The sequence below is a fragment of the Pseudomonas brenneri genome (genome assembly GCF_007858285.1).
GTDB classification, from domain to species: Bacteria; Pseudomonadota; Gammaproteobacteria; order Pseudomonadales; family Pseudomonadaceae; genus Aquipseudomonas; species Aquipseudomonas brenneri.
Window position 1 is genome coordinate 1 of sequence record NZ_VFIL01000020.1, and the last position, 43,779, is coordinate 43,779.

At 58.7% G+C, this 43,779-nt stretch carries 46 protein-coding genes, 1 tRNA gene and 1 pseudogene; 35 read left to right on the plus strand and 13 right to left on the minus strand.

Annotated features, from left to right (window positions below):
• Window positions 1–436: 436 nt before the first annotated feature.
• The 7 genes from FJD34_RS27185 to FJD34_RS27215 all read left to right on the plus strand — a co-directional run bounded on the left by FJD34_RS27185 (window position 437) and on the right by FJD34_RS27215 (window position 7,698).
• Window positions 437–958, plus strand: coding sequence for an RNA polymerase sigma factor (locus tag FJD34_RS27185; protein WP_032859688.1), 522 nt, complete (start codon window positions 437–439; stop codon window positions 956–958).
• Window positions 955–1,797, plus strand: a complete 843-nt coding sequence (locus FJD34_RS27190) for a FecR family protein (protein ID WP_090290760.1) — start codon at window positions 955–957, stop codon at window positions 1,795–1,797. The genes FJD34_RS27185 and FJD34_RS27190 overlap by 4 nt, the downstream gene beginning before the upstream one ends.
• A 76-nt stretch (window positions 1,798–1,873) precedes the next feature.
• On the plus strand, window positions 1,874–4,309 hold the full coding sequence (locus tag FJD34_RS27195) for a TonB-dependent receptor (RefSeq protein WP_090290761.1): 2,436 nt from the start codon (window positions 1,874–1,876) through the stop codon (window positions 4,307–4,309).
• Between the two features lie 297 nt (window positions 4,310–4,606).
• The gene (locus tag FJD34_RS27200; protein WP_032859489.1) at window positions 4,607–5,332 is read left to right on the plus strand and encodes a DUF969 domain-containing protein; all 726 of its coding nucleotides are present in this window, start codon (window positions 4,607–4,609) and stop codon (window positions 5,330–5,332) included.
• On the plus strand, window positions 5,329–6,279 hold the full coding sequence (locus FJD34_RS27205) for a DUF979 domain-containing protein (RefSeq protein WP_090290762.1): 951 nt from the start codon (window positions 5,329–5,331) through the stop codon (window positions 6,277–6,279). Before FJD34_RS27200 ends, FJD34_RS27205 begins: the two co-directional genes overlap by 4 nt.
• A 7-nt stretch (window positions 6,280–6,286) precedes the next feature.
• A complete protein-coding gene (gene pcp / locus FJD34_RS27210; RefSeq protein ID WP_090293080.1) occupies window positions 6,287–6,919 on the plus strand; it encodes a pyroglutamyl-peptidase I in 633 nt (210 codons plus the stop codon).
• 98 nt (window positions 6,920–7,017) lie between these two features.
• Window positions 7,018–7,698: an HAD family hydrolase gene (locus FJD34_RS27215; RefSeq protein WP_090290763.1), complete on the plus strand. Its 681-nt coding sequence runs from the start codon at window positions 7,018–7,020 to the stop codon at window positions 7,696–7,698.
• Here the strand turns inward: FJD34_RS27215 and FJD34_RS27220 are convergent.
• The 3 genes from FJD34_RS27220 to csrA all read right to left on the minus strand — a co-directional run bounded on the left by FJD34_RS27220 (window position 7,685) and on the right by csrA (window position 8,696).
• Window positions 7,685–7,936, minus strand: coding sequence for a hypothetical protein (locus FJD34_RS27220; protein ID WP_032859497.1), 252 nt, complete (start codon window positions 7,934–7,936; stop codon window positions 7,685–7,687). The genes FJD34_RS27215 and FJD34_RS27220 overlap by 14 nt on opposite strands.
• Before the next feature lie 89 nt (window positions 7,937–8,025).
• Complete coding sequence (locus tag FJD34_RS27225) at window positions 8,026–8,292, minus strand: hypothetical protein (RefSeq protein ID WP_032859500.1); 267 nt, start codon at window positions 8,290–8,292, stop codon at window positions 8,026–8,028.
• A 209-nt stretch (window positions 8,293–8,501) separates the two neighbouring features.
• On the minus strand, window positions 8,502–8,696 hold the full coding sequence (gene csrA / locus FJD34_RS27230; RefSeq protein ID WP_007920550.1) for a carbon storage regulator CsrA: 195 nt from the start codon (window positions 8,694–8,696) through the stop codon (window positions 8,502–8,504).
• 248 nt (window positions 8,697–8,944) lie between these two features.
• Between csrA and FJD34_RS27235 the strand changes: the two genes are divergently transcribed.
• Window positions 8,945–9,319 (plus strand): SPOR domain-containing protein, encoded by a 375-nt coding sequence (locus tag FJD34_RS27235; protein WP_090290764.1) that lies wholly within the window; start codon window positions 8,945–8,947, stop codon window positions 9,317–9,319.
• A 37-nt stretch (window positions 9,320–9,356) separates the two neighbouring features.
• Here the strand turns inward: FJD34_RS27235 and FJD34_RS27240 are convergent, their stop codons facing one another.
• The 3 genes from FJD34_RS27240 to FJD34_RS27250 form a co-directional block, all read right to left on the minus strand.
• Window positions 9,357–10,046 (minus strand): endonuclease, encoded by a 690-nt coding sequence (locus tag FJD34_RS27240; RefSeq protein ID WP_065943850.1) that lies wholly within the window; start codon window positions 10,044–10,046, stop codon window positions 9,357–9,359.
• 4 nt (window positions 10,047–10,050) lie between these two features.
• Complete coding sequence (locus FJD34_RS27245) at window positions 10,051–10,302, minus strand: DUF1654 domain-containing protein (protein ID WP_032859507.1); 252 nt, start codon at window positions 10,300–10,302, stop codon at window positions 10,051–10,053.
• 205 nt (window positions 10,303–10,507) lie between these two features.
• On the minus strand, window positions 10,508–11,596 hold the full coding sequence (locus FJD34_RS27250; RefSeq protein WP_032859510.1) for an asparaginase: 1,089 nt from the start codon (window positions 11,594–11,596) through the stop codon (window positions 10,508–10,510).
• A 516-nt stretch (window positions 11,597–12,112) separates the two neighbouring features.
• Here FJD34_RS27250 and FJD34_RS27255 point away from each other — a divergent pair.
• Genes FJD34_RS27255 through FJD34_RS27285 form a run of 7 tightly spaced genes read left to right on the plus strand, consistent with a single transcriptional unit; the run spans window position 12,113 to window position 19,079 of the window.
• Window positions 12,113–13,072, plus strand: a complete 960-nt coding sequence (locus FJD34_RS27255; protein ID WP_032859514.1) for a sugar ABC transporter substrate-binding protein — start codon at window positions 12,113–12,115, stop codon at window positions 13,070–13,072.
• Window positions 13,073–13,130: 58 nt separating this feature from the next.
• A complete protein-coding gene (locus FJD34_RS27260; RefSeq protein ID WP_032859516.1) occupies window positions 13,131–14,684 on the plus strand; it encodes a sugar ABC transporter ATP-binding protein in 1,554 nt (517 codons plus the stop codon).
• Window positions 14,681–15,658, plus strand: coding sequence for an ABC transporter permease (locus FJD34_RS27265; protein WP_032859519.1), 978 nt, complete (start codon window positions 14,681–14,683; stop codon window positions 15,656–15,658). Before FJD34_RS27260 ends, FJD34_RS27265 begins: the two co-directional genes overlap by 4 nt.
• 3 nt (window positions 15,659–15,661) lie before the next feature.
• Window positions 15,662–16,684, plus strand: a complete 1,023-nt coding sequence (locus FJD34_RS27270; RefSeq protein WP_090290765.1) for a LacI family DNA-binding transcriptional regulator — start codon at window positions 15,662–15,664, stop codon at window positions 16,682–16,684.
• Between the two features lie 22 nt (window positions 16,685–16,706).
• Entirely contained in the window at window positions 16,707–17,624 is a 918-nt protein-coding gene (rbsK, locus tag FJD34_RS27275) for a ribokinase (RefSeq protein WP_032859523.1), read from the plus strand.
• A complete protein-coding gene (rbsD, locus tag FJD34_RS27280; protein ID WP_032859524.1) occupies window positions 17,621–18,022 on the plus strand; it encodes a D-ribose pyranase in 402 nt (133 codons plus the stop codon). Before rbsK ends, rbsD begins: the two co-directional genes overlap by 4 nt.
• 28 nt (window positions 18,023–18,050) lie before the next feature.
• Window positions 18,051–19,079, plus strand: coding sequence for a nucleoside hydrolase (locus tag FJD34_RS27285; RefSeq protein ID WP_032859526.1), 1,029 nt, complete (start codon window positions 18,051–18,053; stop codon window positions 19,077–19,079).
• Between the two features lie 33 nt (window positions 19,080–19,112).
• On the opposite strand, the gene FJD34_RS27290 is transcribed toward FJD34_RS27285, so the two are convergent.
• The gene (locus tag FJD34_RS27290) at window positions 19,113–19,325 is read right to left on the minus strand and encodes a hypothetical protein (RefSeq protein WP_032859528.1); all 213 of its coding nucleotides are present in this window, start codon (window positions 19,323–19,325) and stop codon (window positions 19,113–19,115) included.
• 135 nt (window positions 19,326–19,460) lie between these two features.
• Here FJD34_RS27290 and FJD34_RS27295 point away from each other — a divergent pair, with 135 nt between their 5' ends.
• Window positions 19,461–19,766, plus strand: coding sequence for a hypothetical protein (locus tag FJD34_RS27295; protein WP_032859530.1), 306 nt, complete (start codon window positions 19,461–19,463; stop codon window positions 19,764–19,766).
• 148 nt (window positions 19,767–19,914) lie between these two features.
• A complete protein-coding gene (locus FJD34_RS27300; RefSeq protein WP_032859531.1) occupies window positions 19,915–20,235 on the plus strand; it encodes an I78 family peptidase inhibitor in 321 nt (106 codons plus the stop codon).
• A 72-nt stretch (window positions 20,236–20,307) separates the two neighbouring features.
• Here the strand turns inward: FJD34_RS27300 and FJD34_RS27305 are convergent, their stop codons facing one another.
• Both FJD34_RS27305 and FJD34_RS27310 read right to left on the minus strand, forming a co-directional pair.
• Window positions 20,308–20,520: a cold-shock protein gene (locus FJD34_RS27305; protein ID WP_007905882.1), complete on the minus strand. Its 213-nt coding sequence runs from the start codon at window positions 20,518–20,520 to the stop codon at window positions 20,308–20,310.
• Window positions 20,521–20,809: 289 nt separating this feature from the next.
• The gene (locus FJD34_RS27310) at window positions 20,810–21,121 is read right to left on the minus strand and encodes a hypothetical protein (RefSeq protein ID WP_032859534.1); all 312 of its coding nucleotides are present in this window, start codon (window positions 21,119–21,121) and stop codon (window positions 20,810–20,812) included.
• A gap of 351 nt (window positions 21,122–21,472) precedes the next feature.
• On the opposite strand from FJD34_RS27310, the gene thrS reads away from it, so the two are divergent.
• From thrS to FJD34_RS27355, 9 genes are all read left to right on the plus strand, one after another.
• Entirely contained in the window at window positions 21,473–23,395 is a 1,923-nt protein-coding gene (gene thrS / locus FJD34_RS27315) for a threonine--tRNA ligase (protein WP_090290766.1), read from the plus strand.
• Window positions 23,395–23,946, plus strand: a complete 552-nt coding sequence (gene infC, locus FJD34_RS27320; protein WP_169851780.1) for a translation initiation factor IF-3 — start codon at window positions 23,395–23,397, stop codon at window positions 23,944–23,946. Before thrS ends, infC begins: the two co-directional genes overlap by 1 nt.
• Before the next feature lie 60 nt (window positions 23,947–24,006).
• Window positions 24,007–24,201 (plus strand): 50S ribosomal protein L35, encoded by a 195-nt coding sequence (gene rpmI, locus FJD34_RS27325; RefSeq protein WP_002553160.1) that lies wholly within the window; start codon window positions 24,007–24,009, stop codon window positions 24,199–24,201.
• 29 nt (window positions 24,202–24,230) lie between these two features.
• Window positions 24,231–24,587, plus strand: coding sequence for a 50S ribosomal protein L20 (rplT, locus tag FJD34_RS27330; protein WP_003174975.1), 357 nt, complete (start codon window positions 24,231–24,233; stop codon window positions 24,585–24,587).
• Window positions 24,588–24,696: 109 nt separating this feature from the next.
• Complete coding sequence (pheS, locus tag FJD34_RS27335; RefSeq protein ID WP_003203624.1) at window positions 24,697–25,713, plus strand: phenylalanine--tRNA ligase subunit alpha; 1,017 nt, start codon at window positions 24,697–24,699, stop codon at window positions 25,711–25,713.
• Between the two features lie 26 nt (window positions 25,714–25,739).
• The gene (gene pheT / locus FJD34_RS27340; RefSeq protein WP_065943847.1) at window positions 25,740–28,118 is read left to right on the plus strand and encodes a phenylalanine--tRNA ligase subunit beta; all 2,379 of its coding nucleotides are present in this window, start codon (window positions 25,740–25,742) and stop codon (window positions 28,116–28,118) included.
• Between the two features lie 3 nt (window positions 28,119–28,121).
• Window positions 28,122–28,424: an integration host factor subunit alpha gene (ihfA, locus tag FJD34_RS27345; protein WP_002553164.1), complete on the plus strand. Its 303-nt coding sequence runs from the start codon at window positions 28,122–28,124 to the stop codon at window positions 28,422–28,424.
• The gene (locus FJD34_RS27350) at window positions 28,405–28,761 is read left to right on the plus strand and encodes a MerR family transcriptional regulator (protein WP_032859540.1); all 357 of its coding nucleotides are present in this window, start codon (window positions 28,405–28,407) and stop codon (window positions 28,759–28,761) included. Before ihfA ends, FJD34_RS27350 begins: the two co-directional genes overlap by 20 nt.
• A 90-nt stretch (window positions 28,762–28,851) precedes the next feature.
• Window positions 28,852–28,928, plus strand: a tRNA-Pro gene (locus FJD34_RS27355).
• A gap of 470 nt (window positions 28,929–29,398) precedes the next feature.
• On the opposite strand, the gene FJD34_RS27360 is transcribed toward FJD34_RS27355, so the two are convergent.
• Window positions 29,399–29,866: a MerR family transcriptional regulator gene (locus FJD34_RS27360; protein WP_223232701.1), complete on the minus strand. Its 468-nt coding sequence runs from the start codon at window positions 29,864–29,866 to the stop codon at window positions 29,399–29,401.
• Between the two features lie 94 nt (window positions 29,867–29,960).
• Here FJD34_RS27360 and FJD34_RS27365 point away from each other — a divergent pair, with 94 nt between their 5' ends.
• From FJD34_RS27365 to FJD34_RS27385, 6 genes and pseudogenes are all read left to right on the plus strand, one after another.
• A complete protein-coding gene (locus FJD34_RS27365; RefSeq protein ID WP_032859629.1) occupies window positions 29,961–30,599 on the plus strand; it encodes an NAD(P)H-dependent oxidoreductase in 639 nt (212 codons plus the stop codon).
• Window positions 30,600–30,883: 284 nt separating this feature from the next.
• Window positions 30,884–31,378 (plus strand): annotated as a pseudogene (locus FJD34_RS27370) (DNA adenine methylase); the annotation flags it as partial.
• A gap of 95 nt (window positions 31,379–31,473) precedes the next feature.
• Window positions 31,474–32,805, plus strand: coding sequence for an MFS transporter (locus FJD34_RS27375; protein ID WP_090290767.1), 1,332 nt, complete (start codon window positions 31,474–31,476; stop codon window positions 32,803–32,805).
• Window positions 32,806–33,034: 229 nt separating this feature from the next.
• Entirely contained in the window at window positions 33,035–33,361 is a 327-nt protein-coding gene (locus FJD34_RS27380) for a DUF2388 domain-containing protein (protein ID WP_065943778.1), read from the plus strand.
• Between the two features lie 145 nt (window positions 33,362–33,506).
• Window positions 33,507–33,668 (plus strand): hypothetical protein, encoded by a 162-nt coding sequence (locus tag FJD34_RS28125; protein WP_167360817.1) that lies wholly within the window; start codon window positions 33,507–33,509, stop codon window positions 33,666–33,668.
• 5 nt (window positions 33,669–33,673) lie between these two features.
• Complete coding sequence (locus FJD34_RS27385; RefSeq protein WP_032859636.1) at window positions 33,674–33,991, plus strand: hypothetical protein; 318 nt, start codon at window positions 33,674–33,676, stop codon at window positions 33,989–33,991.
• An 87-nt stretch (window positions 33,992–34,078) separates the two neighbouring features.
• Here the strand turns inward: FJD34_RS27385 and FJD34_RS27390 are convergent, their stop codons facing one another.
• Together FJD34_RS27390 and FJD34_RS27395 are read right to left on the minus strand one after the other, a co-directional pair.
• On the minus strand, window positions 34,079–37,225 hold the full coding sequence (locus tag FJD34_RS27390; protein ID WP_065943777.1) for an efflux RND transporter permease subunit: 3,147 nt from the start codon (window positions 37,223–37,225) through the stop codon (window positions 34,079–34,081).
• Window positions 37,226–37,255: 30 nt separating this feature from the next.
• Window positions 37,256–38,416 carry an efflux RND transporter periplasmic adaptor subunit gene (locus FJD34_RS27395; protein WP_090290768.1) on the minus strand — a complete coding sequence of 387 codons (1,161 nt, stop codon included), beginning with the start codon at window positions 38,414–38,416 and terminating at the stop codon, window positions 37,256–37,258.
• 172 nt (window positions 38,417–38,588) lie between these two features.
• On the opposite strand from FJD34_RS27395, the gene FJD34_RS27400 reads away from it, so the two are divergent.
• Complete coding sequence (locus FJD34_RS27400; protein ID WP_032859638.1) at window positions 38,589–39,167, plus strand: TetR/AcrR family transcriptional regulator; 579 nt, start codon at window positions 38,589–38,591, stop codon at window positions 39,165–39,167.
• Here FJD34_RS27400 and FJD34_RS27405 read toward each other — a convergent pair.
• Complete coding sequence (locus FJD34_RS27405) at window positions 39,138–40,067, minus strand: helix-turn-helix domain-containing protein (protein ID WP_032859639.1); 930 nt, start codon at window positions 40,065–40,067, stop codon at window positions 39,138–39,140. The two genes, FJD34_RS27400 and FJD34_RS27405, sit on opposite strands and share 30 nt — an antisense overlap.
• Before the next feature lie 199 nt (window positions 40,068–40,266).
• Here FJD34_RS27405 and FJD34_RS27410 point away from each other — a divergent pair, with 199 nt between their 5' ends.
• Window positions 40,267–41,613 carry an aminotransferase class III-fold pyridoxal phosphate-dependent enzyme gene (locus tag FJD34_RS27410; RefSeq protein WP_065943776.1) on the plus strand — a complete coding sequence of 449 codons (1,347 nt, stop codon included), beginning with the start codon at window positions 40,267–40,269 and terminating at the stop codon, window positions 41,611–41,613.
• 61 nt (window positions 41,614–41,674) lie between these two features.
• Window positions 41,675–43,162: an aldehyde dehydrogenase family protein gene (locus tag FJD34_RS27415; RefSeq protein ID WP_032859642.1), complete on the plus strand. Its 1,488-nt coding sequence runs from the start codon at window positions 41,675–41,677 to the stop codon at window positions 43,160–43,162.
• Window positions 43,163–43,779: the final 617 nt, after the last annotated feature.

The following is a 43,779-nucleotide window of genomic DNA, read 5'->3' on the forward strand; positions in this document are numbered from 1 at the left end:
TTCTTTTCGGTCACTTGATTGACCGCTTGGATTTTGAATTCTTCGGGATAACGTGGGTTGCTCATGGCACCTCCTGATTGGCCTCAGTTTAAGGCAAAGAGGTGTCTACGAAACCCGGGGCGATTCATTCCTTGTATAGATTGCTGCTAGCCTTTGTCGCCTTACTCATGCCAGGCCAAGTGTTCCAGAAGGGTGCCGTCAGCTTGAGTTCTGTGAGTAATGCCGTGACCCGCAGAGGAGCAACCGGAAAGGAAAAGAGCCAGAATAAAAACAAATCTGATCATGAGGAACTCTCAACGACGGACTGGATGCCAGGTCAGCGTCGCAAGAATACAGAGCCCATATATTTGTTTCAAATGTAAAGTATTCGCATTTATACTCCCGCTAAATCGCACCTTCTACCGAGGTCGTCCGTTTTTTCTTCGTGCAGGTCATCGTGCAGGTCGACCCTCCAAAATCTACACTGCTGGCAGCCTTGGTTCGGCACTACGACGAGCTGGTAGATCATGTGCGCCGACGTTTTGGTGAGCGGATCTTCGCGCGTGAAGTGGTTCATGACTTGTGCCTGCAGTTGCTTGAGCAGGATGAAAAGCCAGGCGTGCGTACGCCAGTGGCCTTGTTGCGCAAGATCGCCAGCGATATGGCGATCAGTCGCTACCGTAGCGAGCGCCGCCGCCAGGCCTTGATTGTTGGTGTTTCGGCATTGCCGGACGTGATCTGTGGCGCGCCGGGCCAGGAGCGTCAGCTTGACGGGGAAAGAGCCCTGGAGCTGCTGACCGAGGCGATTGCCAGTCTGCCGCCGCGCTGCCAGAGGGTGTTTGTCATGCACAAGGTGCATGAGTTGCCCCAGGCCGAAGTAGCCGAGCGCTTGGGGATTTCCCTGAAAACCGTAGAGAAGCACTTGCGCCTGGGCATGGGTATTTGCCGTGCTCGTCTTTGGGAGGAGGTCTTGTCATGAGTCATGATCCGCCCAAGGGCAAGGACTTCAGCCAGGAAGACGAGGCCATTGCGCGGTTTCGTGAGGATCTCAAGCAACGTTTTCCGCTGCCTCCTGCGATGCCGGTCAAAAACAAACGCGCCACAGGAAAAACCCTCGGGCTGTTGCTGTTGGCGATTACTGCGGGTGTGGCCTGGATTGATCCGGCCTACCGTACTGAACATTTTGCTACTCAGTTAGGGCAGCGCCAGGCGTTGCAGTTGGTGGACGGCAGTCAGGTCCTGCTCGACAGCAACAGTGAGATGACGGTCAGTTGGCATCTGCGCAGCCGTCAGGTCGAACTGAAAGCGGGGCAGGCGTTGTTTGAGGTATCGCCGAGGGTCTACCGCCCATTCATGGTCGATGCCGGATTGGCTGTGGTACGAGTGGTGGGTACCCGTTTTAACGTCAACAGACAGGGACAGGATGTCCAGGTCACCGTGGCTGAAGGTAAGGTCGCCGTGCGGGCGTCCGCTACGGGGTCAATCGCAGCGCTTGTGCCCGGGCAGCAATTGCGTTTGAGCAAGGAGGGCGACAGCCAGGTGAGGACGGTTGAGGTGAATGATGTCACCGCCTGGCAACAAAGCCGGCTGGTCTTCGAAAGCACTCCGTTGGTGGAGGTCATCGACACGCTGCAACGCTATCACCGTCACCCGATAAGGCTCATGGATGCCAGGCTTGCCCGCCTGCCGGTTTCCGGTGTGTTTGACAGTGACCACGTTGATCGTTTGCTGGCGCTTCTGCCCGGCATCCTGCCGCTGAGTGTTTCTACTGCAACCGATGGTTCGGTTCTGATCAATTCCCCAGGCAAGAAAAAATAATTTTCAACCGAGGTAGGGTTGCGCCGCAGTGCAGACGGCTATCTCCCTGTAACCCTACTTCGTGGAGAATAACAACGTGAGTCAGTCCTTCCTGCATGCGCCTGTGCGTTTGTCTTTGCTGGCTGGCAGCCTGCTGCTGAGCCAATGGTCATTGGCCGAATCTGCACCGGTTGATTTCGATGTCCCGGCCGCATCGCTAGAGAAGTCCCTCAACGCCCTGGCTCGACAATCTTCGGCACAGATCCTGTTCGCCAGCGACCTGACTGTCGGCAAGACCGCGCCGGCACTGCGCGGCCGCTACACCTTGCAGGAGGCGCTTGAACGGTTGCTCGGCGACAGTGGGCTGAAGGCGCAGGCGCGTGACGAACAAACGTTCCTTGTGCTGCCTGGCAGCAACGCCAATGCCAGCCAGGCGTCGGGTGCCGTGGAGCTGGATAGCCTGACCATCAGCGCCTCGCGGCTCGACAGCAACGTGGTACCCCAGGCTCGCCAGGTCAATGTCATCGAGCACAAACAGCTGGAGCAATTGCGCCAGGGCTCGGACAGCCTCGCCACGTTGCTGGCCAAAAGCGTCCCGGGCATGGCTGACTCAAGCCGCACCATCACCGACTATGGGCAGACCCTGCGCGGGCGCACGATGCTGGTGCTGGTCGACGGTGTTCCGCTCAATACCAACCGCGACTCCTCGCGCAACCTGGCGAATATCGACCCGGCGCTGATCGAGCGCATCGAAGTGATCCGTGGCAGCAGCGCCATCTACGGTGCGGGTGCGACCGGTGGCATCATCTCCATCACCACGCGTGCGGCGGGTGGTGAGCCGCGTGCGAGCACCAGCCTGAGCGCCGTCTCGCCCCTGAGCAAGCTAGGCAGTGATGGCCTGGGTGGCCAGTTGCAGCATCATGTTGCCGGCTCGCAGGGGAGGGTGGATTACGCGCTGGACTTCGGTGCCAGGCATATCGGTGCTTCATACGATGCCAAGGGTCATCGCCTTGCGCCGGAGCCCAGCCAGGGCGATCTGTTCGACTCCAACACCTTCAATGTGGGCGGCAAACTGGGCTTGCGCATTGATGACGTCCAGCGCATCCAGCTTTCTGCCAGCCATTACAATGCCGAGCAAAACACCGACTACACCTCCGACCCGTCTGTGGCCAGGCTTCCTGCGGGCTCGGTGCCCGCGCGGCCGTTGTCCGGTCTATCACTGGCTGAGCAGAACCAGATCAAGAACACCTTGCTCAATCTGGAGTACGCCCACACCGATGTGCTCGGAGGCACGCTCAATGCCCAGCTTTACTATCGGGACTACTTCACTCGGTTCACGCCTTTTGATGCACGCGCAGTGGCGACGCGTGGACGCAATGTCGACCAGGTGATGCAGAACAGTGAAGTATTCGGCAGCCGGGTTACCCTGCGCACCCCTCTGGGTGATCAGGGCAGTACGGAGTTGTTGTGGGGTGCTGACTTCAATCAGGAACGCAGCGACATGCCCATCGATATCTTCGACCCGCGGGCCTATGACGCCAGCGGTGGTCGGGTGTTCGACAAGATCGGCAAGCTCACCTACATGCCCGACCTGACCACCCGCAGTGTCGGCGGTTTTGCGCAATTGCAACACAGGCTCAACGAACAATGGTCGGTGGAGGGTGGCATGCGTTATGAATACGCCACCGCCAAATACGATGACTTTATCCCGCTCTCGGAGTCGACAGCGACCCAACCGGCCACTGTCCGCGGGGGCGATGTTGATTATGACTCAGTGCTGTCCAACATCAGCCTGACGTACTCACCGGTAGCGGGCCAGGAAATCTACGCGGCCTTCAGCCAGGGCTTCCAGTTGCCTGATATCGGTGTGCAAGTGCGTAATGCCCGGCGCGGCTTTGATATCGGCTCGTCAAACCTGGAGCCGGTGAAGACTAACAATTACGAATTGGGCTGGCGTGGCGGGCTGGGCGAGCAGACATTGGCCTCGCTCGCCGTGTTCTACACCACCTCCAAGCTTGGGGATGTGCAGAGTTTCAACAATGGCCTGATCCTGACCCGTACCAAAGAGCGGATCTACGGCGTGGAAGGCAGTGCCGACTGGCTGACCGACGATGAGCGCTGGGGCGCCGGCGGCACCTTTACCTGGATGAAGGGCCGCGAGCAGCCCGAAGGGCGTGACTGGCAGGACATGACCGGGTACCGCATACCACCGCTCAAACTGACCGCCTACCTGGAGTTCAAACCGACGCAAGACTGGAGTAGCCGCGTGCAGGTCACCTATTTCGACAGTGCCGACTATCGTTTGAATGGCGTTGCAAGCTTTGGCAGGCGCAAGGTCGACAGTTACACCACCGTCGACATGATCAGCCAATACCAATTCAGTGAAAATGATCAGGTCAGCATGGGGATCCAGAACCTGTTCAACCGCAGTTACTACCCGCTCTACAGCCAACTGATGCGTAGCAGCAACAACACCAGCCACCTGCCTGCACCTGGCACGGTGCTGACTGCCAGTTACACACATCAGTGGTGATAAAACTGATTGCACGGCACCCTGACGGGGTGCCGTAGCACGCTCAATTTTCTATCGCGCGTGTGCCACGATTTGAGTCCGCAAAATTGTGGCGCGAAGATTGGTGCTCATCCCCTCACAAACTTTATTGATTCGCAGCAACAATTTTTCTTGTTGGACACCCTCCGCTCCAAGCAGCAAAGATGCCCGCCAATGACCCTCGACCTAGCCGGTCAATAATAAAAATCCGCGTCGGGCAGCCCGCTATTGCTTATCAGCGATGCAGGCGTCGCAGCACGCAATCAAGGACTCAACGCCATGCAAACTGTTGTGAACCTTTGGCCGCTGATGGGCGTGCTCGTCATCGTGGTCGGCTTTGTGTTGCGCTTCAATCCATTGCTGGTAGTGACGGCGGCGGCGATTGCCACCGGGTTTGCTGCCCACTTTCCCCTGGAAAAAATCCTCGCCACCATGGGTGATGGCTTCCTGCAGACCCGTGCCTTGCAACTGATCCTGTTGCTGCCCCTGGCCGTTATCGGCTTGCTGGAGCGCCATGGTTTGCGCCTGCACGCGCAGAACTGGATTGCGCGCTTCGAGCGTGCCACCGTCGGGCGTCTGTTGATCATCTATCTGTTTGTTCGCGAATCCACGGCCGCGATGGGCCTGACCAGCCTTGGCGGGCACCCACAGATGGTGCGCCCGTTGCTGGCGCCCATGGCTGAAGGGGCTGCGGAAAAACGCTTCGGCAAGCTGCCGGACAAAGTGCGCCACAAGGTCCTGGCTATGTGCGCCGCCACTGACAACGTGGGGTTGTTTTTTGGTGAAGACATCTTCGTGGCCTTTGGTGCAATTGCACTGATGCACACCTTCCTGTTGGGCTCGGGCATTGATGTCGAGCCGCTGCACATTGCGGTGTGGGGCATCCCTACGGCGATTTGTGCGTTCATTATTCACGCGATACGTTTGCACCGTTTTGACCGCAGGCTGACACGCGAACTGACGGCCACTGCACCCGCCAATACTCAGGCGGAGGCCGCACAATGATCATTTCCATTCAATACCTGTACTGGCTCGCCGGTGTGTTGCTGCTGATCACTGCGGGCATGATCCTGGCTGACCGAACCCACCCCAAGCGTTGGTCAAGCGCGTTGTTCTGGCTGCTGTTCGCCATTCCGTTCCTGGTAGGCGAGCACCTGCCATCGGTAGTTGTGGGTATTGGTGTGGTACTGATGGCGCTTATCGCCGGGCTCGGCGGGGTAGGGCGTGGTACCCATGTAGAGCTGCATGACAAGGCCTCGCGCGCCAGTGCTGGGCGGCTGGGTCATAAACTGTTTATTCCGGCCCTGGCGATTCCGCTGACCACTGTGATCGGCTCTGTGCTGCTCAAAAACACCGAGATTGACGGGGTACCGCTGCTGGATCCGAAGAACACCACGTTTGTGTCCTTGGGCCTCGGCTGCCTGATCGCCCTGGGGTTGGCCTGCTGGCTGACACGCGACACGCCGGTGCAGGCCTTGCGCGAATCGCGACGCCTGACCGAAGCCCTGGGCTGGGCCATGGTGCTGCCGCAGATGCTGGCGATGCTCGGCCTGCTGTTTAACGAAGCCGGTGTCGGTACGGCTGTCGCTCATGTCACCACCACCTACATCAACCTGGATTACAAGCTGGTGGCGGTGATGGTCTATGTGCTGGGCATGGCGCTGTTCACGGTGATCATGGGTAATGGTTTTGCCGCCTTCCCGGTGATGACCGGCGGTGTGGGCGTGCCGGTGCTGGTGGGCATTTATGGTGGTAACCCGGCGGTGATGGCAGCCATCGGCATGTTTTCCGGCTACTGCGGCACGCTGATGACACCGATGGCGGCGAACTTCAATATTGTGCCTGCGGCACTGCTGGAGTTGCCCGACAAAAACGCGGTGATCAAGGCGCAGATGCCCACGGCGTTGATGATGTTGCTGGTCAATATCGTCCTTCTTTATGTCTTGATGTGAGGTGGTGATGGGTACGGTGCTGCTGACGGCGTTCGAGCCATTCGATCACGACCTGATCAACCCATCCTGGGAAGCGGTGCGCCTGCTAGATGGTGTGCAGTTGCAAGCGGGGGTGACGATTATCGCCCGCCAACTGCCCTGTGCCTTTGCCACCGCAGTCGACTGTTTGAACCAGTTGCTGGCCGAGTACGATCCGCAACTGGTGATTGCCACCGGGCTGGGGCCCGGGCGCAGCGATATTTCCATCGAGCGGGTTGCGATCAACCTCAATGATGCGCGGATCCCGGACAACCTGGGGGCACAACCCATCGATACGCCAGTGATCGTCGGCGGGCCGGCGGCCTATTTCAGCACCTTGCCGGTCAAGGCCATGGTCAAGGCGGTGCGCGAGGCCGGAATCGCAGCCTCGGTCTCGCACACGGCGGGCACCTTCGTCTGCAATCAGGTGTTCTACAGCTTGCAGCATGCCCTGGCTGGATCTGGCGTGCGCAGTGGGTTTATCCATGTGCCTGGCCTGCCAGGGCAGGGTGCTGAGCCCTCGATGGCGTTGGCGACAACGGTTGAAGGGCTGAGGGTGGCCGTTTTGGCTGCCTGGACCACGCCACGTGATATTGCTGAGAGCGGTGGCCAGGTGTGCTGATTGCCTGACGTGTCATCCTCCGTTTACAAGCTCTGGGCCGATCCGTAGATTGCATCAGGGCCCAACTACGGGCGACGAGCGCAAGAGGAAACCCTGCAGTGTCCGCCAAAGATCCGGCCGTATTTGATCGTCAGTACCGTGCATTCCTGTTCGATATGGATGGCACCCTCCTCAACTCCATCGCCGCCGCAGAGCGGGTCTGGGCCGCCTGGGCGCAGCGCCATGGCTTGGATGTCGAGGCGTTTCTGACCACCATCCATGGCGCCCGCGCCATCGATACAATTAGCCGCCAGGCATTGCCAGGGGTGGACGCGCAGGTTGAGGCGCGTGGTATTACCGAGGCGGAGATCGCGGACGTGGAGGGCGTGGTGGCGATCCCGGGAGCCGTGGCATTTTTGCAGAGCTTGCCTGCACACTGCTGGGCCGTGGTCACGTCAGCGCCCAAGGCCCTGGCCCTGCGCCGCATGCACGCGGCAGGCCTGGTGCCGCCGGCTGTCATGGTGACGGCCGAGGATGTGACCAATGGCAAGCCGGACCCGGCCTGTTACCTGCTGGGTGCGCAGCGTTTGGGGGTGCCGATGGGAGAGTGCCTGGTGTTCGAGGACGCACCGGTGGGTATCCGTGCCGGTGAGGCAGCAGGTGCGGACGTCGTGGTGGTGACAGCGGCGCATGACGAGCCGATGGTAACGCGGCATCCGACGATTGCGAGTTATGACGAGGTACAGGCCCAGTGTGATGCTGCCGGTATGCTGCGCTTGCGGCCTTCTACGATGGCTTGAATGCCAGCCCGCGACGGGTCAGCAGGATGTTTTCGGCACCAATCCATTGGTGGCCCAGCGGGTCGATAATGTGCCCGTGGATGAAGGTGCCCGTGATCAGTTTCAGCAGGTAAAGCTGGCGCAGGCCGGCGAGGACTTCATCGGGTTTTCCCTGCAGCTGGGTGGAAGATTTCGGGCTGTCTGCTGAGAGCTGTTCGATCAGGGACTGTAGGTGCTTGGCGTTATGTTCTATGTCCATGTCGATAACGTTTTTTATGAATGTATGGGTATGGGTGTTGCCGAGGCGGATAGTTCCTTAAGTTTTAAATATAGGATCCAATCGCTGCTTCAAGAGGGATTCTGCTGGCGAGCACGCCGAAATGCCCGGCGACTGAGTTTTCGCTGGATGGCAGCCTGAATGGGTTTGAGGCAGAAGCAAAACAGATAACCACCGAGAAACAACACCAGGTCGGGCCACGAATGGGCATCCTGTGCGGTGGTGGTGCCTTCCATGTACAGCCTGATGCCGTATCCGATCGTCAAGAAGGGCAGGGCAATCAGCAGGGCGATTATCCAGGATTTATAGGTATAAGGCTGTTTGCGGGATCGCCTCATCAACGCGCTCCGAGGCACTGTAAGGTTTTGTTACGTTCTTCAGGGGTTTGTCTGCTAAATGTCCAGCAAGTTCCGTGGGTGAACCTGCCTGTAGACGACAAGTGTCGGGCCTGGCGCGAGTGCTGCGCTGATCACGGAATACCGTAGACAGGCCAAGGGGCTTTCGCCAGCCGTTACAGGGGACGAGCGGGCTGGCTACTGGGGATGCTTCAAGGTGTTTCGCGTTTATCCGGGGCAGTCAGGCCTGCCTGGATGCGCTGGTAAATCTCTTCGCGATGCACGGCAACATCTTTGGGAGCATTGATGCCGATTCGTACTTGCTGGCCGCTAACGCCCAGAATGGTGATCGTAATGTCATCACCGATATTTATGCTTTCACCGACTTTGCGGGTGAGTATCAGCATGGACTTCTCCTTGATTGCTTTGAAGGACGCATGTTTCTAACAGGGCGGATGTCGGTTACGTGTAGCTTACTGTGAAGCGCTTCCCTGTGGCTGCCTCTTTTAGGACGCATGGAGGCGGCATTAATTCCCATGGCGCCATCATACAGGTCTGGGAAACATCCTTCGCAATGTTTAAGCCAACGTTTATGACGGCCAGAATAGACAGTGAATGATAAAGTTGCCTCTTTGATCCTTAAAGGGGCAGGGCAGTGCGTAAAGTAGCGATGGCAATTGTGGTATTGGCATTGGCCGGATGCGGTGACGGGCCCAATCTCGATACCCCCCGAGACAAGGCTGAAGCCGCCAAGGCCCAGGCCCCTGCGGTTGCCTCTGTGCAGTGGGATGTCCTGGTGCGTTCGCCCGACAACAAATTGCAGGCGCTGACCGACCTGACCGCCTGGCTGCTGGAAAACGGCTTCCCGTTCTATCTGGCCAAGGAAGACGGCAAGGACCTGGTGCTGTTGGGGCCGTTCGCCAGCAAGGCCGAGGCCGAGGCGAAACAGACCCAATTGCAGGAAAGGCTGGTGAAAAAGAAGAAAACCGACGCCGAGTCGCTGGTGATCGAGCACAAGGCCAGCCAGTAAGGCGCGACTCAGCGGGATCTACGGATCCCGCTCGTCATCATCCGCAGGCCTTCAGGTTCACCGGGCCGACGAACTCATTGCCACGCCCCATCACGCAGGCCACGGTCTGATTGCGCTGGCGTTCCCAGGGTTGCACGGGGTAGGTCCGATTCCAGGCTTCATACAGTTGGCGGTCCTGTTTCGACAGGCGCAGGCCGTATTGTTTACTCATGTAGAAGTAAGTCCGGGCAATCATGCCGCGGATGGACGGCCTGGGCATGACCTTCTTGGCCTTGAAGTCCACCTGAGTCAGGCATGAACCATATTGCCCGCTCTGCGCCGGCAACCAACCAAAACTGAAGTTGTTGCGGTCGCCATTGACCTCGCCAATGCTCGGCACCAGGTTGTGTAGGTCAGCCTCGGCGCGCTTGAAAACGTTATCGGTGCGTGTGCAGTTCTTGCGCCCGCCGTCTTGCCAGCACTGGCGTTGATGGCCGATCTGCCATGCCGGCACAATATGCTCCCATTCGATGCGCGCCGCCCGGTTGGCGTTTTTACGTGGGATGTAGCCACAGGCCTTCAGGTCTACCCGGTTACCCGTGTATTTGCAGCCACAATAGAACTCCGTGGATTGCGGGGCGTAAAGTTTCCAGGCGATTTTCTTGGCTTCACTGAAGGTACGTGGGGCTTGGGCGTGGGCGGCGGTTGCAAACAAAACACAGAGTAGGGCGATAAAACGGACACTCATTGACTCAATCTTCCTTCGGTACGACCCAGAAAATCTGCACGCCACCATCATCGCGATAGGCAAGGGTGACGTTGTCGTTTTCTGCGATTTCCTCCAGTAGGCGTGCCCAGTCGTCTTCGGGTTCTTCGGGCAGGCGAAAAATCAACGCAGCCTTGTTTTTTTGGGCGTTGGTGGAATTGATGACTTTTTGCACACGGATCGCCAGGCGTTGGTAGGCGTCGGGAGGTGTCGGTGTTGTAGAGGAGGGCTTGGCCACGGAGGAGTCCTTAGTTAGCTGTACGAACATACAGTATTTAACTGTGAAGAAATTCGCAACTGCTTAAAATCCAAGAAGTCTGTGTGACAACGGTTACGCGGACTGGTGTACGGCGAGGATTTTGTAGGAGCCGGCTTGCCGGCGATGGCGTCCCTGAGATCGCCATCGTCGGCAAGCCGGCTCCTACAAGGGTTGTATCAGTGACTCAGTATTCCCAGAAGATGCGCTGCAGTTCCTTGCTGTCCTGGGTCTTGGTCAGGGCGACCATGGCCAGGATGCGGGCTTTCTGCGGGTTCAGGTCATGGGCCACGACCCAGTCGTATTTGTCGTCAGGCTGTTCGGCATTGCGCAGAACGAAACCGCCGGCATTGACGTGGGAAGAGCGAATAATCTGTACACCTTCCTTGCGCAGTTCTTGCAGCGCAGGCACTACCTTGGCCGGTACCGAGCCGTTGCCAGTGCCGGCATGGATGATGGCTTTGGCGCCAGCCTGGGCGAGGGCTTTGTAGGCAGTGTCGCTGACGTTGCCATAGCCGTAGGCAATTTCAACGTCCGGCAGGCTCTTGATGTTCTTGATGTCGAACTCCGAGCTCATGGTGTGGCGCTTGGCCGGCTGGCGGAACCAGTAGGACTTGCCTTCTACGACCATGCCCAGTGGGCCCCAGGCGCTTTTGAAGGCTTCGGTCTTGATGTTGATCATCTTGCTCACGTCGCGACCCGACTGGATCTCGTCGTTCATGGTTACCAGTACGCCCTTGCCGCGTGCGTCTTTGCTACCGGCAACGGCTACGGCGTTGTACAGGTTAAGCATGCCATCGGCCGACATGGCCGTGCCCGGGCGCATGGAGCCCACGACTACGATTGGCTTGTCGGTCTTTTCCACCAGGTTGAGGAAGTAGGCGGTTTCTTCGAGGGTGTCGGTGCCGTGGGTGATCACGATGCCATCCACGTCCTTGCTGTCGGCCAGTTCCGCGACACGACGACCCAGTTGCAGCAGGTTGTCGTTGGTGATGCTTTCGGAAGCAATCTGCATCACTTGCTCGCCACGCACATTGGCGATCTGGCTGAGCTCGGGAATGCCGGCGATCAGTTGTTCGATACCGACCTTGGCGGCCTGGTAGGTGGCGCTGTTGGCGGCGCTGGCGCCAGCGCCGGCAATGGTGCCGCCAGTGGCCAGGACGACCACGTTGGACAGTTTGGTCTTGGATTCAACTTCCTTGGCCTGGGCGGCAACCGGGAAGAGCAGCAGCAGGGCTAAAGCGCCCGGAACAAAGTTCTTGAGTGCAGATTTCATTATTTTTCTCTCTAGTTTTGATGAGTGCGTGTGCAGGTTCATCCAGAACACCCCGGGCTGCGCTGAGCGCCACAAGGTGCTGATTAAGAGCAGGATTTGTACCAGCGGGATTTTGTTTTGGGTTTGATTTTAACTTGTTGATTTAAATCAATTTTATATCGATGTTCGATTTGTCGGCTTCAGCGCGTGTCCGAGTTTCCGAACGCTGGAGGCTTTGGCGTTCGGTTGTCCGAAAATAGTGCTGGAAAAATCAGGATGTACCTCCTGAAATGTTCCTGTGCAGCTGTCGTTTTAGATAACGATCACCCGGCCCGGATGTTTAGCCACGAGGTCATCGGGCTGTAGGGCCGGAAGTAGAGCCGGCGAGGAAAAAGACTTTTTCTTTCGTTGACAAAATTCGGCAGCCTTCGCATAGTTTGTTAAGCGCAAACGTTTGCGAGATGTTTCACGAGCACTCCGTGAGTGACGTGAAGGTGCAGACATTGCTCACAATAATCATAAGATCGGAGTGAACCCATGAAGCTGCCATTTGCTGGACGTCTTCTTGCTATCGCTGTGCTGGCTGCCGCATCCGCTGCCCTGCCTCTGTCCTCTGCATTCGCTGACGACACCGCCGCCAAGCCCAAGGTCGGCCTGGTGATGAAATCCCTGGCCAATGAGTTTTTTGTCACCATGCAAGACGGTGCCAAGGACTATCAGAAAGCCCATGCCGCTGATTTCGACATGATCACCAACGGGATCAAGAACGAAACCGATACCTCTGCCCAGATTGATATCGTCAACCAGATGATTCTCGCCAAAGTTAACGCAATCGTCATCGCGCCTGCCGACTCCAAGGCCTTGGTCAACGTGCTGAAGAAAGCCTCCGACGCCGGGATCAAGGTGGTCAACATTGATAACCGTCTCGACCCCGAGGTGCTGAAAAGCAAAAACCTCGAAGTTCCCTTTGTAGGGCCTGATAACCGCAAGGGCTCACGCCTGGTCGGTGAGTACCTGGCCAAGCAACTGGCAAGCGGCGACAAGGTAGGCATTATCGAAGGTGTGCCGACCACCACCAACGCCCAGCAACGCACCGCCGGGTTCAAGGACGCGATGGATGCGGCCGGGATGAAGATTGTTTCCACCCAGTCCGGCAACTGGGAAATCGACCAGGGCAACAAGGTGGCGGCTGCCATGTTGAGCGAATACCCGGACCTCAAGGCGCTGCTGGCTGGTAACGACAATATGGCCCTGGGCGCCGTTTCTGCGGTGCGTGCGGCGGGCAAGGCCGGCAAGGTCCAGGTCGTGGGCTATGACAACATCGCCGCCATCAAGCCGATGCTGCAGGACGGTCGCATCCTGGCCACCGCCGACCAGGCGGCGGCACAGCAAGCGGTGTTTGGCATCCAGAATGCGCTGAAACTGGTCAAGGGCGAAAAAGTCGAGGCCGTGGACGGCGTGATCGAAACGCCCGTAGCGCTGGTCCTCAAGCAGTAATCCCTGATTGCGCAGCACCGCGCCCGTTCGGACTGAGCGGGCGCCTGGAGATTTTCCTATGTCATCTTCCGCACCGACCCCTGTCCTCTCGGTCAGCGGTATCGGTAAGACCTATGCCCAGCCCGTCCTGTCTGACATCACCCTGACGCTCAATCGCGGCGAGGTGTTGGCACTGACGGGTGAGAACGGCGCGGGCAAAAGCACCCTGTCGAAGATTATCGGTGGCCTGGTGACACCGACCACTGGCCACATGCAGTTCAATGGCCAGGACTATGCCCCGGCCAGCCGGACCCAGGCGGAAAAGCTGGGGATCCGCATGGTGATGCAGGAACTCAACCTCCTGCCGACCCTGACGGTGGCCGAAAACCTGTTCCTCGATAACCTGCCCAGTCGCGGTGGCTGGATCAGCCGCAAACAACTGCGCAAGGCTGCGATCGAGGCCATGGCACAAGTGGGCCTGGATGCCATCGACCCGGATACCCTGGTCGGCAGCCTGGGCATCGGCCATCAACAGATGGTCGAGATTGCCCGCAACCTGATTGGCGACTGCCACGTGCTGATCCTCGACGAGCCGACGGCGATGCTGACCGCCCGTGAAGTCGAGATGCTGTTTGAACAAATCACCCGCCTGCAGGCCCGGGGCGTGGCGATTATTTACATTTCCCATCGGCTCGAAGAGCTGGCACGGGTGGCCCAGCGTATTGCGGTGCTGCGTGACGGCCAGTTGGTATGTGTCGAGCCGATGGCCAACTACAACAGCGAGCAACTGGTCACGTTGATGGTCGGTCGTGAGCTGGGCGAGCACATCGACCTCGGCCCGCGCACCATCGGCGCGCCCGCATTGACGGTCACCGGCCTGAGCCGCTCGGACAAGGTTCGCGATGTTTCCTTTGAAGTGCGTGCCGGTGAAATCTACGGCATTTCGGGATTGATCGGTGCCGGCCGCACCGAGTTGTTGCGCCTGATCTTCGGTGCCGACCTGGCTGACAGTGGCACGGTAGCCCTTGGCTCGCCGGCGCGTGTGGTGAGCATTCGCTCGCCGGTGGATGCAGTGGGCCATGGCATTGCGCTGATTACCGAGGATCGCAAGGGCGAGGGGCTGCTACTCAGCCAATCGATCAGCGCCAACACGGCGCTGGGCAATATGGCGAAGGTGTCCAGCGCCGGCCTGGTCAACGGACGTGATGAAGCGGCGCTGGCCAGGCGGCAGATTGACGCCATGCGTATCCGCAGCTCCAGCCCGGCGCAGTTGGTGTCCGAGCTGTCGGGCGGTAACCAGCAGAAAGTGGTGATCGGCCGCTGGCTGGAGCGCGATTGCGCGGTGATGCTGTTTGATGAGCCGACCCGTGGCATCGACGTCGGCGCCAAGTTCGATATCTATGCGTTGCTCGGTGAATTGACCCGCCAGGGCAAGGCGCTGGTGGTGGTTTCCAGCGACCTGCGCGAGCTGATGCTGATCTGCGACCGCATCGGCGTACTGTCTGCCGGACGCTTGATCGAAACCTTCGAGCGTGACCGCTGGACCCAGGACGAATTGCTTGCCGCCGCGTTTGCCGGCTATCAGAAACGTGATGCGCTGCTCAACGAGGCAGCGCCTAGGACAACCCCATGAAAACAGCTACTCCAATCGCAAAAGCCGGCGGCAATTTCTACGGCCTGGGTACTTACCTGGGCCTGGCAGGCGCCTTGATGGCGATGATTGCGCTGTTCTCGGCCTTGAGCAGTCACTTTTGGTCCTATGACACCTTCAGCACCATCGCCAACCAGATTCCCGACCTGATGGTGCTGGCGGTGGGCATGACCTTCATCCTGATCATCGGCGGCATTGACCTGTCGGTAGGCTCGGTATTGGCCCTGGCAGCATCGGCGGTCAGTGTGGCGATCCTGGGCTGGGGCTGGAGCGTAATCCCCGCAGCGTTGCTGGGCATGGGCTGCGCGGCATTGGCCGGGACCATTACCGGTTCCATCACCGTGGCCTGGCGTATTCCGTCGTTCATCGTATCCCTCGGCGTGCTGGAAATGGCCCGTGGCGCGGCCTACCAGATGACAGGCTCGCGCACCGCCTATATCGGCGACTCCTTCGCCTGGCTGTCCAACCCAGTGGCGTTTGGCATCTCGCCATCGTTCATCATCGCGCTGCTGGTGATTATCGTTGCCCAGGCGGTCCTGACGCGCACGGTGTTCGGTCGCTACCTGATTGGCATCGGCACCAACGAAGAAGCGGTGCGCCTGGCGGGAATCAATCCAAAACCCTACAAAATCCTGGTGTTCAGCCTGATGGGGCTGTTGGCCGGGGTGGCGGCACTGTTCCAGATTTCCCGCCTGGAAGCGGCCGATCCGAATGCCGGTTCCGGCCTGGAGTTGCAGGTGATTGCCGCGGTGGTGATCGGTGGCACCAGCCTGATGGGCGGGCGTGGCTCGGTGATCAGCACGTTCTTCGGGGTGCTGATCATTTCCGTACTGGCGGCCGGCCTGGCGCAGATCGGTGCGACCGAGCCGACCAAACGCATCATTACCGGCGCCGTTATCGTGATTGCAGTGGTGCTGGACACCTACCGCAGTCAGCGCGCCAGCCGGCGGGGCTAAGACATGGCAACGATCAAGGATGTGGCGGCGCTTGCGGGGATTTCCTACACCACGGTGTCTCATGTGGTGAACAGGACGCGCCCGGTCAGCGAGCCCGTGCGGCTCAAGGTCGAAGCCGCGATCAAGCAACTGGACTATGTGCCCAGTGCGGTCGCCCGCTCGCTGAAGGCCAAGACCACCGCCACCATCGGCTTGCTGGTGCCCAACAGCCTCAACCCGTATTTCGCCGAGCTGGCCAGGGGCATCGAAGACTACTGCGAACGCAATGGCTACTGCGTGATCCTGTGTAATTCCGACGATAACGCCGAGAAACAGCGCAACTATTTGCGGGTGCTGCTGGAGAAGCGTATCGACGGCCTGATCGTGACGTCAGTGGGGGGCGATGACAGTGGCCTGACCACGGGCCTCAAGGCGGTGCGCACGCCCATGGTCATTGTCGACCGGGGCCTGGAGGGCATTGATGTGGATCTGGTGCGCATCGATCACGAGCAGGGCGCGTACCTGGCGACCCGGCATTTGTTGGGGCAGGGGCACCGGGATATCGCCTGTATCGGTGGCCCCGCACATACGCGTGTTGCGCAGATGCGCCTGGCTGGTTACCAGCGGGCGTTGCAGGAGGCCGGGATCACCGTGCCCGCCAGTCGTGTGCTGGAAAGCGATTTCACCAGTACCGGTGGCTATGCGGCGGCGGTGCAGTTGCTGGCAGACAATCCGCCCAGCGCGATATTCGCCGGCAACGACATGATCGGTTTCGGCGTGTTGCGTGCGGCCGCCGAGCGCAACCTGCGGGTGCCTGCCGAGCTGTCGGTGATTGGTTTTGATGACATTCAAATGAGCCGGTATGTCTACCCCGCGTTGACTACCGTGGGCCAGTCGATCCTGCAACTGGGGGAGATGGCGGCGGAGCTGTTATTGCGACGGATTGCGACACCCCAATTGCCGGTTGACCAGCGCATTGTCACGCCGAGCATCGTCTTGCGTGAGTCAACGGCGCCGTTGGCTGCCGTGTTTGCCTCAACCCGCTGAACGAATTGATGAGTATTGATGTATGCCAGCAACAGTAGTGGTAGTAGGCAGCCTGAACATGGACCTGGTGACCCGCGCCAGCCGGCTGCCCCATGCCGGTGAAACCCTGGTCGGCCAGTCGTTTTCCACCGTTCCGGGCGGCAAGGGCGCCAATCAGGCGGTGGCTGCGGCGCGTCTGGGTGCAGACGTCGCGATGATTGGCTGTGTGGGCAACGATGCCTACGGCGCGCAACTGCGCGAGGCGTTGGTGGTGGAAGGGATCGACTGCCAGGCGGTCAGTGAAGTGGCGGGCTCCAGTGGTGTTGCGCTGATCGTGGTGGATGACAGCAGTCAGAATGCGATCGTGATTGTCGCTGGCAGTAATGGCCACCTGACACCTGCGTCGCTGCTGGCGTTCGATGCTGTGTTGCAGGCGGCTGAGGTGATTGTCTGCCAGCTCGAAGTGCCCATGGACACTGTGGGATATGCCCTCAAGCGCGGCCGTGAACTGGGCAAGACGGTGATCCTCAATCCCGCGCCGGCCAGCGGCCCGTTGCCAGCGGACTGGTATGCGGCCATTGATTACCTGATCCCCAACGAAAGCGAGGCGTCGGCCTTGAGCGGTGTGCCGGTGGATTCCCTGGGCGCGGCCAAGGTTGCGGCCACGCAGTTGATCAAGGCCGGGGCAGGCAAGGTGATAGTGACGCTTGGCGCGCACGGTGCGCTGTTTGCCGATGGCCAGGGCTTCGAGCACTTGCTGGCGCCCAAGGTCCAGGCGGTGGATACCACGGCAGCGGGCGACACCTTTGTCGGCGGCTTTGCCGCGGCACTGGCGAGCGGTAAGAGCGAGGCCGAGGCTATCCGTTTTGGCCAGGTGGCGGCGGCCCTGTCGGTCACCCGTGCCGGGGCGCAACCGTCGATTCCTACATTGCATGACGTTCAAGGCTTTGTTCACCCATGAAAAAGACCCCATTGCTCAATATTGCCCTGTCGCGCGTGATCGCCTCCCTTGGTCATGGTGACATCCTGGTGATCGGTGATGCCGGCCTGCCGGTACCGCCGGGTGTGGAATTGATTGATCTGGCACTGACCCAGGGCATTCCCGATTTCATCAGTACCCTGCGCATCGTGCTTACAGAAATGCAGGTTGAAAGCCACGTATTGGCCGAGGAAATCCTGCACAAACAACCGCCGGCGCTGGCGGACCTCAACGCGCTGGCCCCGGGTGACCTGGGTGAGCGCCGTCTGCTCAGTCATGAGGAGTTCAAGCGGCTTACTCACAAGGCCCGCGCGGTGGTGCGTACTGGCGAGTGCCAGCCTTACTGTAATATCGCGCTGGTGTCTGGCGTGACTTTCTAGCATTTCCCACAATGACAAGGAGTGCGTCATGCAACGTAGAACCCCAACCCTGCGACACCTGTTTCGGAGTGTGCTGCTTTTGTCCGTGCTAACTGCTGCAAGCGCCCAGGCGGCGGAAAAAATCGACCTGATCATTGATACCGATCCGGGCGCCGACGACGTGGTCGCGTTGCTGTTTGCGATGGCCTCGCCGCAGGAGCTGAACATCCGTGCGTTGACTACCGTGGCCGGCAACGTGCGGCTGGACAAGACCTCGCGCAATGCGCGATTGGCGCGCGAGTGGGCAGGGCGTGAAGAGATTCCGGTGTATGCCGGTGCGCCGCAGCCGCTGCTGCGCACGCCGATCTATGCCGAGAATATCCATGGTAAGGAAGGCATTTCCGGTGTCACTGTGCATGAGCCGAAAAAAGGCCTGGCCGAAGGCAATGCAGTCGACTACCTGATCAAGACCCTGAGTACCGCCAAGCCCCATAGCATCACCATCGCCATGCTCGGCCCGCAGACCAACCTGGCGCTGGCGCTGACCCAGGCGCCGGAAATCACCCAGGGCATCAAGGAAGTGGTGGTCATGGGCGGCGCGCACTTCAATGGCGGCAACATTACGCCGGTGGCCGAGTTCAACCTGTTTGCCGACCCGGTGGCGGCTGAAATCGTGCTTAAAAGTGGCGTCAAACTGACCTACCTGCCGCTGGATGTAACGCACAAGATACTCACCAGCGAAGCGCGCCTGAAGAAGATCGCCGACCTGAACAACAACGCCAGCAAGGTGGTGGGCAATATTCTCAACGAATACGTCAAAGGCGATATGGAGCACTACGGCATGACGGGTGGACCGGTGCACGACGCCACCGTGATCGGCTATCTGCTCAAGCCCGAGCTGTTCACCGGGCGCCAGGCGAATATGGTGGTCGATAGCCGCGAAGGCCCGACGTTTGGCCAGACCATCGTCGATTGGTACGATGGCCTCAAGCACGACAAGAACGTGTTCTGGGTGGAAAATGGCAATGCCCAGGGCTTCTTTGACCTGCTCACCGAGCGCCTTGCACGCCTGAAGTAAGCTGCCTGCCGGTCGGCGCTCGCCGGCCGGTGACTATTCGCGCAGAGGGTCTTCGACTCCCATATGGTCGGCCGGGTATTTCTCGAATACCTGGCCGATAAAGGCTTGCGCGGCCTGGGTGCCCAACTCCTTGACCAGCAGGTCTATGCCGATGATTGCCAATTCTTCCGGGCTGCCTGGGCTGTAGGAACTTTGCCCTTGAGGCCACTTGGCTTTGATATCGGCATTGATGGTAACGATGGTCATCGGGTTCTCGCGGCTCGCTCGGGCAGGAATGGCCTGTTGAGTTAACCATTTTACGTGGTGTTTGGCACTGCTACTTAGGCATGAGGGTAGGGCTGTGCGACACTGGTGCCCTGTTTAATTGCCAGGACAAACCGTGTGCACATCGATTTGACCAACCCCAAGAGCCTCACAATGGCAGCCGTTCGCCAAATGATTGCCAGTGCCAGTGACGATCAGCACACGCAATTGCGGGTGACCAAGGCCGGTATTGCCTATATCTCTTCTTGCGTGGTGGGAGGGATGGAGGTCAACGGTCTGTTGTTCCGCCTGGAAACCTGGGCAGCAGGGTCTGGCTATGTCGGCAACGTGGCGGCCAGTGATGAGGTGTGGGTGACGCAGATTTATAACGCGCTGAAGCAGAACTGGCCGAATCCGCCGTTTGACTACATCGATATCTACTGACGCTCATTCATATCTGGTGACGATTGATTCATCAGGCCGTGCTGCTGAGTCAGGCAGACTCGCCTACGGCCAATTGTGACAATTCTGAAACCAATCGGCCAAATCACGGTCGCACGATCTCTGTCCATTTTTTATCAAAGGAGGCTTCATGCCTTGGAAGCTCGCATCATTCGGTACCTTGTTGGCGGCAGTCGTCCTGGCGGGTTGCAGCACTTCGGGTACCTCTGAGCCGGCCAAAGATACGGCCGTGGCTGAGCCTGCTCATACTCGTTGTGAGGCGAAGGCTGCGCAGTTCACCATCGGCCAGAAAGCCTCGCCGCAACTGCTGGAGCAGGCCCGTACCCGTGCGGGTGCGCAGAATGCACGCATTCTCAAGCCTAACGATATGATCACCCTTGAGTACCGTTCCGATCGGCTGAACCTCAATACCGATGACAACCTGGTGATTACTCGCGTCAACTGCGGCTGATAGCACCGCACTTTTGCATCGCCCATAAAAAACCCCGTCACATGGACGGGGTTTTTTTGATTGGCGTAGAGATTACTCTGCGCGAACCTGTGCAGCTTGCATACCCTTTTGGCCTTTCTCAGCCACGAAGGAAACGGTTTGGCCTTCTTTCAGGCTTTTGAAACCGTCGCTTTCGATAGCTTTGAAGTGTACGAACAGGTCGTCACCGCCACCTTGAGGAGTGATGAAGCCGAAGCCTTTTTCATCGTTGAACCATTTAACGGTGCCGGTTTGGCGATTAGACATGGTGTATCTCCAAGAAACATATATTTTCAGTAGTGCTGTGCTGCTCAGGCCAACTGGGCACACCGGGCTATCATAGTCGAAATGTTCGGCTTGGGAGCCCCCCCAAGGCACTGTTTGCTAATCAATCGCGTTTTCTTCAGTGCCTTGATTGGCTGAAAGCCCCGGTTCACGGGGCTTTGCTGCGAAATATCAGCTGGTAAAAAAAGCCATAAAAGCTATGTAAATTGTGAGAAATAGCAGTTTTCAGCGAGTTTTCAGGCCGTTTTGGCGGTCTGATTTCTTGCAGGGCTTACTTTTTCTTCACGACCTTGCAGGACGAAATAGCCGCGACTGCCTTGTTTTTCAGCTCCGCACTGGCGTTCTGATTGGTCATCAATTCCTTGATTTCCGCCGTGCTCAATTCAGCGTTGATTTTGTCCGCGCCACATTCGCAATGGGCTTTGGCGGTTTTGGCATCAACGTTCTGGCTGGCAGCTGCGCTGCAGTCTGTTACGAAGCTGTCCCGCGCACCCGCGGGCCAGTTGGAGGGCGCGGCGGCGTGTGCGCCAATGGAGAACAGGGCCAGGGAAGCGGCAAGGGCGAAGATCGAGGTGCTGCGCATGGTGAGATGCTCCTTGGGTCGATAGGACGGACAGCGATTTTCAGTGTGTTTGAGGCCTGGCGTACAGCCCAAGTTCACTTTTGGCTGTAAAAGCCTGGAGTTTTTCGTTAGCCGGCTGTAGGGCCACGCCATGACCGTTCATCTGTGCTAGCATCCATGACCTGGCTTTTTTCTTGCCAGGTTCCTTTATGTTTAACTCCAGTCACTCTGGTTCGATTATCGGTTGGCCGCAAGGCTCCTGCCGCTGTAAGGCAGGCGTTCATTACTGAACGGCCTGGTGTTGGATCTTGTACTGGCTCATCCCAACCCACGTGACCTTTGGTAGGGGTCACCACTAGGAGAGGAGGCGCCATGCCAACTATTACTCTTCCCGACGGCAGTCAACGTTCATTCGATCATCCGGTTTCCGTAGCCGAGGTCGCCGCATCCATTGGTGCAGGCCTGGCCAAGGCCACCGTGGCCGGCAAGGTCGACGGCAAGCTGGTTGACGCCAGCGACCTGATCACCTCCGATGCCAGCCTGCAAATCATCACGCCCAAGGATCAAGAGGGGCTGGAGATCATTCGCCACTCTTGCGCGCACCTGATTGGCCATGCGGTCAAGCAGCTGTACCCAACCGCGAAGATGGTCATCGGCCCGGTCATCGACGAAGGCTTCTATTACGATATCGCCTACGAGCGTCCTTTTACGCCGGACGACCTGGCGGCCATCGAACAGCGCATGCACGCACTGATCGAGAAAGATTACGACGTCATCAAGAAAGTCACCCCGCGTGCCGAAGTGATCGACGTGTTCACCGCCCGTGGCGAGGACTACAAGCTGCGTCTGGTGGAAGATATGCCGGACGAACAGGCCATGGGCCTGTATTACCACGAAGAATATGTCGACATGTGCCGTGGCCCGCACGTGCCGAACACGCGCTTCCTCAAGTCGTTCAAGCTGACCAAGCTGTCCGGTGCCTACTGGCGCGGCGACGCGAAGAACGAGCAACTGCAGCGGATCTACGGCACTGCCTGGGCTGACAAGAAGCAGCTGGCGGCCTACATCCAGCGCATTGAAGAAGCCGAAAAGCGTGATCACCGCAAGATCGGCAAGCGCCTGAACCTGTTCCACCTCCAGGAAGAAGCGCCGGGCATGGTGTTCTGGCACCCGAACGGCTGGACCCTGTACCAGGTGCTTGAGCAGTACATGCGCAAGGTTCAGCGCGACAACGGTTACCTGGAGATCAAGACTCCCCAGGTTGTTGACCGCAGCCTGTGGGAGAAATCCGGGCACTGGGCCAACTACGCCGACAACATGTTCACCACCCAGTCGGAAAACCGCGACTACGCCATCAAGCCAATGAACTGCCCGTGCCACGTACAGGTGTTCAACCAGGGCCTGAAGAGCTACCGCGAGCTGCCGATGCGCCTGGCCGAGTTCGGTGCCTGCCACCGTAACGAGCCATCGGGTGCGCTGCACGGCATCATGCGCGTGCGCGGCTTCACTCAGGACGACGCCCACATCTTCTGCACCGAAGAGCAGATGCAGGCCGAATCCGCCGCGTTCATCAAGCTGACCATGGACGTTTATCGCGATTTCGGCTTTGCCGACGTCGAAATGAAACTGTCCACTCGTCCGGAAAAACGCGTTGGCTCCGATGAACTGTGGGATCGCGCCGAATCTGCACTGGCCGCAGCGCTGGACAGTGCGGGCCTTGCGTACGATCTGCAGCCAGGCGAGGGGGCTTTCTACGGTCCGAAGATCGAGTTCTCGCTGAAAGATTGCCTTGGCCGCGTCTGGCAGTGTGGTACCCTGCAGCTCGATTTTAACCTGCCGATCCGTCTGGGAGCCGAATACGTCTCCGAAGACAACAGCCGTAAACACCCGGTTATGCTGCACCGGGCGATCCTCGGCTCGTTCGAACGGTTCGTCGGGATCCTGATCGAGCACTACGAGGGCGCGTTCCCTGCGTGGTTGGCTCCGACCCAGGCAGTGATCATGAATATCACTGATAAACAGGCAGATTTCGCCGCTGAAGTTGAAAAAACACTCAACGAAAGCGGATTTCGTGCCAAGTCCGACTTGAGAAATGAAAAGATCGGCTTTAAAATCCGCGAGCATACTTTGCTCAAGGTTCCCTATCTTTTGGTTATCGGAGATCGGGAAGTCGAGATGCAGACTGTCGCTGTGCGTACTCGTGAAGGTGCTGACCTGGGCTCGATGCCCGTCGCCCAGTTCGCTGAGTTCCTCGCGCAAGCGGTTTCCCGGCGTGGTCGCCCAGATTCGGAGTAATTATTATTAAGCGTGAAATGAGACAAGATAAACGAGCTGCACCGAAAGCCCCGATCAACGAGAATATCTCGGCACGCGAGGTTCGGTTAATTGGGGCTGAGGGTGAGCAGCTTGGGATTGTGTCAATTGAAGACGCGCTTCTTAAGGCTGAAGAAGCCAAGCTCGATTTGGTGGAGATTTCCGCCGATGCTGTACCTCCTGTCTGCAAGCTGATGGACTACGGCAAATCGATCTTCGAAAAGAAGAAGCAGATTGCTGCAGCCAAGAAAAACCAGAAGCAGATCCAGGTTAAAGAAATCAAGTTTCGTCCAGGGACGGAGGAAGGGGATTACCAGGTAAAACTGCGCAACCTGGTACGTTTCCTGAGTGATGGGGACAGGGCCAAGGTATCCTTGCGATTCCGCGGCCGTGAGATGGCCCACCAGGAGCTGGGTATGGAACTTCTCAAGCGGGTTGAAGCTGACCTGCTGGAGTACGGTTCCGTCGAACAGCATCCTAAGATGGAAGGACGCCAGCTGATCATGGTCATCGCCCCGAAAAAGAAGAAGTAATCAATAGGGCACGGCAGGCCTTCTGATTATGTTTATCAACTGAATGCGGAGTATCCGAACATGCCAAAGATGAAGACTAAAAGTGGTGCTGCTAAGCGGTTTCTGAAAACTGCTAACGGTATCAAGCACAAGCACGCTTTCAAGAGCCACATCCTGACCAAAATGTCGACCAAGCGTAAGCGTCAATTGCGCGGTAGCAGCTTGCTGCATCCGTCTGACGTGGCAAAAGTCGAGCGCATGCTGCGCCTTCGTTAATTTTGGATCAAGAATAGAGGAAGTAACTCATGGCTCGTGTAAAGCGTGGCGTCATTGCCCGTAAGCGTCACAAAAAAATTCTGAAACTCGCTAAAGGCTACTACGGCGCGCGTTCACGCGTATTCCGTGTTGCCAAGCAAGCGGTAATCAAGGCAGGCCAATACGCCTACCGTGACCGTCGTCAGAAAAAACGTCAGTTCCGCGCTCTGTGGATCGCTCGTATCAACGCTGGTGCACGTGTTAACGGTCTGTCCTACAGCCGTTTCATCGCTGGCCTGAAAAAAGCGTCCATCGAAATCGACCGTAAGGTTCTGGCTGAACTGGCCGTGAACGAAAAAGCGGTGTTTGCTGCGATTGTCGAGAAAGCTAAAGCCACCTTGGCTTAAGTACCCCCGACAGTCACCCTGGGTTACTCCTGTAGCCCAAGGTGGTAAACGTCATAAATAGGGGAAGAGCCTTCAAGCTCTTCCCCTATTTTGTATCTGGAGTCTGTACATGGAAAACCTGGACGCGCTGGTCGCTCAAGCTCTTGAGGCTGTGCAAAGCGCTGAAGATATCAATGCCCTGGAGCAAATCCGGGTTCACTACCTTGGCAAGAAAGGTGAATTGACTCAGGTGATGAAGACCCTGGGCAATCTGCCGGCAGAAGAGCGCCCGCAAGTCGGCGCGCTGATCAACGTTGCCAAGGAGCGTGTCACAGAGGTTCTCAATGCGCGCAAGGCGTTGTTCGAGGAGGCCGATCTTGCGGCCAAGCTCGCCGCCGAGTCCATTGACGTGACCCTGCCTGGCCGCGGCCAGACCTCAGGCGGTCTGCATCCGGTTACCCGGACTCTGGAACGTATCGAGCAGTTCTTCACTCACATCGGCTACGGCATTGCCGAAGGCCCTGAGGTCGAAGACGACTATCACAACTTCGAGGCGCTCAACATCCCAGGCCATCACCCGGCCCGGTCGATGCACGACACCTTCTATTTCAATGCGAACATGCTGTTGCGCACCCATACCTCGCCGGTACAGGTCCGCACCATGGAATCGCAGCAGCCGCCGATCCGCATCGTCTGCCCAGGCCGTGTGTACCGTAGCGACTCCGATATCACCCACTCGCCGATGTTCCACCAGGTCGAAGGCCTGCTGGTTGATCGCGACATCAATTTCGCCGACCTCAAAGGCACTATCGAAGAGTTCCTGCGGGTGTTCTTCGAAAAAGAGCTGGCGGTACGTTTCCGCCCATCGTACTTCCCGTTCACCGAGCCTTCCGCTGAAGTCGACATGGAATGCGTGATGTGCAGCGGTAAAGGCTGCCGTGTCTGCAAGCAGACCGGCTGGCTGGAAGTCATGGGCTGCGGCATGGTTCACCCCAACGTGCTGCGCATGTCCGGGATCGACCCGGAAGAATTCTCGGGCTTTGCCTTCGGCATGGGCGTCGAGCGTCTGGCCATGCTGCGTTACGGCGTGAACGACTTGCGCCTGTTCTTCGACAACGACTTGCGGTTCCTCGCGCAATTTCGCTAGTCGTAACGAACCTTTAGGAGAGCAGGATGAAATTCAGTGAACAATGGCTGCGTGGCTGGGTAAGCCCGCAGGTAAATCGCGATGAGCTGGTTGCTCGTCTGTCGATGGCCGGTCTTGAGGTCGATAGCGTTACGCCGGCCGCCGGTGTTTTCAGTGGTGTGGTCGTGGGCGAGGTGCTGAGCACCGAGCAGCACCCGGACGCCGACAAGCTGCGTGTGTGCCAGGTCAGCAATGGCGCGCAAACCTTCCAGGTCGTATGCGGAGCGCCAAATGTGCGCCCGGGCCTGAAGATTCCGTTCGCGATGATCGGTGCCGAACTGCCCGGTGATTTCAAGATCAAGAAAGCCAAGCTGCGCGGTGTCGAGTCCAACGGCATGCTGTGCTCCCAGGCGGAGTTGCAGGTTGGTGAAGGCAATGATGGCTTGATGGAACTGCCGGCCGACGCTCCAGTGGGCCAGGACATTCGTGTCTACCTGGATCTGGAAGACGCCAGCATCGAAGTCGACCTGACCCCGAACCGTGGCGACTGCCTGTCCCTGGCAGGCCTGGCCCGTGAAGTGGGTGCGTTGTACAACGCCCCGGTCACGCGTCCAGTGGTTGCCGCTGTGCCTGCGGTGCACGATGAAGTGCGCTCCATCGAAGTGCTGGCGCCAAGCGCGTGCCCGCGCTACCTGGGGCGTGTGATCCGTAATGTCGACCTGTCCAAGCCGACCCCTTTGTGGATGGTCGAGCGCCTGCGTCGCGCCGACGTACGCAGCATCGATGCCGCCGTCGACATCACCAACTATGTGATGCTGGAGTTGGGTCAGCCGCTGCACGCCTTCGACCTTGCCGAGATCAACGGTGGGATTCGCGTGCGTATGGCCGAGGAAGGCGAAAAGCTGGTCTTGCTTGATGGCCAGGAAGTCACCCTGCGCAGCGATACCCTGGTGATCGCTGACCACTCCCGCGCCCTGGCCATTGCCGGTGTGATGGGCGGTGAGCACAGTGGCGTATCCGCGACGACCCGTGACGTATTCCTGGAAAGCGCTTTCTTCGACCAGATCGCCGTGGCAGGCAAGGCTCGTTCTTACGGCCTACACACCGATGCCTCGCACCGCTACGAGCGTGGCGTGGACTGGCAACTGGCCCGTGAAGCCATGGAGCGCGCCACTGGCCTGCTGCTGGAAATTACTGGCGGTGAAGCCGGCCCGATCACCGAGACCGTCAGCGAGCAGCACTTGCCGTCGATTGCACCGGTGACGCTGCGCGCCCAGCGCGTTGAGCAAATGCTAGGCCTGGTGATTGAAGAAGCGGAAATTGTTCGCCTGTTGACCGGGCTTGGCCTGGGCATCAGCGCTGATGGGGCAGGGCAGTGGCGTGTAGAAGTGCCAAGCCATCGCTTCGATATCAGCCTTGAAGTCGACCTGATCGAAGAGCTGGCACGCCTGTATGGCTACAACCGCCTGCCGGTTCGTTATCCGCAAGCGCGTCTGGCCCCTCAGCCAAAGACCGAGGCCCGTGCGCATCTGCCGGAGCTGCGTCGCCTGCTGGTCGCTCGTGGTTATCAGGAAGCGGTGACCTACAGCTTCATCGATCCCAAACAGTTCGAATTGTTCAACCCGGGCGTCGAGCCGTTGCTGTTGGCCAACCCGATCTCCAATGACATGGCGGCCATGCGTTCGTCCCTGTGGCCAGGTCTGGTGAAAGCGCTTTCCCACAACCTCAATCGCCAGCAGGACCGCGTACGCATGTTCGAAAGCGGCCTGCGCTTTGTTGGCCAACTGGACGGCCTGAAGCAAGAGCCGATGCTGGCCGGTGTGGTCTGCGGCAGCCGTCTGCCGGAAGGCTGGGCACAGGGCCGCGATCCAGTGGACTTCTTTGACGTCAAGGCCGACGTGGAAGCGGTGCTGGGCTTTGCCGGCGCGCTGGATGCCTTCGCGTTTGTTCCGGGTAGCCATCCGGCGCTGCATCCAGGCCAGACTGCGCGCATCGAGCGTGAAGGTCGCCTGGTCGGTTTTGTGGGTGCTATCCACCCTGAACTGTCGAAAACCCTCGGCCTTGATCGTCCGGTCTTCGTCTTTGAACTGGTATTGGCTGAAGTCGCTGCGGGCAAGATGCCTAAATTCAGCGAACTGTCGCGCTTTCCGGAAGTGCGTCGTGACCTGGCCTTGGTGGCGGATCGTGATGTAGCGGCCAGCGCTGTGCTGGAAGTAATCCGTGAAAATGCGGGCGAATGGCTGACAGACCTCAGGCTATTTGACGTTTATCAGGGTAAAGGCATTGATCCGCATAGAAAAAGCCTTGCAGTTGGCTTGACCTGGCAGCATCCATCGCGCACTCTTAATGACGATGAGGTGAATACCACGACGCAAAATATCCTCACCTCGCTCGAACAAAGGTTGAACGCCACGTTAAGGAAGTGACGTATGGGGGCTTTGACGAAAGCTGAGATGGCGGAACGTCTGTACGAAGAGTTGGGTCTGAACAAGCGCGAGGCCAAGGAATTGGTCGAGTTGTTTTTTGAAGAAATCAGGCACGCTCTGGAAGACAACGAACAGGTCAAATTGTCCGGTTTCGGCAATTTTGACCTGCGGGACAAACGCCAGCGGCCTGGCCGCAATCCGAAAACGGGAGAAGAAATCCCGATCACGGCTCGCCGTGTGGTCACCTTTCGTCCAGGGCAGAAGTTGAAGGCCCGAGTTGAGGCTTATGCTGGAACCAAGTCATAACGACGAGCTACCCGTCATCCCAGGCAAACGCTACTTCACCATTGGTGAAGTCAGCGAGCTGTGTGCGGTAAAACCGCACGTACTGCGCTATTGGGAGCAGGAGTTTCCTCAACTCAACCCCGTCAAACGCACCGGGAACCGTCGGTATTATCAGCGCCAGGATGTGCTGATGATCCGACAGATCCGCGCGTTGCTGTACGACCAGGGGTTCACCATCAGCGGCGCACGCCAGCGTATGTCCGGTGATGAAGCCAAAGACGACACCACCCAATACAAGCAACTGATCCGCCAGATGATCTGTGAACTGGAAGATGTACTGGTGGTTTTGAAGAAGTGAAACAAGCCTTTAAAATACTTCCACATTTCAAATGCTTGCGGTATATTCCTGATCGCTTCGTTACGAAGCGAACCCAGTTTCACGCCTAGTCGGGGCGTAGCGCAGTCCGGTAGCGCACTAGCATGGGGTGCTAGGGGTCGAGTGTTCGAATCACTCCGTCCCGACCATATTTTTCAATGACTTAGCCCGATCTGAAAAGGTTGGGCTTTTTCATGTCTGCGATTTAGGTTTTCTGGTAGTTAAATGGTAGTGAATTGAGACTTGCTGAGGCCCTGTCGAGTTGGCGGTTGCCGGACAGTTGTCATAGCCAATGCAAACGGCCCTCCATCTCCAGGCTTTTCAGTGGCAGGATGATTGGGTAATGGGTTAGTAATCGTGGCTGCTGAGGCTGATGTTGTCTCAGAGGGCTGTTGACTCTGAGGCTTCGTAAGTGACTGGCCGCAGGTCGGTGAGTCCTGTCTGTGCTGTCGTTTTGGTATTTTCCGCAGTCTTGCTTGGACTGCCCCCGGCATCGTAGACATCTCCAGCCTATGCTTTGGTGCGGCCGAGTCCAACCATTCCCCGGCCTTGTCCGGCGTGGATGTATACCATGATGCCGTGTGTTATGGCTTACAACTGCAGAGCCTCTCCCTGATCCTTACTTGCTGGTAGCCATCGTGTGCTTGCTTCGCGTTACTACGGCTCGATCAGGCTGAAATCGTTCAGTGCTGGGCGGGCAGGACAATCCAGGGGCGATGCCAGTCCGAAGGCTTTCTTCGAGGATTCGTTGCAGCATCAACAACTCCTCACGCTGCACTGTTAGGGTCGCTTCGATTTGCTGTATCTCCTCCAGGCGAACATTGATCTGGTCCAAGGTGAGGGATTTTGAGCAGCTCCCGTCATGAAGGAAAAGACTACGAATCGTGTCGAGAGAAAACCCCAGTCTTTGCGCGTGGATCACGACTTCCAAGCGTTTAATGGCGGATTCGCTGTAATAGCGATAGTTGTTCATGTCGCGCGTTGGAGCGTCCAGTAGGCCTTGCTCCTCGTAGTACCGTATTGCTGAAGCAGCAAGGCCTGTACGTCGCGCAATTTCGCCTATCTTCATTTTTTGCTTGACCTTCAAGTCGACTTTAATCCGCAGTATAAGCCCAAGCGTAATCTGGAAGGTAATCGGATTGGGCTCGATAAAGACCGTTGACCTACGTGGAACTTGAAAAATGAGCAAAATAACCGAGTTGCTGAATTGGCGTTATGCGACGAAAAAGTACGATTCCTCCAAGACAGTACCTGCTGAAAAGCTGGAGCGAATTCTGGAGGCGGTACGACTGACAGCTACGTCGAGCGGGCTACAGCCATTTGAATTGCTGGTGGTGACTAATCCGCAAATTCGCGAAAAGATTAAGGCGGTCAGCGCAAATCAGTCTCAAGTTACCGACTGCTCTCATTTACTGGTGTTCGCCGCGTGGGACGACATCACGCCTGGGCGTGTCAACATGATGTTCGACCTGACCAATACTGTACGAGCTAACGTCAACCAAGGCTGGGAAGACTACCGTCAAATACTCCTCGGCATAGTCGCCGAACGTGGACAGGAGGCCAATTATCAAGCGGCTGCGCGTCAAGCTTATATTGGCCTGGGCTCAGCTTTAATCGCCGCGGCATTCGAGGAAGTCGACGCAACGCCCATGGAGGGTTTCGATCCATCGGCTGTCGATGACATTCTGGGACTGGGAGCCAGGCATCTGCGCAGTGTGGTGCTCTTGCCTTTAGGTTATCGGGCAGCAGAGTCTGACTGGCTGGTAAACCTGAAAAAAGTACGACGGTCTCGCGAAAATTTCGTAACCGAAATCAACTAGGGAGAAAGTGCAGCCGCCCCACACTGCAGCAATAGTGAGGCGGCGCCATCTTGCTCTCATGGATGGCGCTCAGTTGGATGAAAACTATTCAAAAGCAACATGAAAACATGCGTAGAGCGGATTGTGAGTACTCGGCAGGACGTCGGGGGAGGGGGGCTGTACCAATGACCGTGTTTGGCAGGGTAAATTCGGGTGTTTTTGAGGAAACATCCCCCCGGATTCACTGGCTTTCGCTACTTACCACTATCCGTTGAAAATCGCTGTGTAATTCTTCTCCTCTCGATTTGACCCGCCCTGAAACTCTCACCGACATCCAGCGCGCCGCTCGGTTCTTCTACCTGCCGCACCATGCCTTCGCCGGCAAGGTGACGGGGCAGACATTCGGTACCGCGACGACTGGTCCGGCAATCAACCTGCTTCGGATCGAGGAAAACCTTTCTGCAGCGTGGCAGCGTATGCCCGGCACCTATGTTGAAAATCTGGGCTGGCTTGAGTGTGCCGAGCGCTATGACCGCCCCCATACCTTCCACTATATGGATCCGCCCTACTGGCAGACGGCCGGCTACGGGGTGGATTTTCCCTTTGAGAGTTACGAGCGAATGGCTGACTTTATGAGGCGTTGCAAGGGGAAGGTCATGGTCAGCATCAACGCTCACCCGGATATTCGCCGAGTGTTTGAAGGCTTCCATTTTGAAACAGTCGACATCCGTTACAGCACCACAAACCAACGGCAGGGAATTGACCAGTCATCCGCTTTATTTGTAACGAAAGGTTGCTGAAAGCTTGGGGTGGAAATCTTCCATCACGTCTCTCGCCCCGCATCGAGAGATTCTGCCGAAGAGCGGCCTATTCCAATTACAAGAGAGCGGTTTCCATGAACAAGCAATCCAATGATGAGATTGAAAAGTCGACAATGCGCAAGCTGGGATTTCGCCTAATTCCCTTTCTCGTGCTCTGTTATTTCATCGCCTACATTGATCGAGTCAATATTGGTTTCGCAGCCCTGACCATGAACCAGGACATAGGCCTGACGGCTAGTGCCTTCGGATTCGGCGCTACACTGTTCTTCGTCGCCTATGTCCTTTGCGAAATGCCCAGCAACATGGCGATGGAGCGCTTCGGTGCCCGCCGGTGGATCGCACGCATCATGATCACGTGGGGCATCGTCGGTTTCTGCTCGTCATTTGCGGTCGGACCGATCTCCTATTCTGTTTCCCGCTTCCTCCTCGGAGCGGCAGAAGCTGGCTTCTTTCCTGGTGTCATCCTCTACCTCTCGCAATGCATCCCCAAAGCGTACATGGCTCGAATCATTGCGATATTCATGGTGGCTATTCCACTGTCTAACTTCATCGGCTCGCCATTGTCGGCACTGCTGTTGAAAATGGATGGTGTGGCAGACTTCGCCGGTTGGCAGTGGCTGCTGATGCTTGAAGCACTCCCTGCGATCATTCTAGGATTGCTGGCTTTGAAGGTGTTGCCTAATCGGCCGAGCGAAGCCAAATGGCTGACTCAACAGGAACAGGATTGGCTGAGCGGACAGTTGACCAAAGAACGGGCTGCACGCGAAAGCACTACGCAGAAACACCCTCACAGCGTGAGCGGCATGCTCAAGTCGGTGTTCACCAATAAGTACATTTGGGTGCTGTCGGTGATCTACATGGGCAGTTCGGCAACCAGCAATACCCTCTCGTTGTGGATGCCGCAAATTCTGAAGTCCTTCCACCTGTCCAACATGCAAACCGGCCTGTTGAACATGATCCCCTTCGGCATCGCCGCAGTCTTCATGATTTACTGGGGGATGCGTGCGGACAAAAGCGGGGAACGGGTCAAGGCCACCGCCATTCCGCTAGCGATTACTGCGGTGAGTTTCGCCGCCACGCTGTTCACGGACTCACTGACCATTACGCTGGTGCTGCTGACGCTCGTATTGATGGGTAACTATGCGATCAAGGGGCCGTTTTGGGCACTGTGCTCCGAAACTCTGCCTCCGGCGACCCTGGCCACCGGGATTGCGGCGATCAATACCTTTGCCCATTTGGGCACTGGCGCCATGAGTTCTGTCATCGGTGTACTGCGTGATCAGACCGGCAGCTTCCCAATGGCACTGATGCCGCTTTGCGCGTTGACCGCTACCGGTTCGCTGTTGGTGTTTCTGGTGGGTAAGCAGAATCGTCGTGCGGAGCAAGTCGCCGCTATCAGCAGTTAATCAACCCGCCTGAAGAGGCTCGACATTGGCGAACCTCTTCGTTTCGTAGTAACCCGATTGTCGAGTCACGCCGTCCCGACCATATTATTCAATAACTTAGCCCGGTTCGGAAACGACCGGGCTTTGTTGTTTCTGCGGTTTGATCATTTTGGTCAGCGTTAGCAAAAGGCTCGTAGATTGCCCCTTCTGCTATCGTGGCGACCATTCAAGCGCAAGGAAGCAATCACCAATGGATTTTTGGAAACCTTTTGCGATCGCCCTCCTGGCATCGCTTGGCACTCAGGTTGTGGCCGCAGAAAACAACAACCCGTTCCAGGCGGCGCTGATGATTACCACGGTTGTGCCTTTTGTGGTCGTCTCAGGTGCCACTGCGGGAACCTCTTATATTCCAGAGCTTTTCAAGTCATCCAAAAGTGACGCGCTTGCCTTTATTGGTTCAGATGGCGAGATCCGTGGTGCACAGTTTGAGCAGGCGAGCAGGTATTACCGATCGACCTACAAGCCACCGCTGATGTCTGACACGCTATTGGCCCGGGCAATCGCGGCGCAGGGCTGATCGAAAACATGCTTGTTGAAAGAGCGGGCAGGGCAGGACGCTTAGGCATCATGGCGTTGGTTGTTCTGTGGGGTTTGCGGAACGTATGATCAGGCCCCGCGCTTTTTTTTGGCGCGCAGCCTGACACCCATTCAAGGATATGAGCATGGAAAAGCACTTCGGTAATTCAGGCCTGTTCAAGGCTGCTTCGTATCACTGCAACAACTCCCTGGAGTGCGGCATCGCGCGCTGGGAGCTGAAAAACATTGCGCTGAATGCGAAGGAGTTTTTGATATGTCCAAAGAACTACTCGGAGTTTCTGCTCTAGGGTTGATGGTGCTCGGTGAGTTTTGTGCGATCTACAGCGAGGTAGTCACCGCCAAGCTGGCCCATGCCGGCGATGGTTCATGGCAGGCGTTCATCATGCCGGTGACGTTGATGTGTTTTGCTGGGTTTTGCCTGCTGGGCGCCTATTGGCTGGGGTATGTGGCTGTCGGTGATATCTGGATCGTCACCGTGGTCTCTGTCACGTCCTTGCTGCTGCTGGAGCCTGTCGTGGTCTGGGCGCTATTTCATGAGTCACCCGGGCGCGGTGCATTGATCGGTTTTTGCCTGGGTGCACTGGGGATGCTGGCCACGGTGTTGCTATAACAGGTAGCGATCTAACAAACACAGGTAAAGCCTGTAGAAGCAGTCGAGCCCCACCTTGCCGGGCTCGACTGTTCCTACGCCTGCGGTTTACTCCTCGATCCGCGCGGCTGGCAGTGTGTTGTCATCCGGGCTGACAACCGGTTTGTGCTTGAGCATTGAAAGTACCCAGACAAAGAAAACCGGCACAAACACCACCCCCAATATCGTTGCGCTGAGCATCCCGCCGACCACGCCGGTGCCGATGGCGCGTTGGCTGGCAGCACCCGCGCCGGTGGCGATGGCCAGGGGTACGACGCCGAGGATAAAGGCCATGGAGGTCATGACGATGGGACGAAAGCGCAGGCGTGCGGCTTCGATGGCGGCGTCACGCAGGGAGTAGCCCTGGGCCCACAGGTCCTTGGCAAACTCGACGATCAGGATCGCATTCTTGGCCGCCAGCCCGATGATGGTGATCAGGCCGACCTTGAAGTACACGTCGTTGGGCATGCCCAGGCTGGTCACGGCCAGCACCGACCCCAGGGCGCCGACCGGTACGATCAGCATCACCACAAAGGGGATGGCCCAGCTTTCATACAGCGCCACCAGCAGCAGGAACACCACCACGAACGCCAGCGCGAACAGTTGCAAGGCTTGGCCGCTGGCGATCTTTTCCTGGTACGACAAACCGGTCCATTCATAGCCAATACCTGCCGGCAGCGTGGACACCAGGCGTTCGATCTCGGCCATCGCTTCCCCGGTGCTGACGCCGGGCGGCGCATCGCCGGCGATACGGATCGACGGGTAGCCGTTATAGCGGGCGATTTGCACCGGGCCTTGCTCCCACTGGGTGCTGACAAAGGCACTCATGGGCACCAGGGCGCCGAGGTTATTGGGGATGAACAGTTTGAGCACGCTGTCCGGCGTCATCCGGTCCCGCTGGTCGGCTTGCACCACCACCCGTTGCTGGCGCCCGGCGTTGGCAAAGTCGTTGACCACCGCCGAGCCGAACGCGGTCGACAAGGTGTTGTTGATTGCATCAAACCCGACGCCCAGGGCCTCGGCTTTTTCCCGATCGATGGTCACGCGCAATTGCGGGGCCTCGGCCAGGCCTTCCATCATCGCGTAGAGGATTTTCGGATTGCCGTTGGCCTGGCCCAGCAACTGGTCCCGTGCGGCGAGCAAGGCTTCGCGGCCCAGGCCGGCGCGGTCCTGCAGGCGCAGGGAGAACCCACCGGAGTTGCCCATGCCGTCGATGGGCGGAGGGTTCACCGCCATGATCGCGCCGTCGCTGGGGGTGGCAAAGTGTTGATTGACCCCTGCGATTTGCGCTTCGGCAGATTGCTCGTCGCCGCGCAACGACCAGTCCTTGAGGGTCGGAAAGGCCAGTCCGGCGTTTTCGCCCATCCCGGAAAAGCTGAAGCCCAGGACCAGGAAGGTGCTGGCGACCGCGTCACGGGAGGCGAGAAACTGCTCCAGCTCCTGGCCGGTCGCCGACGTCCGCTCCCGCGAGGCGCCGGGCGGCAGTTGCACGTCAACGATCATATAACCCTGGTCTTCCACCGGTACGAAGGATTCCGGCAAGCGCAGGTAGGTAAAGCCCAACAGGACCACCAGCCCCAGGTACACCAGCATCACTCGGCCTGCGCGTTTTACCAGGTGGTGATTGAGGGCGCTGTAGCGATCGGTCAGGCGCCCGAACAGGCGGTTGAAGGCGCCAAAGAACCCACGTTTTTCATGATGCCCCTCGGCCACGGGCTTGAGCAGGGTTGCACACAGTGCCGGGGTGAAGGTCAGGGCCAGGAACCCCGAGAACAGAATCGACACCGCCAGGGTCAGGGAAAACTGCTGGTAGATGACTCCCACCGAACCGGCCATGAAAGCCAAGGGCAGGAATACCGCCGACAGCACCACGGTAATGCCGATGATCGCCCCCGATACCTGGCCCATGGCCTTGACGGTGGCGGCCACCGGCGACAGGCCCTCATCGGCCATGATCCGCTCGACGTTTTCCACCACCACAATGGCGTCGTCCACTAGGATACCGATGGCCAGCACCATGCCGAACATGGTCATCATGTTGACCGAGAAGCCCAGCAGGTACATCACCATCAACGTGCCTAACAGACACACTGGCACCACAATGCTGGGGATCAAGGTGTAGCGTACGTTCTGTAGGAACAGGAACATCACCAGGAACACCAGGACCATGGCTTCGACCAGGGTATAGATCACCTTTTCAATGGCCACGTCGACAAAACGCGAGGTGTCATAGGGCACCGAGAATTCAACGTTTGGTGCAAAGTTCACCGACAGTTCCTGCAGGCGCTCCTTGACGGCACTGGCGGTCTTCAGCGCGTTGGCCCCCGGCGACAGTTGCACTGCCGCACCCACTGCCGGCTTGCCATTGAGGCGCGTGGTGAAGTTGTAGTCCTGGCTGCCGACCTCGATTCGCGCCACGTCGGCGAGGGTGACCCTGGAACCATCCTGATTGGCGCGCAGCACAATGCGCCCGAACTCCTCGGGGTTGTCCAGGGTGCCCTTGACCGCCAGGGTCGCCGTCAACTCCTGGCCGACTGCGCCCGGGGAGCTGCCGAAGCTGCCTGCGGGAACCTGGACGTTCTGGGCGCTGATCGCCCGGCTTACGTCATCGATGGACAACCCGTAGCCCACCAGGCTTTGCGGATCGAGCCAGATACGCATCGCGGCTTCCGAGGCAAAGAATTGCAGCTTGCCCACACCTTCGACCCGACGGATTTCATTATTGACGTTACGCGCGGCATAGTCGGCCAGTAGTGTCGTATCCTGCGTCGCCGTGCCTTCCTTGTAGCTCAGGGCGTAGATCAGCAGAAAGCCGGCGCTGGTCTGCTCCACCTGGATGCCCTGGTTGAGCACCGCCTGGGGCATGCGCGCCTCGGCTTTTTTCAAGCGGTTCTGCACTTCGACCTGGGCCATGTCCGGCTGGGTGCCGGGCTTGAAGGTCACGACAATTTCCGCCATGCCGTTGGAGTTGCTGGTGGAGTCAAAGTAGAGCAGGCCCTTGGCACCATTGAGTTCTTCTTCGATGACGCTGGTGACCGAATCCACCAGCACCTTGGCCGACGCCCCGGGATAGGTGGCGGTGACGGTGATTTGCGGCGGGGCGACACTTGGGTACTGGGCCACCGGCAGGGCAGGGATGATCAGCAGCCCGGCCATGGAGATAAACAACGCAATGACCCAGGCAAACTTGGGGCGCTTGATAAAAAACACAGACATGGAGTGACCTCGAACGCGGTGGTGCCGGGCTTACTGGCGTGCTGCTTGTTGTTGGGCGGCGGGGGCGAGGGGCGCTTTCACCAGCACTTTGTCACCCGGAGCGAGGCCGTTCTGGCCGCCGATGATGACCCGGTCACCGGCCTCCAGGCCCTCGGTGATCTGCCAGCGCTGGCCCTGCATGGCGCCGGTTTGTACGGCGCGTGGGCTGACGCTGTCGTCGGCATTCACCACCAGTACCTGGGCCTGGCCGTCGCTGCCGCGCTGCACGGCGCGCTGAGGCACCAGCAAGGCTTGTTGATCGGTGCCCTGGGGCACTTTCACGCGCACATACATGCCAGGCAACAACACCCCTTCAGGATTGCTGAAGCGTCCGCGCAACGAGACCTGGCCGGTGCCACGGTCCACCGCAACGTCGGAGAACAACAGCGTGCCCTGGCTGTGGAAGTCGGTGCCTTCGACCTGCAACGATAGCTGTGAGGAGTCGCCGGCCGACAAGCTGCCGTGCTTGAGGGCCTGGCGCAGTTTCAGCGCTTGCGCCACCGGCTGGGTGAAGTCGGCATAGATCGGGTCCAGTTGCTGGATGCTTGCCATCAATGTCGCTTCGCCCTGGCCAACCAGGGCGCCTTCGGTCACGAGGGCGCGGCCGATGCGCCCGGAGATCGGCGCGCGGACCGTGGCGTAGCCCAGGTTCAGGCCCGCGGTTTGCAGATCGGCGCGCGCCGATTGCTGGGCGGCCTGGCTGCTTTTCAGGGCGGCGCGGGCGGTGTCGAGGTCCTGGCGACTGATCGCTTCGACGTCGGCCAGTTGTTCATAGCGCTTGAGCTTGGCCTGGTTCTCGAACAACTGCGCTTCGATACGTGCCAGTTCGCCCTCTGCCCGTGATGCGGCGGCCTTGAGGGGGGCGGGGTCGATCTGGAACAACAGGTCGCCGGCCTTGATCTCGGCGCCTTCCTCGAAGTTGCGTCGTAACACGATCCCGGCTACCCGGGCCCGTACCTGAGCTACCCGGACCGGCTCGATACGCCCCGGCAATTCTGCGGACAGGGAGAAGGCTTCAGGAGCGACGGTCACGGTCTCCACTTCCCGGGGTTGCTGGGCAGCCTCGGGCTGATCGGGAGCACCACAGCCGGCGAGGCCGACAAGGGCCAGCGCAGCAAAGCTGAAAATACGCAGGTCGCGCAAAGCGTTCATGTGTCACCTGGAGGCTAGGTCTGGAAAGGTGCGCATGATATATGCATGGATCTTGTGAGACAATAATGTCTCAAAAGATTCTTTTGTGTTTAAAAGTGTCATTTCCCTTGAGGTCGGGGGGAATTTCGGCACAATGCCTTCCACTTCACGTCCGACCAATGAGCCTGTTGCCATGTCTTCGCCCGCCCCCAATGAAAAACTTCTCAAGGCCCTGGCGGTTGCCATCGTTGACCATCCCCGGGCCACGCTCCAGGAGCTGGCGCGTGCGGCAGGCATCAGCAAGGCCACGTTGCACCGCTTCTGCGGCACGCGGGAACACCTGATCGAGATGCTGTTGGCGTACTCGCGCGAGCTGATGCAGCAGGTGGTCGATGACGCAGACCTTGAGCGCGACGCGCCAGCCGAGGTCCTGCGTGGCTTGATCGACAAGCACTTGGCCCACCGTGAGTGGGTGTTGTTCATGGTGTTCCAGTACCGCCCGGACACCTTGAACAATCACGGTTGGCAACCGTACCTGAACGTCCTGGACCGCTTCTTCCTGCGGGGGCAGCAGGCTGGAGTGTTTCGCATCGATATCACAGCGGCGGTCATGACCGAGCTGTTCACATCGCTACTGTGTGGCCTGGTCGAGGCAGAGCGCCTGGGCCGGGCCGCACCGGCGGGGACGGCCTGGGTGATGGAGCAGATGTTCTTGCATGGAGTGAGCGCTGCGCCGCCGCACTCAGCGCTGTCGCAGGGTCTGCGAGGGTAACTCGCCAAACAGCGCCTTGTACTGACCGGCAAAGTGGCTCAGGTGGTAAAAGCCCCATTGGGCCGCCGCGTCGCCAATGCTCAATTCGGCCGGCGACGACATGACCAGGCGGCGTCGCACCGCATTCAGGCGCACGCTGCGCAAGTAGTCCACCGGGCTGGTGCTGGTGATGGTCTGGAAGCTGTATTGCAGGGCGCGCCGGCTGACGTGCAGGCGTTCGCACAGATCGACAATGGTGATGGGCTCGTCGTGGCTTTCGAGGGCGATCTGCTGGCTCATCTTTACCAGGTACTGGCGCGTGGGGGCGCTGGGCCGCCGACGTTTTTCAGGGTTCTCGACGCTCCCCAGCAGATCGAGGAAACCACTGAGCAAGCCATGTTCCATGAGTTTGGCCGTGGCTTCATTGAAGTGTTGTGGCGGGCAATCCAGTGCCTGGCCAAGTTGCAGGCGTACACGCTGGTACACCTCACGGGTGCGCTGCCATGGTGACTGCAGCGACGGTGCGGCGGTCAACTGCCGGTAGCTACGGGGGCTCAGGTTCAGCGCGGCCAGTGCCAGGACCTGCTGGCGGGCAAAGGTCGCGGCAAAGACCTGGGTGTTCTCCGGGGCATGGAACATGAACTCTTCGTGGTTGTTCAGGATTGCCAGGCAGTCCTGCGTACCGTGGCTGTCGGTGCACAGTGGAATCGAAAAGCACATGCGCTCGGCGGGTGACTGGCCGTATTGCACGATGCGCCGGTTCAATTGCTCGTGGAATATCTGGAAGTGCCCGCTGCACAGTTGCCGCAAGCGGCTGGCAAACAGGCCGGGGGACAGTTGGTCGTAGGTCTGCTCCCAGTCATGCACCGAGCGCGCGTGCTGGCTGGCGTCGGTAAAGCTAAGGCTTTCGATCTGCGTCATGGTCGTCACCGGTGCGCGGGTGTCCGCCCGTTATTGAAATGTCCGTCGGCGGTGCGGCATCAATACATCACGGTTGCCCCCGGTCCTGCAACCGCTGCAAAAGTGTGCCGATTTGGGATAACGGCCCAGGCACCTCGCTCCCTACAGTCCAGGCTGGCCCGAAACCTCTCGGCCCACCTCTTTGGAAGGGAGTGCAATCATGTACGCGCATTATCAGAACGCCGAAAAAAAATTCTGGCACCCGATGCGAGCGGCCGCGGCCGTTGCGGGGGAACAGACCCTGATCATTGCCAGGGGCAATGGCAACTACGTCACCGATATCCATGGCTGGCGCATGCTCGACGGCATCGCCGGGTTGTGGAACGTCAACGTCGGTCATAACCGTGAAAGCGTCAAGCAGGCGATCCACCGCCAGATGGATGAGCTGGCGTACTACCAGACCTTCGACGGCATTGCCCATCCCAGGGTGTATGACCTGGCTGAACGCTTGACCGGCATGTTTGCCCAGGAAGACATGCAGCGAGTGCTGTTTTCCAGTGGTGGCTCCGATGCCATTGAAACTGCATTGAAAATGAGCCGCCAGTATTGGATTGCCGTCGGGGAGCCCGAGCGCACACGGTTTCTGTCGTTGCGCAACGGCTATCACGGCGTGCACATGGGGGGCACCTCGGTCGGTGGGATCAGTGCCTATCAATTCAACCATGGGCCGCTGCTGGCGGGCTGCACGTTGCTGGATGCTCCGTGGTCCTATCGCAACCCGTGGGACTGCGAAGACCCGCAGGCCCTGACCAGTCACTGCATTCTCCAATTGGAAGAGCAGATCCGCGCGCTAGGGCCGCAGACAATTGCAGCGTTCATCGCAGAGCCGGTGCAGGGCGCGGGCGGGGTGATTGTCCCGCCTGCAGGCTACTGGCCGCAGCTGCGTGCGGTGTGCGATCGCTACGGCATTTTGTTGATCGCCGATGAAGTGGTCACCGGTTTTGGCCGTACCGGCTCGATGCTGGGGTCGCGGGGTTGGGGCGTGGCGCCTGACATTCTGTGCCTGGCCAAGGGCATTTCCGCCGGCTACATCCCCTTGGGCGCCACGGTGTTCAATGGGCGCATTGCCCGGGCCATCGAAACCGCCGAAAACTTCGGCCAGGTGATCATGCACGGCTACACCTACAGCGGCCATCCGACGGCTTGCGCGGCCTCCCTGGCGGTGTTGGATATCGTCGAGCAGGAGAACCTGCCGGGCAATGCGGCGAAGGTCGGCGCCTATCTGCTGGAGCGGCTCAAGCCCCTGAGCGAACGCTTTGAGGTGGTCGGCGAGGTGCGGGGCAAAGGCCTGATGCTGGCCCTGGACCTGGTGAGCGACAAGCGTCTGCGCACCCCCGTGGACCCGGCCGAGGGCTACGCCTCGCGCCTGGCGGAACGGGTACGCCTGGAGGGGGTGCTGGTACGTCCGGTGGGCACCAAGATCATCCTGTCGCCCCCCCTGACCCTGACGCTCGAAGAAGCCGACCTGATCTGCCATGCCCTGGAAACCGGCCTGGCCAATACCTGATCTCCCCTTGAACGGCGCCCATTGGGCGCCGCACTGACGATTGCCTTCAGGAGTCCTGTTGATGAGTGACATTGCCTTGCTGCCTGCGGTTACCGAATTTCTTGCCCGTGTACCGGCCAACTTTATAGAAGGGGCTTACCAGCCCAGTACGTCCACACAGCGAATCGCCGTGCGAAACCCTGCGACCGGCCAGGTGATCAGCCATATCCTCGATGCCAGCGACGAGGATATCGAGCATGCCGTCGCCAGTGCGCGCAAGGCGTTCAAGGGCGCGTGGGCGGACACCTCGCCCTACGCCCGAGGTGTGATCCTTAACCGATTTGCCGATTTGCTTGAGGTGCATGCCGAGGAGTTGGCGCAGTTGGAAACCCTGTGCTCGGGCAAGTCGATCAACCTGTCACGCGGCCTGGAAATGGCCCAGAGCGTGGTGTTCCTGCGCTACTTCGCGGGCTGGGCGAGCAAGATCAACGGCCAGACCATGAGCCCCTCGATTCCGTCCATGGGCGGCGAGCAGTACCTGGCCTACACCCTGCGTGAACCCGTGGGCGTGGTCGCCGGGATTGTGCCGTGGAATTTCTCGGTGATGATCGGCATCTGGAAGATTGCCAGCGCGCTGGTCACCGGTTGCACCATTGTGATCAAGCCCAGTGAGTTCACGCCCTTGGCGTTGTTGCGGGTGGCTGAGCTGGCGTTCGAGGCGGGCGTGCCGGCCGGCGCATTTAACGTGGTCAACGGGACAGGACAGGTGGGGCAGCAATTGATCGCCCATGCCGCAATCAGCAAAGTCGCGTTCACCGGGTCTGTACCGACCGGGATCGCCGTGGGCAAGGCGGCGATGGCCGCCGACCTGACGCGCGCGACCCTGGAGCTGGGCGGCAAGAACCCGGCGGCGTTGTTGGCCGATGTCGATATGGACCAGGCCGTGACCGGGATGGTGCAGATGGCTTATGTGCATCAGGGCCAGGTGTGCGCCGCGCCGGAACGTCTTTATGTACACCGCTCACGGGTCAGCGAGTTCCTGGAAAAGCTCGGGCAGGCCCTGAGTACCTTGAAGATTGGCTCACCCCTCGATGAAAGCACCCAGTTTGGCCCGCTGGCCAACCAGGCGCACCTGGAAAAGATCCTCGACTTCTTCGCCAGGGCCAATCAGAACAACACGGTAATCTGCGGTGCCAAGGCCATTGACCGGCCGGGCTACTTTGTCGAACCGACGCTGATCCTGGCCAATGGCCCGGATGATCCTTTGCTGCGGGAAGAGGCGTTCGGTCCGGTACTCTGTGTATTGCCCTACGACACAGAGGAGGAGCTGGTGACCCTGATGAACGACTCGCCCTACGGCCTCACGGCCAGTGTCTGGACCAACAACTTGTCCAAGGCATTGCGCCTGATCCCGCAAATAGAGGCCGGTACGGTATGGGTCAATATGCACACCTTTCTGGACCCGGCACTGCCGTTTGGCGGGGTCAAGGCGTCGGGTGTGGGCAGGGAATTTGGTGATGCGTTTATAGAGGCCTATACCGAGCTCAAGTCGGTGATGATTCGCTATTAGTTGTCGGAGCGAGCTTGCTCGCGAAAAGCGTTAACGATAATGCAGCGCCAACAGGTAGCCCGTGGCGCTTGTGGGATTTTCGCGAGCAAGCTCGCTCCTACAGAAATTGGTGATGATCCGCTATTGATTCACACCACGTAGTTGTCGGAGCGAGCTTGCTCGCGAAAAACGTTAACGATAACGCAGCGCCAACAGGTAGCCCGTGGCGCTTGTGGGATTTTCGCGAGCAAGCTCGCTCCTACAGAAATTGGTGATGATCCGCTATTGATTCACGCCATGCAGTTGTAGGAGCGAGCTTGCTCGCGAAAAACGTTAACGATAACGCAGCGCCAACAGGTAGCTCATGGCACTTGTGGGATTTTCGCGAGCAAGCTCGCTCCTACAGAGATTGGTGATGATCCGCTATTGATTCACGCCATGCAGTTGTCGGAGCGAGCTTGCTCGCGAAAAACGTTAACGATAACGCAGCGCCAACAGGTAGCTCATGGCACTTGTGGGATTTTCGCGAGCAAGCTCGTGCCTACAGAAATTGGTGATGATCCGCTATTGATTCACGCCATGTAGTTGTAGGAGCGAGCTTGCTCGCGAAAAACGTTAACGATAACGCAGCGCCAACA

Excerpts from the sequence above, each read along its gene's own strand:
- FJD34_RS27190 (WP_090290760.1), top strand. The coding sequence starts at position 955 with ATGAGTCATGATCCGCCCAAGGGCAAGGACTTCAGCCAGGAAGACGAG.
- FJD34_RS27200 (WP_032859489.1), top strand. The coding sequence starts at position 4,607 with ATGCAAACTGTTGTGAACCTTTGGCCGCTGATGGGCGTGCTCGTCATC.
- FJD34_RS27205 (WP_090290762.1), top strand. The coding sequence starts at position 5,329 with ATGATCATTTCCATTCAATACCTGTACTGGCTCGCCGGTGTGTTGCTG.
- pcp (WP_090293080.1), top strand. The coding sequence starts at position 6,287 with ATGGGTACGGTGCTGCTGACGGCGTTCGAGCCATTCGATCACGACCTG.
- FJD34_RS27220 (WP_032859497.1), bottom strand. The coding sequence starts at position 7,936 with ATGGACATAGAACATAACGCCAAGCACCTACAGTCCCTGATCGAACAG.
- FJD34_RS27225 (WP_032859500.1), bottom strand. The coding sequence starts at position 8,292 with ATGAGGCGATCCCGCAAACAGCCTTATACCTATAAATCCTGGATAATC.
- csrA (WP_007920550.1), bottom strand. The coding sequence starts at position 8,696 with ATGCTGATACTCACCCGCAAAGTCGGTGAAAGCATAAATATCGGTGAT.
- FJD34_RS27240 (WP_065943850.1), bottom strand. The coding sequence starts at position 10,046 with ATGAGTGTCCGTTTTATCGCCCTACTCTGTGTTTTGTTTGCAACCGCC.
- FJD34_RS27250 (WP_032859510.1), bottom strand. The coding sequence starts at position 11,596 with ATGAAATCTGCACTCAAGAACTTTGTTCCGGGCGCTTTAGCCCTGCTG.
- FJD34_RS27255 (WP_032859514.1), top strand. The coding sequence starts at position 12,113 with ATGAAGCTGCCATTTGCTGGACGTCTTCTTGCTATCGCTGTGCTGGCT.
- FJD34_RS27260 (WP_032859516.1), top strand. The coding sequence starts at position 13,131 with ATGTCATCTTCCGCACCGACCCCTGTCCTCTCGGTCAGCGGTATCGGT.
- FJD34_RS27265 (WP_032859519.1), top strand. The coding sequence starts at position 14,681 with ATGAAAACAGCTACTCCAATCGCAAAAGCCGGCGGCAATTTCTACGGC.
- FJD34_RS27270 (WP_090290765.1), top strand. The coding sequence starts at position 15,662 with ATGGCAACGATCAAGGATGTGGCGGCGCTTGCGGGGATTTCCTACACC.
- rbsK (WP_032859523.1), top strand. The coding sequence starts at position 16,707 with ATGCCAGCAACAGTAGTGGTAGTAGGCAGCCTGAACATGGACCTGGTG.
- rbsD (WP_032859524.1), top strand. The coding sequence starts at position 17,621 with ATGAAAAAGACCCCATTGCTCAATATTGCCCTGTCGCGCGTGATCGCC.
- FJD34_RS27285 (WP_032859526.1), top strand. The coding sequence starts at position 18,051 with ATGCAACGTAGAACCCCAACCCTGCGACACCTGTTTCGGAGTGTGCTG.
- FJD34_RS27290 (WP_032859528.1), bottom strand. The coding sequence starts at position 19,325 with ATGACCATCGTTACCATCAATGCCGATATCAAAGCCAAGTGGCCTCAA.
- FJD34_RS27300 (WP_032859531.1), top strand. The coding sequence starts at position 19,915 with ATGCCTTGGAAGCTCGCATCATTCGGTACCTTGTTGGCGGCAGTCGTC.
- FJD34_RS27305 (WP_007905882.1), bottom strand. The coding sequence starts at position 20,520 with ATGTCTAATCGCCAAACCGGCACCGTTAAATGGTTCAACGATGAAAAA.
- FJD34_RS27310 (WP_032859534.1), bottom strand. The coding sequence starts at position 21,121 with ATGCGCAGCACCTCGATCTTCGCCCTTGCCGCTTCCCTGGCCCTGTTC.
- thrS (WP_090290766.1), top strand. The coding sequence starts at position 21,473 with ATGCCAACTATTACTCTTCCCGACGGCAGTCAACGTTCATTCGATCAT.
- rpmI (WP_002553160.1), top strand. The coding sequence starts at position 24,007 with ATGCCAAAGATGAAGACTAAAAGTGGTGCTGCTAAGCGGTTTCTGAAA.
- rplT (WP_003174975.1), top strand. The coding sequence starts at position 24,231 with ATGGCTCGTGTAAAGCGTGGCGTCATTGCCCGTAAGCGTCACAAAAAA.
- pheS (WP_003203624.1), top strand. The coding sequence starts at position 24,697 with ATGGAAAACCTGGACGCGCTGGTCGCTCAAGCTCTTGAGGCTGTGCAA.
- pheT (WP_065943847.1), top strand. The coding sequence starts at position 25,740 with ATGAAATTCAGTGAACAATGGCTGCGTGGCTGGGTAAGCCCGCAGGTA.
- ihfA (WP_002553164.1), top strand. The coding sequence starts at position 28,122 with ATGGGGGCTTTGACGAAAGCTGAGATGGCGGAACGTCTGTACGAAGAG.
- FJD34_RS27350 (WP_032859540.1), top strand. The coding sequence starts at position 28,405 with ATGCTGGAACCAAGTCATAACGACGAGCTACCCGTCATCCCAGGCAAA.
- FJD34_RS27365 (WP_032859629.1), top strand. The coding sequence starts at position 29,961 with ATGAGCAAAATAACCGAGTTGCTGAATTGGCGTTATGCGACGAAAAAG.
- FJD34_RS27375 (WP_090290767.1), top strand. The coding sequence starts at position 31,474 with ATGAACAAGCAATCCAATGATGAGATTGAAAAGTCGACAATGCGCAAG.
- FJD34_RS27380 (WP_065943778.1), top strand. The coding sequence starts at position 33,035 with ATGGATTTTTGGAAACCTTTTGCGATCGCCCTCCTGGCATCGCTTGGC.
- FJD34_RS28125 (WP_167360817.1), top strand. The coding sequence starts at position 33,507 with ATGGAAAAGCACTTCGGTAATTCAGGCCTGTTCAAGGCTGCTTCGTAT.
- FJD34_RS27385 (WP_032859636.1), top strand. The coding sequence starts at position 33,674 with ATGGTGCTCGGTGAGTTTTGTGCGATCTACAGCGAGGTAGTCACCGCC.
- FJD34_RS27390 (WP_065943777.1), bottom strand. The coding sequence starts at position 37,225 with ATGTCTGTGTTTTTTATCAAGCGCCCCAAGTTTGCCTGGGTCATTGCG.
- FJD34_RS27395 (WP_090290768.1), bottom strand. The coding sequence starts at position 38,416 with ATGAACGCTTTGCGCGACCTGCGTATTTTCAGCTTTGCTGCGCTGGCC.
- FJD34_RS27400 (WP_032859638.1), top strand. The coding sequence starts at position 38,589 with ATGTCTTCGCCCGCCCCCAATGAAAAACTTCTCAAGGCCCTGGCGGTT.
- FJD34_RS27405 (WP_032859639.1), bottom strand. The coding sequence starts at position 40,067 with ATGACGCAGATCGAAAGCCTTAGCTTTACCGACGCCAGCCAGCACGCG.
- FJD34_RS27410 (WP_065943776.1), top strand. The coding sequence starts at position 40,267 with ATGTACGCGCATTATCAGAACGCCGAAAAAAAATTCTGGCACCCGATG.
- FJD34_RS27415 (WP_032859642.1), top strand. The coding sequence starts at position 41,675 with ATGAGTGACATTGCCTTGCTGCCTGCGGTTACCGAATTTCTTGCCCGT.